Origin of the sequence: Aeromonas sp. QDB11, from assembly GCF_027705265.1 — a bacterium.
Classification (GTDB): domain Bacteria; phylum Pseudomonadota; class Gammaproteobacteria; order Enterobacterales; family Aeromonadaceae; genus Aeromonas; species Aeromonas allosaccharophila.
In genome coordinates, this window is sequence record NZ_JAPDBM010000002.1 from 57,363 (window position 1) to 111,067 (window position 53,705).

The following is a 53,705-nucleotide window of genomic DNA, read 5'->3' on the forward strand; positions in this document are numbered from 1 at the left end:
GGGTCGGCCCGTCCATCTTGTAGACCCGTGGCTGGCTGGAGAGCAGTTTGACCAGATAGGCCGGATTGACCTTGGTCTCCTGGGTGAAGTCGAGATAGCCGCCGCGCTCGCTCATCTCCACCCGGCGAATGCCAAGGGCGGTGGCACGCTGGCGGAAGGCCGCCAGCTCCAGCAGGGTTTTGGTCGCCTCCGGCAGCAGGCCAAAGCGGTCGATCAGCTCCACTTTCAGCTCGCGCAGCTCCTGCTCGTCCGCCGCGCTGGCGATCCGCTTGTACATGGAGAGGCGCATGTTGACGTCCGGGATGTAGTCGTCCGGCAGCAGTGCAGGCAGGCGCAGCTCCACCTCGGTGTGCTGGCTCATCAGCTGCTCCAGCGACGGCTCCTTGCCATTTTTCAGTGCCTCGACCGCCTGCTCCAGCATCTCCATGTAGAGGGTGAAGCCGACCGATTCGATCTGGCCGCTCTGATCGTCGCCGAGCAGTTCGCCCGCGCCGCGGATCTCCAGATCGTGGGTCGCCAGCGCAAAACCGGCGCCGAGATCTTCGAGCGAGGCGATCGCCTCCAGCCGCTTGGCCGCATCCTTGGTCATCAGCTTGGGATGGGGGGTGAGCAGGTAGGCATAGGCCTGATGGTGGGAGCGGCCGACCCGGCCCCGCAGCTGGTGCAGCTGGGCCAGACCGAGATGATCTGCCCGGTCCATGATGATGGTGTTGGCGCTCGGCACGTCGATACCGGTCTCGATGATGGTGGTGCAGACCAGCAGGTTGAAGCGCTGGTGGTAGAAGTCGGACATGATCCGCTCAAGGTCGCGCTCGCGCATCTGGCCGTGGGCGATGCCGATGCGCGCCTCCGGCACCAGCTCGGCAAGATCTGCCGCGCACTTCTCGATGCTCTCCACATCGTTGTGCAAGTAGTAGACCTGACCACCGCGTTTGAGTTCCCGCAGCACCGCCTCGCGCACCACCGCCGGTTCGTGCTGGCGCACGAAGGTCTTGATAGCGAGTCGCTTGGCGGGCGGGGTGGCGATGATGGAGAGATCCCGCATGCCGGACATCGCCATGTTGAGGGTGCGCGGAATGGGGGTAGCGGTGAGGGTGAGGATATCCACATCGGCCCGCAGCGCCTTGATCTTCTCCTTCTGGCGTACCCCGAAGCGATGCTCCTCATCGACGATGAGTAGCCCCAAGTCCTTGAAGGTGAGCTCGGAGCCGAGCAGCTTGTGGGTGCCGATGATGATGTCCACCTTGCCCTCCGCCAGCTCTTTCATCACCGCGCTCTGCTCCTTGGCGGAGCGGAAGCGGCTCAGTACCTCGACCCGCACTGGCCAGTTGGCGAAGCGGTCGCGGAAGTTGTCGTAGTGCTGCTGGGCCAGCAGGGTGGTAGGCACCAGCACGGCGACCTGCTTGCCGCCATGCACTGCCACGAAGGCGGCGCGCATCGCCACTTCGGTCTTGCCGAAGCCCACGTCGCCGCACACCAGTCGGTCCATGCTCTTGGCCTGACACATGTCTCCCAGCACCGCATTGATGGCGTTGAGCTGATCGTCGGTCTCCTCGAACGGGAAGCTGGCGGCAAACTGGCGATAGGCCTCTTTGTCGTGCTTGAAGGCAAAACCGGCGCGGGCGGCGCGTATGGCGTAGACATCCAGCAATTCGGCCGCCACGTCGCGCACTTTTTCCGCCGCCTTGCGCCGCGCCTTGACCCAGGCCTCGCCACCCAACTTGTGGCTGGGCGGGTTATCCGATCCGGTGTAGCGGCTGATGAGGTGCAAACTGGTGACCGGAACGAACAGCTTGTCGCCGCCGGCATATTCGAGGGTGAGGAACTCGGTGGGCAGGCCACCGGCATCGATGGTCTCCAGCCCCAGATAGCGGCCGACCCCGTGATCCAGATGCACCACCGGCTGGCCCTGGGTCAGCTCGCCGAGGTTGCGGATCACCGCGTCCGAGCTTAAGTTTTTGCTCTTCTCCCGTGCCCGCTTGCTGCGCACTTTGCCGCCCAGCAGCTCGGTCTCGGTGATCAGCGCCAATGGATCCTGACCGGCCTCCTGCCACAGGAAGCCACGTTCAAGCGGTGCGACCAGCAGGCCGTGACGATCCTGGCTCACCATAAAGGCGTCGAGGGAGGGGAACTCTTTGGGTTGCAGCGAGATGCGCGCCAGCAGATCGCCGAGCACTTCCCGGCGCCCTTCGGATTCCACCGCAAACAGGGTGCGCCCGGCAAAGCCGTGCAGGAACTGGTCGAGCGCCAGCAGGGGTTGCTCCTTGCTGTGATCGAGTTGCAGGTCGGGCAGCGCCTCGATGGGCAGATCGTGCTGACCGGCATCGCCCGCGGTGGCGGCCTCTTGCAGCCGCACCGCGCCATATTGGCCAAGGGCGGCAAAGAGCTGCTCTACCGGCAGATAGAGCTGCGCCGGTGGCAGCAGCGGGCGGGTGTTGTCCCAACGTCGGTCTTCATAACGTTGACCGATGTCGTTCCAGAAGCGCTGGGCGGCGGGGTAGATATCCCCCACGGTGAGCAGCAGGGTATCTTCCGGCAGATAGTCAAACAGGCTGGCGGTCTGGTTGAAGAAGAGCGGCAGATAGTACTCGATACCTGCGGGCCAGCGCCCCTTGCTCACCTCCTGATAGACGGAGCCCTCGGCTCGCGACAGCTCGAACTGTTCGCGGAACTGGCCGCGAAACAGCTCGATGGCCGCCTCGTCGGTGGGGAACTCCCGGGCAGGCAGCAGGCTGACCGTCTTGACCGGCTCGCTGGAGCGCTGGGTCTCGGGATCGAACGGGCGGATGGAGTCCACCTCGTCATCGAAGAAGTCGATGCGATAGGGGCTGTTGCTGCCCATCGGGAAGAGATCGAGCAGGGAGCCGCGGGCGGCAAATTCGCCATGCTCCAGCACCTGATCCACCGCCACGTAACCCGCTTCGGCCAGCCGCCCGCGCAGCTGTTGCAGATTGAGGCGCTGACCGGCCTTCACCATCAGGCTGTATTTGTCGAGGTAGACCCGGGGGGCGCAGCGCAACATCAGGGTGGAGATGGGGACGATCAACACCCCCTTGTTCATCTGTGGCAGCTTGTAGAGGGTCTCGAGCCGCTGGGAGATGATGTCCTGATGGGGTGAGAAGGTGTCGTAGGGCAGGGTCTCCCAATCGGGGAACAGCAATACCGGCGCGGACTGATCGGCCAGCTGCTTGTCTGCCAGCAAATACTGAAGCTCCTGCTCAAGGCGCAGGGCGCTCGGGGTATCGGCGGTGATAAGCAGTACCGGCCCCTTGGCTTCGCTGGTGAGACGGGCTGCAATCAGCGAGAGGCTGCTGCCGACCAGCTGGCCGAGCGTGATCTTTTGGCCCGCTTTGGCGGGCAAGGCGGGGAGTTTCATTGGCATGGTTCGATTCTTTTAACGTTGACGTTATCTATCGCTGACGTTCGCTCTGGTTAGCGCTGACGCTCTTGGGCGCGCAGCTTGAGCTGTTTCGATTGCACGTGGAGGCTGGCACGTACCAGCAGTTCACGATCATCTTCGCGGATCCGCACATAGTCGAGCAGCACATGGGTGCCATGTTCACTGCCGTCGAGCTGCTTGACCTGGCCATAGCAGTAGATGGCGGCCGCCTCTTCGCGCAGGAAGATCTTGAGGCGCACTATCTGGTGCAGGTGCGGCGCATCGCCGTGACCATGATAGGGGTGCAGATAGGTGAGCTGGCCGGCACTGAAACGCAGGGTGTGGAAGCGTTGCTCCGGATGGTCCTGCACGGAGAGCACATAGCCCATGATCATGTCGATCTTGCGGGACTGCTGATTGACGATCTCGATCAGATCGTGCATCGACTCGTTCTGGTTGCGCAGCAGGCGAGTGGTCACCAGATCGATGGAGGTAATGGCCGAGGAGATCCGAAAGGGCTCCGGCAGCTCAGCGTCCAGCTCCGCCAGCGAGGGGAGGTGGAAGTCGGCCGGCATGGGGATCACATTGACCGGCGTGGCATGAGTGACGCTGAAGAACTGTTCCTGCATGGAGGCTATCCCTTGTTGTCATGGACGGTTTCCCTTTATTATCCGGTATCTTATTTTGTTGGCAACGTACATATCCTTGAAGACCAGACTTTTTCAGCCCCTTTCGCTGGCCATCGGCTTGCGTTATGCCGGCTCGAAGCGCAGCAATCGCTTCGTCTCATTTATCTCCCTGTTCTCTACCTTTGGCATCGCCATCGGGGTTGCCGCCCTGATGGTGGTCATTTCGGTGATGAACGGTTTCGAAGGGCAGCTCAAAGGGCGCATCCTCGGGGTGATCCCCCATGTGGTGGTGACCAATCAGGCTGGCCGCATTGATGCAGACCCGCAAGGCTTGCCGGATCTGGCCAAACTCCCCCATGTGGTCGCCTCGGCCCCCATGCTCGACAGCGAAGGGATGCTGCAAAGCCCCGGCCAGCTGACCGGGGTGAGCGTGCAGGGGATCGATCCTGCGCACTGGCCCAAGGATGACATCCTGCACTCCCAGATGCTGGGGGGGCGCCTCGATACCTTGCAGGCTGGTCACTACCGCATCGTGCTGGGGCAGGGGGTGGCACGCCGCCTCAATGTCTCCCTCGGTGATCAGGTTCGCCTGATCCTGACTGAAGGAACCCGCTTCACCCCGTTTGGCCGGGTACCGGCCCAGCGCCTCTTTACCGTCTCCGGTATCTTCGGGGTCGGCGCTGACGTGGATAACCAGATCGCGCTGATCGCGCTGGGGGATGCCCAGCGGCTGCTGCGGCTGCCGACAGAAACCGTCGGTGGCATTCGCCTCTGGCTCGATGATCCGTTTGCGGCCGACGAGGTGATCAAGACACCGTTGCCGGATGGACTGCTGTGGCAGGATTGGCGGCGCGAGCGCGGTGAGTTGTTCCAGGCGGTCGCCATGGAAAAACGGATGATGGGACTGATGCTGGTGCTGATCATCGCCGTCGCTACTTTCAACATCCTCTCCGCGCTGGTGATGGTGGTGACGGACAAGGAGGGCGAAGTGGCCATCCTGCGCACCATGGGCATGAGTGAATCGGGGATCGTCAAAATCTTCATGGTGCTCGGCGCCTCCAGCGGGGTGATTGGTGCCCTGTTTGGCGGACTGGCGGGCCTTGCGCTCTCCTTGGGTCTCAACCCGCTGCTCAATGCGGTGGGGCTCAACCTCTATATGGCGGCGGGTGGCAGTGGTCTGCCGGTCATCGTCGAGCCGGCTCAGGTCATCACCATTTTGCTGGGCGCCGTGCTGCTGAGCTTCAGTGCCACCCTCTACCCGGCGGCCCGCGCTGCGCGGGTGAAACCGGCCGAGGCGCTGCGTTATGAGTAATGCCGTGAATAATGCATCTTCTGTTGTGACTGGTGCCCCCGTTGTTGCGGGTGCCAGCGTTGTTACTGAGGCAAGTGGAGCCCCTGTTATGAATGAAGCCGTATCCCGTGAACCTCTGCTGCGCTGCCATGCGCTCAATCATGTCTATAAAGAGGGGGAGCTGGAGACTCAGGTGCTCAAGGGGATCGATCTCTGTGTCGCGCCCGGTGAAATGCTGGCGGTGGTGGGGAGCTCGGGCTCCGGCAAGACCACTTTGCTGCATCTGATGGGGGCGCTGGACAACCCCTCCAGCGGCGCCGTGCTGTTCAAGGGGGAGGATATCCACCATTGGGATAGCCGCACCCAGGCCCGTTTTCGTAACCGCGAGCTGGGTTTCGTCTATCAGTTTCATCACCTGCTCTCCGAGTTCAGTGCATTGGAAAATGCGGCCATGCCGCTGCTGATCGCCGGTGAGTCGGTGGCGGTTGCCACCGAGAAGGCGACCAGAATGTTGGGTCGGGTGGGGCTCTCCCATCGCTTGAACCACCGTCCCTCCGAGCTCTCCGGTGGCGAACGTCAGCGGGTGGCGATCGCCCGGGCGCTGGTCAACGAACCGAGCCTGGTGCTGGCGGACGAACCCACCGGCAATCTGGATCACGCCAGTGCCACTGCGGTGTACGAACTGCTGTGTGAACTGAATCGTGAACTGGGCACCGCCTTTGTGGTGGTGACCCACGACTTGAGCCTGGCGGCCAAGCTCCATCGCCGGGTGACCCTGGTGAGCGGCGTGATGGCGGAGGTTGCCTGATGTTCAAACCGCTGCCCCTCTTTCTGGGCCTGCGTTACAGCCGCTCCCGCCGTCGCAACGGGTTTATCGCCTTTATCTCTGCCTCTTCCCTGATCGGTATCGCCCTCGGGGTGATGGCGCTGATCCTGGGCCTCTCCGCCATGAACGGTTTCGAGCGGGAGCTCAAAGATCGGGTGCTCTCCGTGGTGCCGCAAGGTGAGCTGGACGCCGTCGAGCGGCCGCTGCCGGACTGGCCACGTCTGCGTGACTACCTGCTGGCCCAGCCGGGTGTCGAGGCGGCCGCGCCTGTCATTCGCCTCAATGGCCTGCTGGAGCACGGCTCTGCCCTCAAGGGGGTGCAGCTGCGCGCCGTGCTGCCGGAGCTGGAGGCCAATCTGTCGGATGCGGGCAAGTACATGACGGGCCGCGGCCTGCGTGAGCTGCAACCGGGCGAGCATGGGGTGATCCTCGGCAAGACCATCGCCGACAAGCTCGGGGTCAAGGTGGGGGACTCGGTCGCCCTGCTGCTGCCGCAAGGGGGCGATCAGGCCGGGATCAAGAATCCCCGGCGCGAAGCCCTGACCGTGGTGGGACTGCTGGAAATTGGCGGTCAGCTCGACGGTCTGCTCGGCTTTATGCATCTGGCCGATGCCCAGACCATCACCGGTATGGGCAGCGATGTGGAGGGCTTCAGCCTGCGGGTGAGCGATGTGCTCAAGGCGCAATCCATCACGGTAGCCGCCGCGCAGCAGTTCCCCCATCACGTCTATATCCGCAGTTGGATGAACAGCCAGGGCTACCTCTATCAGGACATCCAGATGGTGCGTACCGTCATGTATGTGGTGATGCTGATGGTGGTGGCCGTCGCCTGCTTTAATATCGTCTCCACCCTGGTGATGGCGGTGAACGAAAAGCGCAGCGAGATCGCCATCTTGAAGACCATGGGAGCGAGCCCCGGTCAGATCCGGCTTACCTTCGTCATTCAGGGGATGGTCAATGGTGTAGCCGGTGCGCTGCTTGGTGCCCTGCTGGGTGGGCTGCTCTCCAGCAAGCTGACCCAGATCCTGGGGGTCATCGAGAAGCTCATCGGCCACCGCTTCCTCAATCCGGATATCTACTTCATCGACTTCTTGCCGACCGAGTTGCATATGCAGGATCTGCTCATCGTGACGGGCGCCGCCATTCTGATGAGTCTGCTGGCGACCCTCTATCCCGCCTGGCGGGCGAGCGGTCTGGTGCCGTCGCGCGAGCTGGGTCACTGATGCGCAGCATCTAATGCGCAATAAATAACGAAGGGCCCGCCGGTGCAAACCGGCGGGCCCTGCTGTTTTGAGGTCGAGTGACGTGGCTTAGTGAGCGTTGAGCTCATCGAGTGGCAGGGAGAAGCTCGCCACGAAGGTGTCGATAAAGTAGCGCATCTCCTCGCTCATCCGGGCTTCCAGCATGGCTTCGAGGCGCTTGCGAGCCGGTTCAAACTCCCTATTGCCCGCGTTGATCTCCTCCAGACACTTGGTATAGGCGCAGAGGGTGTCGGCATCTTTCACCAGTCGAGCCAGTTCGCCATCCTGGGCTGCCGAATCGAGCAGCGGGCGAAAGTCCTCGACCAGTTCAGGTGGCAGCATGGCGAGCAGACGCTGCTCGGCGGCCAGCTCTATCTTTTTGTACTCGCGGGCAATTTCGGGGTTGAAGTATTTGACCGGGGTGGGCAGATCGCCGGTCAGCACCTCGCTGCTGTCGTGATAGAGCGCCATCACGGCGGCGCGGTCGGCATTCACGCTGCCGCCAAACAGCCGGTTTTTGATGATGCCGAGGGCATGGGCCACCATGGCGACCTGCAGGCTGTGCTCGGCGATATTTTCGGGCTGGATGTTGCGCATCAGGGGCCAGCGGTAGATGAGCTTCATGCGGGCGAGATTGGCGAAAAAGTGGCTGGGTAACATGATGGCCTCAACAAAAGAGAATAGAAAAGGGCAGACGCCAGTCTGCCCTTTTTTTCGTTGCAAGGCAGCGTCTGCCCGCGCATTTCCTGCAGTTAGCGGATATAGCGACCCGATTCCGCCTCGTGGTTGGTCACAATCATCTGGCCGATGGGGGCCAGGCTGATCAGTGCCAGCTTGAGGTGCTGAATACCGAACGGGATACCGATAATGGTCACGAAGCAGGCCAGCGCGGAAGCGATGTGGCCGATGGCCAGCCAGATGCCGATCAGCACGAACCAGAGGATGTTGCCAATCAGCCCCAGGGTGCCGGTGCCGATATCGCTCTGGCCGGTCATGGTCTTGCGATTGACCGCCTGCTTGCCAAACGGGAAGAAGGTAAAGGTGCCGATCACGAAGCAGGCGCGTCCCCAGGGGATGCCGACCAGCGAGATAAAGCAGATAAGACCGGCCAGCCACCAGGCCAGGCCCATAAAGATACCTCCCAGTACAAACCAGAGCAGATTGAACAAGAAGCGGAAAAAGGCCATGTGAGTGACTCCAGATACATCAATTTGGCTGCCACCATAACGAGGGAGGGCAGGGGACGCAATGGTTGATTCGGTCAATCGCCATTTGGCTGGACAAATTAAGTCGCCGCCCGCGACAGCGGCCTGTTTTGCGGCGAAAAATGGGTAATAAATCGGCATTCGGCTGAAAAAAGGTGAACAAACGCAAAATTATCGTCACCGGATGGTTGAAGTCGGGTGCCTCTCTCCCCATATAAAGGGCAGTTTTGCACGAATTGTGCTTTCACGCCGCTCAATGTGGGGGATGTGTGGCTCGACTCGACCAAAGTGCGCCGCTATAATGCCGCGTCATATTTTCTCATCACAAAGACATATTGTTGTCTTTATAAACAGGAAGACTCCGGGCTTTGCCCAGGGGCAATAAGGGTCAGCACACAGTGCTGAGTTGAACGAGGTAGAAGAATGCAAGTTTCTGTAGAGACAACCCAGGGTCTGGAACGCCGTCTTACCATCACTGTACCGGCCGCTACCGTAGACGCCGCTGTGCGTAAAGAATTGAATGGCCTGGCCAAAACTCGTCGCATCGACGGTTTCCGTCCTGGCAAGACTCCGGTTGCCATCATCAAGAAGATGTTCGGCGCCATGGCTCACGCCCGCGTTGCTGATGAAATGATGCAGAGCAACTTCATCAAAGCCATCATCGAAAACAAACTGAGCCCGGCCGGTGCCCCGACCATGGATCCGAAAGAGATCCAGGAAGGTCAGGATTTCGAATTCACCGCCACGTTCGAAGTGTACCCGGAGTTCGAAGTTGCTGGTCTCGAGACCATCAAGGTCGAGAAGCCGGTTGCGACCGTGAAGGATGAAGATCTGGCCAACATGATCGACACCCTGCGCAAGCAGCACGCTACCTGGGCTGATGCCGATGTTGCTGCTGCCAATGGCATGCGTGTGACCCTGGACTTCGTCGGTTCCATCGACGGTGAAGAGTTCGACGGCGGCAAAGCTGAAGGCTTCAACCTGGTGCTGGGCGCTGGCCGTATGATCCCGGGCTTCGAAGACGCCATCATGGGCAAGAAAGCGGGCGACGAGTTCACCATCGAAGTGACCTTCCCGGCTGACTACCACGCTGAAAACCTGAAAGGCAAAGAAGCCAAGTTCGCTTCCAAGCTGATCAAGGTTGAAGAGCAGATCCTGCCTGAGCTGACCGAAGAGTTCGTCAAGCGTTTCGGTATCGAAAGCGGTTCTGTTGAAGAGCTGAAAGCCGAAGTGCGCAAGAACATGGAGCGCGAACTGGCTCAAGCCCTGAAAAACAGCGTGAAAGAGCAGGTTCTGAACGGTCTGGTTGAAGCCAACCAAATCGACCTGCCGAAGGCCGCTGTTGCTCAAGAGATCGATACCCTGCGTCAACAGGCTCTGCAGCGCTTCGGTGGTTTCCAGGGCGGCAACGCTCCCGAGCTGCCGGCTGAACTGTTCCAGGCGCAAGCCGAGCGTCGTGTACGCGTTGGCCTGCTGCTGGGCGACGTGATCCGCACCAACGAGATCAAGGCTGACGATGCCCGCGTAACCAGCATCATCGAGTCCATGGCGACTGCCTACGAAGATCCGAAGGAAGTGATCGAGTACTACCAGAAGAACGAGCAGATGCTGAACGGCGTTCGTAACCTGGCAGTTGAAGATCAAGCCATCGACCTGATCCTGTCCAAAGCGCAAGTGACCGAAAAAGAAGTTGCCTTTGACGACGTGATCAACAAGTCTGGCGCCGCTGCCTAAGAACATTTGACTTAAGGTCAAGACTGTTAAGTATAATGGCTCGTGTGATCTCCACTCGGGCCATTTTATTTTAGGGACAATGCCTTATGTATAAAAACTATAACGATGTAACCGAATCCCCACGCAATGCACTCATCCCGATGGTGGTAGAGCAGACTGCCAAGGGTGAACGTTCCTACGATATCTACTCCCGTCTGCTGAAAGAGCGGGTGATCTTCCTGACCGGTCAGGTTGAAGATCAGATGGCCAATCTGGTGGTTGCCCAACTGCTGTTCCTCGAGTCCGAGAATCCGGACAAGGACATCTATATCTACATCAACTCGCCGGGTGGTTCGGTGACTGCGGGCATGTCTATCTATGACACCATGCAGTTCATCAAGCCGGATGTCAGCACCGTCTGCATGGGTCAGGCCTGCTCCATGGGCGCCTTCCTGCTGGCCGGTGGCGCCAAGGGCAAGCGTTTCTGCCTGCCGAACGCTCGCGTGATGATCCACCAGCCGCTGGGTGGCTTCCAGGGTCAGGCATCTGATATCCAGATCCACGCCCAGGAGATCCTGAAAATCAAAAATACCCTGAACGAGCGTCTGGCGTTCCATACCGGTCAGGACATGGCTACCATCGAGCGTGACACCGATCGTGACAACTTCATGTCCGCCGAGCAGGCCGTGGCCTATGGTCTGGTAGACGGTGTCCTGAGCCAGCGTAGCTGAGCAGGGTGTCCCGGTCTGTTGTAAACTCAACAGGCCGATCCATCCTCTATTGATAAAACGAGGTTGCTGAATGACAGAAAAACGCAAGGGTGAGGGTGATAAGCTGCTCTACTGCTCTTTTTGCGGCAAAAGCCAGCATGAAGTGCGCAAGCTGATCGCTGGCCCTTCCGTCTACATATGTGATGAGTGCGTCGAGCTGTGCAACGACATCATCCGCGAAGAGATCCGCGAGATCTCGCCCAAGCGCGATGGTAACGAGCTGCCGACCCCTCATCAGATCCGCGCTCATCTCGATGACTATGTGATCGGGCAGGAGTACGCCAAGAAGGTGTTGGCCGTTGCGGTTTACAACCACTACAAGCGTCTGCGTAACAGCGGCGAAAACAGTGGTGTGGAGCTCGGCAAATCCAACATCCTGCTGATTGGCCCGACCGGTAGCGGCAAGACCCTGCTGGCCGAGACCCTGGCTCGTCTGCTGGATGTGCCGTTCACCATGGCCGATGCGACCACCCTGACCGAAGCCGGTTATGTGGGCGAGGACGTGGAGAACATCATCCAGAAGCTGCTGCAAAAGTGCGACTACGACGTAGAGAAGGCCCAGCGTGGCATCGTCTATATCGACGAGATCGACAAGATCTCCCGCAAGTCGGACAACCCCTCCATCACCCGCGATGTCTCCGGGGAAGGGGTACAGCAGGCACTGCTCAAGCTGATCGAAGGGACCATCGCTTCCGTGCCGCCGCAAGGTGGTCGCAAGCATCCGCAGCAGGAGTTCTTGCAGGTTGATACCTCCAAGATCCTCTTCATCTGTGGCGGTGCCTTTGCCGGTCTGGACAAGGTGATCGAGCAGCGTTCCGTGAAGGGAACCGGTATCGGTTTTGGCGCCGAGGTGAAATCCAAGGATGCCAAGGCCACCCTGAGCGAGACCTTCGCCAAGGTGGAGCCGGAAGATCTGATCAAATATGGTCTGATCCCCGAGTTCATCGGCCGTCTGCCTGTGGTCGCGACCCTGACCGAACTGGACGAGTCTGCTCTCATCCAGATCCTGAAAGAGCCGAAAAACGCGCTGACCAAACAGTATGCTGCGTTGTTTGATCTGGAAGGGGTCGAGCTGGAGTTCCGTGACGACGCACTCAACGCCATTGCCCGCAAGGCGATGGAGCGTAAAACCGGTGCTCGTGGTCTGCGTTCCATTGTGGAAGCTGTGCTGCTGGATACCATGTATGACCTGCCTTCTCTGGAAGGGGTCAGCAAGGTGGTGATCGACGAGACCGTGATCAAAGGGGACTCCGCGCCCTTGATGATCTACGAAAATCCCGAGACCCAGGCTGCTGCATCAGAGTAAACGTCTGATTTTTAATCAAATGGAAGGGGCTTTTTGCCCCTTTCATGCTTTTTGCGGTTTCGGCGATTGAATCTCATCTCAGCGCCCCCATATACTCAGCCAAGCGCTTTGCCAACGGTATAACAAGCCGAGAGGACATATATGAACCTAGAGCGTTCAGAACGCATCGAGATTCCCGTCCTGCCTCTTCGTGACGTGGTGGTTTACCCCCACATGGTCATTCCACTCTTTGTGGGGCGGGAAAAATCCATTCGCTGTCTGGAAGCGGCCATGGAGCAGGACAAGAAAGTTCTGCTGGTGGCCCAGAAGGATGCGTCAACCGACGAGCCGACGGTGGAGGAGATCTTCACCGTCGGGACAGTGGCCAATATTCTGCAGATGCTCAAGCTGCCGGACGGCACCGTCAAGGTGCTGGTAGAGGGGGGACAGCGTGCCCGCCTGGAGCGGATGATCGACGACAAGGATTTCTTTGTCTGCGAGGCCCAGTACATCCCCTCCCAAGCCATTGAGGAGAAGGATCAGGAAGTACTGGTTCGCTCCGCTATCGGCCAGTTTGAAGGCTATATCAAGCTCAACAAGAAGATCCCGCCCGAGGTACTGACCTCGATCTCGGCGATCGACGATGCTGCGCGTCTGGCCGACACCATGGCGGCCCACATGCCGCTCAAGCTGGAAGACAAGCAGAAGGTGCTGGAGATCGTCTCGGTTTCTGAGCGCATCGAATTCCTGATGGCGATGATGGAGTCGGAGATTGACCTGCTGCAGGTCGAGAAACGCATCCGCACGCGCGTCAAGAAGCAGATGGAGAAGAGCCAGCGCGAGTACTACCTCAACGAGCAGATGAAGGCCATCCAGAAAGAGCTGGGTGAGCTGGAAGATAGCCCGGATGAGTTTGAAGCCCTCAATCGCAAGATTGAAGAGGCCGGTATGCCGGCTGATGCCCGTGAAAAGGCGTTGGCAGAGCTCGCCAAGCTGAAAATGATGTCGCCCATGTCCGCCGAGGCTACCGTGGTTCGCAGCTATGTGGACTGGATGGTACAGGTGCCGTGGAAGGCGCGCTCCAAGGTCAAGAAAGACCTTGGCAAGGCGCAAGAGGTGCTGGACGCCGATCACTATGGCCTCGAGAAGGTCAAGGATCGCATCCTCGAATATCTGGCGGTACAGGCGCGGGTGAACAAGCTCAAGGGCCCCATCCTCTGTCTGGTTGGGCCTCCCGGTGTGGGCAAGACCTCGCTGGGCCAATCCATCGCCAAGGCGACGGGCCGCAAGTATGTGCGGATGGCCCTCGGTGGGGTGCGTGACGAAGCGGAGATCCGCGGTCACCGCCGTACCTATATCGGTTCCATGCCTGGCAAGCTCATCCAGAAGATGGCGAAAGTCGGCGTGAAGAACCCGCTGTTCCTGCTCGACGAGATCGACAAGATGAGCTCGGACATGCGTGGCGATCCCGCATCTGCCTTGCTGGAAGTGCTGGATCCGGAACAGAACAACAGCTTCAACGATCACTACCTGGAAGTGGATTATGACCTGTCGGACGTGATGTTCGTGGCCACCTCCAACTCCATGAACATCCCGGGTCCGTTGCTGGACCGGATGGAAGTGATCCGTCTCTCCGGTTACACCGAAGATGAGAAGCTCAACATTGCCAAACAACATCTGGTTGCCAAGCAGATCCAGCGCAACGGCCTGAAAGAGTCCGAGATCACCATCGAGGATTCTGCCCTGGTCGGGGTGATCCGCTACTACACCCGCGAGGCGGGGGTGCGGAGTCTGGAGCGCGAGATCTCCAAGATTTGTCGCAAGGCAGTCAAGCGCATCCTGCTGGACAAGAGCATCAAGCATGTTCAGGTCAATCAGGCCAACCTCAAGGAGTTCCTCGGGGTGCAGCGTTTCGATTATGGCAAGGCCACCGACCAGAACCAGGTGGGTCAGGTGTGTGGTCTGGCGTGGACCGAAGTGGGCGGCGATCTGCTCACCATCGAGACCACCAACATGCCGGGCAAGGGCAAACTCACTTACACCGGTTCCCTCGGTGACGTGATGCAGGAGTCCATCCAGGCGGCCATGACGGTGGTGCGGGCTCGTGCCGAGAAGTTGCGTATCAACGCCGACTTCTACGAGAAGCGCGATATCCACGTGCACGTACCGGAAGGGGCAACCCCGAAAGATGGTCCGAGCGCCGGTATCGCCATGTGTACCGCCCTGGTCTCCAGCTTGACCGGTAATCCGGTTCGTGCTGATGTGGCGATGACAGGGGAGATCACCCTGCGCGGCGAAGTGCTGCCCATCGGTGGTCTTAAGGAGAAGTTGCTGGCAGCCCATCGTGGCGGCATCAAGCGAGTGCTTATTCCGAAAGAGAACGAGCGTGACCTTGAGGAGATCCCGGCAAACGTCAAACAAGACCTTGAAATTTATCCGGTTCGCTGGATTGACGAGGTGCTGGAATTGGCGTTGCAGGACAATCCGCAGGGGTTTGAACGCGTTTCTGTCGTGTAAATGTTGATGCGCCGCAAATTTGGCGCATTCGACGGGTGGTTAAGGCTTGCATGCGCCCGATAACGGAAGTAGCCTTGACCACCGATCGGGTACTCGTGATGAGTCGCAATGCGTTGTGTGGCGCGGGTTTGCGCCAGATTGTCACTTGCAACTGATCAGGAGGCTTGCTATAAAACCTCCACTTGTTGTGGCCAGGGAAATCAGCGCCGCAGCGGTGTTTGATAAAAGGGGAATATAAGAGTGAATAAATCTCAACTGATTGACAAGATTGCAGACGGTGCCGATATCTCCAAAGCTGCCGCTGGCCGTGCGTTGGATGCCTTCATTGATGCTGTTGGTGAAGCGCTGAAAGAGGGTGACCAGGTTGCTCTGGTTGGTTTCGGTACTTTCGCTGTACGCGAGCGTGCTGCCCGTTCAGGCCGTAACCCGCAGACTGGCGCGACCATCGAAATCGCTGCTGGTAAAGTTCCTGCCTTCAAAGCCGGTAAGGCCCTGAAAGACGCTGTTAACTAAGTCGGTCGCTGATATCCGTCGGCTACCGTCCTTGGTCGCAGACCAGACAAGTTAGAGAGTCTTCTCTCATACTGATTGACCAAGGCGCATCGCAATCGGTGCGCCTTTTTATTGTTTACGCCCATCGAGTTCGGGAGCATAAGTACAAACATGATGTTGGATAAACTACGCGAAGGGGCGCAGGGCAAGGTAGCCAAGGTTATCTTGGGCCTGATCATCCTCTCCTTTGCCTTGGCTGGTGTAGGTAGCTACCTGAACGGCCCGGCCCGTACCGCCCCCGCCACCGTCAATGGCACCGAGATCAGTGCTGCGGCACTGGAAAATGCCTACCGTAACGAGCGCGCCCGCATGGAATCCCAGATGGGAGAGGCATTCAGCCAGCTGGCCGCGAACCCCGATTACATGAAACAGTTCCGCCGTGGCGTGCTGGATCGGCTGATCGATCAGGCGTTGCTGGACAGCAAGGCCCGTGAACTGGGTCTGCGCATCAGCGACGAGCAGATCAAGCAAGCCATCGTGGAAATGCCCGAGTTTGCCGAAAACGGCAAGTTCAACAATGACCGCTATCTGCAACTGATCCGTCGTGCCGGTATGACTCCCGAAATGTTCCGTGACTCTCTGCGTCAGGACATGGTGCGTCAACAGCTGATGGGCGCCCTGCTGGGCACCGAATTCTCCCTCAAGGGTGAAGCGGAGCAGCTCGACAAGCTCTACAACCAGACTCGCGATCTGCGTCTGGTGCGTCTGGCTGCCGCCAACTATGTAGATGATGTTCAGGTCTCTGACAACGAGCTGGAGCAGTACTACAAGACCAATGGCGCCCGTTTCATGAACGACGAGCAGGTCAAGGTCGACTATCTGCTGCTGGATGCTGCCAACCTCGCCAAGGATATCAAGGTCACCGAGCAGGATGCTCAGGATTACTACGATCAGCACCAGGATCTGTTCCAGCGTGCCGAGCGTCGTCATGTGGCTCACATCCTGATCCCGTTTGGCAAGGACGAGAAAGCGGCCGAGCAGAAAGCAGAAGCCGTGCTGGCCAAAGCCAAGGGTGGCGAAGATTTCGCTGCGCTGGCCAAGGCTGACTCTTCCGATACCTTCTCCGCCAAAAAAGGCGGCGAGCTGGACTGGTTCGAGAAAGGGGTGATGGATCCTGCCTTCGAAAAAGCCGCGTTCGCCCTGAACAAGGCAGGTGATCTCTCCACCGTGGTGAAGAGCCCGTTCGGTTTCCACATCATCAAGCTGCTGGGGGTTGAAGCTGCCCAGACCAAGCCGTTTGCCGATGTGAAGGAAGAGACTATCACTCGTCTGCAAGCTGACAAGGCCAAGGAGCTGTTCTTCGCCGAGCAGCAGAAGATGGCTGACAACAGCTTCGAAAACCCGGACTCGCTGGATCTGACCGCTGATGCCATGGGGATGAAGGTACAATCTTCCGATTTCTTCACCCAGGCGAGCGCCCCGGCTCCGCTGAACGATCCCAAGGTACTCTCTGTGGCGTTCTCCGAGCAGCTGCGCGATGACAACACCAACTCCGACGTGATCGAGCTCTCCGATGGCAAGGCGCTGGTGCTGCACATTACTGGCCACCAGCCAAAGGCCGTCAAGCCGCTGGCTGAAGTGAAAGAGCAGGTGATTGCCGCCATCAAGCATGACAAGGCCGGTGAAGTGGCCCGTGGCAAGGCGCAGGGCCTGCTGGACAAGCTGAAGGTCGGTGAGAGCATCACGGCTGATCTGACTGCACTCGGTCTGAAAGTGGAGACCCACAAAGGGGTTGCCCGCTTCGATCGCGAACTGGATCAGAACCTGATTTCCCAGGCGTTCACACTGCCCCATCCGAAAGATGGCAAGCCGAGCGTGGCACTGGTTGCCGAGACCAATGGTGACCGCGTGGTGGTTGCCCTGGACAAGGTTAACGTCCCTGCCGCCGCATCCGGCATGGCCGCCATGCTGCAAGGTCAGCTGGGTCAGGGCAAAGCTCAGGTGAGTTACAAGTCTCTGATCGATGAGCTGCGCAAAGCGGCCAAGATCGAGTACTTCACCAGTGTGGAAGCGACCGTCGAGTAATCGGCACCGCGCAATCCACTGAAAACGGCTCCTTGATGGAGCCGTTTCTTTATCTGTGGGCGAGGGGGATACTCAAGCTCTGCTCTCTGCTCTCTGCTCTCTGCTCTCTGCTCTCTGCTCTCTGCTCTCTGCTCTCTGCTCTCTACAGTTTCCGCTTTGCTCTGTGGCTTGCTGTGGCCGTTTCTGGGTCATACGCCATATCCGTCGTCATAAAAAACGGGATATAAAAAAACCGGCACATAGGTGCCGGTTTGTCATTGCTAGCGTGTGCAGAGCAGCGGTTACACCACGCCCTGAGTACGCAGGTAATCCTCGTAGGTACCGCCGAAGTCGCGGATACCGTCTTCGCTCAGCTCCAGGATGCGGGTCGCCAGGGAGGAGACGAATTCGCGGTCGTGGGAGACGAAGATCAGGGTGCCCTTGTACATCTCGAGTGCCAGGTTCAAGGATTCGATAGATTCCATGTCCAGGTGGTTGGTCGGCTCATCCATGATCAGGATGTTGGGGCGCTGCATCATCAGCTTGCCGAACAGCATGCGGCCCTGTTCACCACCGGAGAGTACCTTGACCGGCTTTTTGATATCGTCCTGAGTGAACAGCAGACGACCGAGGATAGAGCGAACCGCCTGCTCATCTTCGTTCTCCTGTTTCCACTGGGCCATCCAGTCAAACACATTGAGATCGGTGTTGAAGTCTTCGGCGTGATCCTGGGCGTAGTAGCCGATCTGGGCATTCTCGGACCACTTGATGGTGCCGGTATCCGGCGCCAACTCTCCGACCAGGGTCTTGATCAGGGTCGATTTACCGATACCGTTGGTACCCAGAATGGCGACCTTTTCACCCACTTCCAGCATCATGTTGAGGCCCTTGAACAGGGGCGCCTCGCCGTAGCCTTTGGATACACCTTCGATTTCCAGGATGTTGCGGTAGAGCTTCTTCTCCTGCTCGAAGCGGATGAAGGGGTTCTGACGGCTGGAGACCTTCACTTCCTCAATCTTGATCTTGTCGATCTGCTTGAGGCGGGAGGTGGCCTGGCTGGACTTGGAGGCGTTGGCACTGAAACGGGAGACGAAGGATTGCAGATCGGCGATCTGGGCCTTCTTCTTGGCGTTGTCGGCCAGCAGACGCTCGCGCGCCTGGGTGGCGGCCAGCATGTAGTCATCGTAGTTGCCCGGATAAACGCGCAGCTCGCCATAGTCCAGATCCGCCATGTGGGTACAGACGGAGTTCAGGAAGTGACGGTCGTGAGAGATGATGATCATGGTGCTTTCACGATCGTTGAGCACCTGCTCCAGCCAGCGGATGGTGTTGATATCCAGGTTGTTGGTCGGTTCGTCCAGCAGCAGGATGTCAGGGTTGGAGAACAGCGCCTGTGCCAGCAGCACCCGCAGTTTCCAGCCCGGCGCCACTTCACTCATCGGGCCGTTGTGCTGTTCGATGGGAATACCGGCACCCAGCAGCAACTGACCGGCACGCGCTTCGGCGGTGTAGCCGTCATACTCGGCGACCAGCCCTTCCAGCTCGGCAGCCTTCATGTAGTCGTCATCGGTTGCTTCGAGGTTGGCGTAGATGGCATCGCGCTCGGCAATGGCCGCCCACAGCTCGGTGTGACCCATCATGACCACGTCCAGGACACGGGTATCTTCGTAGGCGAACTGATCCTGGCGCAGCTTACCGATGCGCTCATTGACGTCCAGGCTCACATTACCGCCGCTGGGCTCAAGATCGCCGCCGAGGATCTTCATAAAGGTGGACTTGCCACAGCCGTTGGCGCCAATAAGGCCATAGCGGTTGCCGCCGCCAAACTTGACGTTGATGTTCTCGAACAGCGGCTTGGCGCCGAATTGCATGGTGATGTTATTGCTGCTAAGCATAGTGTGTAAAAAAATTCCTTAATTATCAGCGCATTGCTGCACTGGTTGAAAATGCTGGGGCGCTATTGGGGCAAATGCCCATTTTTTTGCATCGAACTCCAGATAGAATCGACCTCACTTCGGCTGGCCGATTCGATCCATTTTCCATAGACCTCTTGCAACATTCTTGCAGAGTTGTGACCCATCTGTTCAGCTATGAACGCAAGGTTTCCGTGAGCGGTGATGTTCCAACTGGCATAAGTATGCCTAAGTTGATAGGCCCGGCGATAACGAACCCCAGATTTATTGATTGCAGCTCTCCATGGGGCCACCATGAAAACACCAGAGTAAAAAGGTGGCCTATCCGGCACAACTTTGGTTGGTCGGAAGACAGGGCGCAATGTTTGGCGCACGATCATGCCACCTGGTAGGTGCATGTCAATCTCTGCGTCCAAAAGTGCCCCAGTTATCTTGAATTGATCCTGTAGCGCATTCAGTGCTGGCGGCATAAGGTGAACGGTTCTTGTTCGGTTTGTCTTCGGCAGCTTGAACTGCATTTTTTGCTGAGTCAGGTTTCTCTGCACATGCATAACCCGATTCTCGAAATCAATATCACCCCAACTGAGAGCTCTCAGCTCACCTGGGCGGATCCCGGTGTAGGCGAGGGTCAGCAGCATGTTCTTGAACTGTCTGTTAGTTGTAACCTCGATCAGCCTTTGGAACTCCCAATGTTCGAACGGATCCGCGCTCTTTTCGGTGTTCAGCCGAGCAGCTGCAACGCGCACGTCAAACTCTCGTTCTACCAGTTCATTCCGCGCCGCCCAGCCAAGCAGGTTCCCAGCATGGGCAAGATAGGTTCTTACCGTTCTTGGCTTGCAGTCCGTGAGCAAGTGGTTGCGCAGTCTTTCAATATGCATGGGCAGCAAATCAGCTATTGGCATATCGCCGCCGAGAAACTCGGTCATTCTTTTGAACGCGCTGCGATATGAGCGCTTTGTCGATAAGCCAACAGTTGGCCCAGCACTCTCAACGAACGCGGCAGCGGCCTCAGCAAGCGTCATCCGGGTGGTTGTGCGCATGCCAAGACGGGAAAGTACCTTCGAGTTGGGGAAGTGCTTTGCATAGTCAAAGCTGCCAAGGGCAATCTCGTGCTTTATCGCCGCTAGTTTGTTCGCTGCGAATTTGACGTTTGCCTTGGTGATGGGGATGTCCAATACCTCTCTGCACCGGCGCCCCTTATAACTGAAACAGATCCGGAGCTTGTTGCCATGAACCTCTACTCCAGTCAGCCCGGCAACCAGAGAGGATTGGTTATCTATTGCGCTGACTCGACCCATTTGTCGTACTCCTCGACGCTGTAACGAACCTGACCATCAGGGCCATACTTCCAGATTATTCCTTCTGGCCACTCACCCTTCAGGCGGCGCCCCTCTGCGGCCTTCTCGGTCATCCCTGTCAGGGCCTCAAAAAGGCGTGGTTTCACCCATCTTGCGCACGGGTAGATGTAATTTCCTTGCATGTGGTCCTCGCGATTAAAAGAGACTCGAGCCGGTGACGCCCGAGCTGGTTGTAGTAAAAGGTTTGAACTTGCTTGCGGGAGTTGGCCGCCTGGTCAAGGCGGTATTCCCCCAGTTCGGTGGTTTTCAGGTTGTGCTGGTTGGCCAGCCTGCCGATTGCTTGGGCGCTCACCCCCAGTTCCTTACCCAGATCGGTTGCGCTCCAGAGCTGGCCAGTTACCCGCGGCGCTTCGATAGGTAGGTCGAAATGCGCCAGGATGCGGCCGATCTCGGCTAGCTTGGCCGATTGGGAAAGGGTGGGGGAGAGTACGGTATTAACAAGATCGTCCAGCAGTTGGCTGCTCTGGTCGATGAGTTGTAGCTGTTGCATGGCGTGGCCCTCCTGTCCTTGAGGATGGGGCGCCAATTGGATTGAAGGAAGGGCCGTTATTTGGCAGGAAAGTTCTGCTTGCGGTAGCCGGCGTCGTAGAGTGCCTCTGCATAGATGCGGCCAACCGTATCCCAGCTTCCGTGATGCGGGCAGTGCTGCTTCATTTCATCGATCGCTTTATCGCGCTCGGTGCGGATAGGGCGGAAGCAACCGTAGTTTGCCTGTTCAACCAGCACCGTAGCGATATTCGGGTTTCGCGATTTGAAGGTGAATGCAGCAAGAGTGAATATCCCGCACTCAAAATGAGCAATTACAGTTACCCTGTCTCCATCCATTAGATCTGGATGCCATGGGTCATCAGCATCACCAGTACCGCCACAAAACTCACATTCAGTACCAACAGGTGGCAGCTCCCCGCGCTCGAACCAGTCGTTGCGGTCGATACTGAATTTTTCATCCATCAGTTCAGGCACAGCCGCCAGCATGTTCTCGGCGTCCTTGGTCAGGAGCGCGGTTACGGCTGGCTCAGAGAGGTCAACTGGCCGGCGTTCGAGGGTGTCGCGCCAGTCGCCGAGGACATACTCAGGAATTTGATCTCCTGATGGATATGCAGCCCTCGCTTCGTGTCTTGTTTCCCACCCATTCTCACTTACTCTTGGCTCCTCTACGCACCAGAACCACATGCCGTCATCACGCTGACACAACCAATTTGCCCACTCCGGCGCATCAGCCCAGCTCGGCTTGTTCTGCAACTCTGCGCGGCGGGCCATGTATTTCTCCTTGGTGAACCAGTTACGCTCAAGGTCAAACACCCTAGCGCAAGCCCAAGAGTCACAGCCGCTCCTTGCTATGAATTCGCACCATGGCTCGAGAGTGCCACCGGTGATGCGTACCAGCCACGTCAAATCGTCTTCCATACTCATCCCTTCACAAACAGGTCGGCCGCCACGATGACGGCCAGAATGTTAATGGCCAGGATTGCGATCCCGGCCGCCTTTTGTTTGGTCACGCCGCCTCCTCATGCAGTATTGAGGTCAGGATCACCGGCTTACCGAGCTTGATTGCCAGAGCGTGTTCGGCGGTAGCCCCGGCGCTGCGCTCCCAGTTGGGGAGCAACACCAGCTGATCGGCCATCTTGACCATTTCAATGCAGACGGCCATGTATTCGTGCTGCTCAAGGCCATCAGGCAGGATTGCTGGATTGAGCGCCACGTGGCCAAGGCTTTGCAGGCGCAGCGCCTCCTTGTTGAAGGCGTCGCGGTTGAAGTTGGGCAGGCCTGACATAGGGCCAGAGATGAATATCTTCATTTCCGTATAACTCCAGTGATGTGCGACCAAAGCCGCCCAGTTTTAATGTGATTTACAGTGGCCAGAGAAACGCCGTACTTCTTAGCGAGCTCACTTTGAGTTGATGCCCTCTCCTTAATCTCATCAAACAGCCGTTCAACAATCGCTTCGGTTAGGACCGAGTTTTTGTGCTCACTCCCCCTTTTCGCTACCGTTACTCTCCTGCCTTTCTTGTCCATATCCTTTACGTTATCCATGTTGCTGCCATGGAATAAATGCTCTGGGTTAACGCAGGATGGGGTGTCACACCGATGCAGTATGCACTGGCCGTGATACCCATCAGATTTAGGTATTTGCCCTATAAAAAGCTCGTATGAGACCCTTGATGCGGTAACCATAGAGTTCCTTCTCTTACCCTCATGGTTGCAAGCTCCGCCAACAGAAAATTTTCCGTAACCTTTTCTATCTTTGGCGCCAGTCCACACCCAACAACCAGAGTCGGAATTGATGGCTGCTTTGCTGAGAAACCGCCTCTTGAAGGCTTCTACATCCTTAATCTCAATCCCGGCGATATAGATTTTTGCCATGGTGAATCCTTGAATAGAAAGCCCCGGGCTTGCCGGGGCTCTGGTTATGCCCGCCAGCCGCGGTACCCGATAAAGCCCGGTGCCAGCACCTGCCGGAGGGGCAGGACGGGGAGGTGGGCTATCAGGGTCTTGAGCTGGGGGTTATCGGGTTGGCTGTCGATGGTGACCCGGGCGCCGGGGTTGATGCGGAGGTATCTGGCGCGGGTCTCTTCGGCTTCGGTGCGGGTCAGTCCGGGCTGGATGATGGGCTCGCGGAATCGCACGGCTCACCTCCTTGCTGCTTGGGCGCGGCGGCGAGCATGGCACGGTAATCTCTAGCCACCCTCTCTCTGGCTCTCTGCTGGTGAGTGCAGCTTTGCGCCTCCATTTTTCCTGCGAAGTATGCCTCCACCATCTCAGTAGTTGGCTCCACCGGCACCAGCTGCCAGCCTTCTGGCGCTATCTTGTGAACGGCCGCCATCAGCAGGTCAAAATTGATCTTTCCAGCCAACACGGCGTCGATGCTGGACACTATCGACTGCACGATCTGTATTTCAGACTCAGGGCACGATAGCGGAGAAACGTACCTGCGCGCACGCCGCAACAACTCCGCCAGCATCAGCTCGTGCTTGTGGTGATTCGCCAGCAGCTCCAGCCTCGATCGCAGCGGGTGCTTATCCGGCACGACACCGACAAGGATGGCGTTGCTGATTGCGATCCCGGTGTTGTTGCGCTCCTCAAGGAGCTGATGAATGCGCTGGCGCAGTGGTTCGACGGCGGCAAAGGGGACGAAAGCCCCCTCTTTGCGTTCTTCCATGACCGGCCCTGTGGCGGTCAGCTCAAGATCGTATCGCTTCATAGTGGCGCCTCCTCACCACCCAGGGCATTGAACAGGGCCGGGATGAACTGGGAGAGCTCGCCGGTCACCAGTGCAAAGTCGGCGTCCATGCGGGCAACCGGATCCTCGCTGGTGATGTCGTCGTTCTGCTCGCGCATGTCCTCGCTGAATTTGAGGCGCTTGATGGAGAGGTCGTCGCCCAGCACAAAGCTGAGGCGCTCACCCCAGTTCAGGGCCAACTTGGTGACCAGCTTGTCGTTGGCCAGGTGATTTTTCACCTCGTCGGTCATCAGGTCTTGCTGTTTGAAGCGGGCGATCCCGCCGTGCTCCATGGCGCTGCGTAGCTCGGATTCATCCTCCAGGGTGAAAGCTGCCGGCAGGTTTCCCTCTTGCAGCCACTCGGTCATGGTGATCTCGGGTGGGTTCTTGAGCGCCACCGGCACCACCGGCAGGCTGCCAATGGACTTGCGAAGCAGAGCCAGCACATCGTCCGCCTTCTTGGCGGAGGAGGCATCGACCATCAGCAGGCCGTCGGCCGGGTTGATCCAGGCGAAGGTGTTGGCGGTACGGCTGAATGCCCGGGGCAGCAGGGTGTGAAGCAGCTCCTCCTTGAGAGCCTCCTCCTCTTTCTTCTTGAGGGTGCGCCCCTGCTCGAACTCGATTGCCCCGACTTTCTCTGCCAGTTGTTCCTTGATGACGGCGGTCGGCAGGATCTTGTCCTCGCGGCGGGCGCACAGCAGGATCTGGCCGTTGGCGGCATGGATCAGGGTGTGGCCGAGCTTGCCGAAGGGTCGGGTCCAGCCAAAGCGGGAAATATCCTGGCTGCCGCAGGGGGTGAAGGCACACGCCACCAGTTGGTTTTCCAGCTGTTCGTCGGTCAACTCGAACGGGCGGGTGAAGCGGTAAACTTGAAGGTTTTTAAACCACATGGTCTGGGTCCTTTGGTCGGTTAGTTGCGGGCTTTCTTGGCCTGCAGGTGGTGGAGCTTCTTGGCTGCGGCCTCGGCGGTTTGCCGGTCACAGGTTGCGCCTCCGGGCAGGATGAACTTGCCGGGCTGCTTGGGATGGGGCATGACGACGCCCAACCCGATGACTACTGCGCCGCAGTAGGGGTTTTCTGTCTTTTGCATGGGAGTCCTATGAGCTATCCACAGTTCCTGTGTGGCTGGCGGTGGATGGATTGGGGGTATCAGGCTGCGGACTGCTCTGGTAGTGATGGAGCTTCGTTGCCCCAGCAGTCCCAGCCTGGGGCGGCCGAACGGGCAAAGAGCTCGATGCGTGGGACATCACCGCACAGCTTTTCGATGGCCTCTCGGCACTCGTGCGGCTTTTCGCTGTGGCGCCCCACCTTGGCTCGAATGACCGAGCGGACAGCCTTGTCCACTACCAGATTGCTGACTTTGCCCTTGATGCCGATCAGGGCGCACTCCGCACCGGCCCGTGTCGCCCACCCCATACCGAAGTGGGGGTTGTCGTTTACGGTGCGCTTCTCCCACACCAGGCCGGTCATGGTCATGATCCGGAACCCCCAGGCTTGGCACAGGTCGATGGCCTCTTGTGGCATGCTGCCTACCCACCACATGACCAGCATGCAGTTGTCGTCTGCCAGCCTCGCCACTGGCAGCGCCTTCATGTCCTCTATCGAGGTGACGCTGTACACCTGCGCGGCTCCGCTTTTCATTGAGCCGCCTGACTTCTTCGATTTGAATTGCCAAGCCGGATCCGCGTAGATCACCCGGTACTTGCGGCTGGTGCTGTGGATGTCGATTTTCATGCCGCTTTTCTCCCGGCGAGCCCCACCAGTTTACGCGCTCGTGTCTGCTTGAGACTGTCTTTCACCTTGAGCGGGGTCAGACTGTGGTCGATGGCGTCCAGTTCTGCCAGCGCAGCAGACAGCGCGTCCAGGTCATTGGTCAGCTCGGCGTTTTTGAGCGTCGCCCCACCAACGTCAAACAGGCAGCTTTCTTTGTATTGCTCGAACAGGTACTTCTTGACCTCTTTCGGCATGGCCTTTTGCTTAACCAGGCCTACATCTCCGCTTTGCAGCGGCACCGCATCCCAGTGATACCCAGCAGATGTTTCAACCCGGTAGATATACATGTGATCACGACTTACCAGCTCGTCACCTGTAGGCTTGAATGTTTCAGCCACCACGCACGGGCGCCTGTATAGGTAGTAATGGATGCCAGCAGCCTCGATGATCTTTTCCACTTGCAGCCCTTCCAGCATCATCCGGTGCTGGGTGTTCGTGATCGCATCCTTGGCTTGCAGCACAGACCTGGTAGCACGCATGAGCAGACTTTCGGTGCGCTGGAGTTTCATTTTCAGTTCGTTGAGCTCTGTTTCGCGCTTGGCGCCTGAGTCTTCCAGGCGCTTGATGCGCTCGCGCAGCTTCTTCATCTCTGGCTTTGCGCGGTGCCACTCGTCAGCATCGCGCTTATAGGCATCACGCTGGGTCGCCACCTGGGCGCTTGCTACTTCTATCTTGCGTACCTTGTCCTCGTCCTGTCGTCGGGCTGCAATCAGGCGGGAGCTCTGGATCTTGAGTTCGTTGTGCTGATTGCGCTCGCCATCGAGTTCGAGGTTGGCAGCACTAAGGCGATCATAGAGTGCATTCTCGCTATCAATCATGCAGTTGGAGGCCGTGATTATGGCCTCGGAGTTGCTGATTACCAGAGCCCGCAGGCCCTGCAGAGCGGCTCGGGTTGTGTCATTAGTGGTGCTGGCCAGCAGGTCAATCTGGGCCAGAATGGCGGCGGCAGCGGCATTGGCCACCTCTCCGGCTGTGATGCCGGTGGTTTGTTCGGTCATAGTTGGTCCTCTGGGAGAGCAAAAGCCCCGTTGGCGGCGGGGCGGGTGATCAGTAGTTGATGGTCAGATGGTCGATCTTGTTGCTGGCGATGTGCTTGACGAGGTTCACGGCGACATCCTCAGCGAGACCCAGCCCCATCAAGTCCATCACGATGGAGCTGTTGATCCGGCCGCGGTGCTCACGGTCGGCCAGGCGGCGGGCGATCTCTTCATCCTTGAGGCGCTGTTCGTCGGCGATGCGTTGGCGCTCCTGCTCAGCGGCGGCCTTCGCTGCAAGCTCTGCTTCCATCCTTGCTTGGGCAGCAGCCTGCAGGCGGCGCTGTTCTGCCTGTTCAGCTTCGGCAATGCGGCTGGCCTCTGCCTCCTGGCGGGCCTTCTCTGCGGCTTCGGCATCGCGGATTGCCTGTTGCTCACGCTCTTTGGCTTCGCGTTCGCGGCGCTCGGCATCGAGGCGGGCTTGCTCTTGACGCTGGGCCTCTGCGGCGGCAGCCTGCTCTGCGATGCGGCGTTCACGATCTTCCTGCTCGCGGGCGGCAGCCTCTTGGCGCAGGCGTTCCAGCTCGGCGGCTTGTGCTTCACGCTCCTTGGCCTTCTCTATGACTGTGCGCAGGTGCAGCACGGCGGCATCCTTGGCTACGCCAGCCTGGGCGGTCATCTCTTCCCAGCTGTCGTCGATGGCGATCGCGTCAATCTGCTGCAGGTAGTGCTCCAGCTCGGTGCTCGGCAGCTCTGCGGTGGCCTGCTTGGCATCGGCGAAGGCGGTCATGCGCTCCTTGAGGGCGGCGACCCGGGCTTCCTCTGCCGCTTCGTACTGGGTGAGCGGGGCACGCACTTCCTCTTTCAGGGCGTCGAGGGTGTCGCGGATCAGCTTGCGGTTGGCGTCAATTCGCGCCGGGATCTCCTTGTACTTGGCGGTCAGCTCTTTGCCGACACCATCCAGATGTGATTTGGTCTTGGCTACGGCATAGGCGATGCTAGCGATCTCCTTGCGACCTTTGGCGGTGGTCACATCAGGCACCAGGCTGGATGCCTTCTGGCGGATATCGGCCAACAGCTCAGTCACCCCTTGACCCTCGGTAAACAGGGCGACGGCGGTGGTGGGTTCGATGACAACCAGCTGGGTCTGGGCGGTGTCGGTCTTGGCTTGTTCGGTCATGACGGGGTCCTTGTGGCGCTCGGCCATAAAAAAGCCCGCTGGTTGGCGGGCTGGATGGGTTGAAGTGGTTGGTTACGCTTGCGGCTGGTCAAGTTGGCGCTTGCGCTCGCCAGCGATCTGCTTGATGCCTTTGACTATCTGCGGGTCGCCGGTGCCGTTGGCCCACTCCCACGCGGCGGTGTAGGCTCTTTGCCACTCTTCGCCGGAGGATGCGCCCTCAATGGCGGCGCTGTGGTCAGCGTAGGCGCTGGCGTGGTCAACCCGCTCGACCGTTTCGATGTGCGGTTCAGGCTCTACTACCTCAGTCACCTGGGTTTGCTGAATAACTGAGCCTTCACGAGCTGATTTGATTTTGTCGAGTACCGCGCTGGTGCGACTAACAGGCTTTTCCTGCTGGATTCTTGGCGATGCCGGTGTGATATCTTTCTCTTCAGGGTAATCCTCCACCTCTTCCGCCACCTTGAGGCCCTTGAGTACATCAGCGAACACATCGCGCAGGGCGAAGGCGCGAGCGCGAATTGAGAGCATCCGCTGCAGGTTCTTCTTGTAGGTGTCTTTGTTGAGGTGGCCAGCGAGGCGCGCATCCTCCTCCGAGAAAGTGCGGGTCTCTTCCGGTTCGCCACGGCGTTTGACACTGCAGGTGGCGGTTTTGGTGGCAGAGTCCCAGTCCTGCTTGATGTATTCGCACAGGCCAGAGCCGCGCACCAGGGCGACCAGAGCGTCACCCCATACCGCTGGCACGTTGTTGATAACGGCGATGTTTTGCAGGGCTTGCAGAGGTTTGAGGCCAATTTCAGAACCCCACTGGCAGGCGACCAGCACATCTCCAGGCTTCCCCTGATAGGACTTCGGAACGAGATTGGAATTGGCCAGCATGTCCGCCAGCTGCATGGCTTCCTGCAGGTTCTGCGGTTCCATCAAAAAGCCGCCAATTGGCGGCTTGGTTACTCGGCTTTTCTGAACCGGCTGTACGTCGTGAATCATGGCTGTGCCCCTTAATTAACCCGGAATGTGCGGGTGGTTGATGCTTTGGTGAAGGCTGCATAGGTAGCTGGATCGGCCTTCTTGAAGGCCGTGGAGTCGAATCGATTGGTGGTAACCTGTTTCCAGGTTGCCATGGTGGCGCCGTTGCGGATGAGAACCTGAGCCCCACCCATGAACGACTGGATCTGGCTATCCACTTCTTTCTTCTGCCCCTCAAGTTCAGAGATGGCTTCGCTGATATCTTTCCGCTCAATGAGAAGTGCCATCACATCAGCATCCGCCTCTATGACTTCGCAGGCTGGATCCGCTTCGGTTGGCTCAAGTTGCGCCGCACCTTCCGGTGGTAGGTCAGCAATAACACAGTCGAACCAGAAGTTAGTGGCAGCCTCAATCATTGCTGCGATCAGGTCTTCATTGCGCGGAATGGTGTAGATCCGGTAGTCGCGCCCGTCGATAAGCACAGCCAGATCTGACTCTTGCCGCCCGGTGACCAGCATGTAGTGCTGGCACTGGAGCAGATAGCTCTCTGGTACTTCATCGCAAGCCGTGATGAGGTTGCCGTTCTCGTCGTAGACGTTGCCGGGACCGAAACCAGCCTTCTTGGCGGCGAACCCACTGGCCGTCTTGCACTCCAGCACCTTGTGGTCACCGACCATTCGGTCAACGTTGCCGACCATCCATGGAGCCACCTCTGCCTGATAGTGGGTGTCATCGACAGTTACCACCTGCCCGGTGCGCTCGGCGTATTCGTCGGCAACCACTACCTCAAGCTTGTGTCCCCAGTGGATAGCAGGTTTGTCGGACAGGTCATCCGGCGTCTTTCTGCCGGTCTTGACCAGCCACAGGTCGAACGGAGTTTGATACTTGTTCAGACCAAGGATGGTGCCTATTTCAGAGCCACCGATCCCGAGACGGCGGCGCAGGTGCCACTGCTCATCAGCACTTAAGGTTGATTGGTCGATCCCGGCCAGCAGCCTGTCACAGTAGGCTTGGTGTTGCTGGCGCATGGTCATGGTATTGGCTGGCGCGTTCATCCTTTGCCTCCTTTAAATTTGACGATGACATCATTTGCCTTGCGCAGATTCTGCTGACTTGCCTCATGAAACAGCGCTTCAAGCGCCTCCAGCAGCTCGTCGCGCTGCTGATCAGCCTCCAGCAGCTGGGTTCCGACGGCAGCGACAAGGCCTTTCTGCTCCAGTTCATCTGTCGGCAGGCCGCGGCACGCATTCACGCAGGCCACGATGCGGCGCGCGTTGTCCTTCGTGTCAACATCTGCGATAAATCCGTCGCCGACATACCCACTAGGTGTGGTTACCATGCGCCCGCTACATCCACCCAAGACCCAAGGCTCACGTTCGTGTTTATTACTCATGCTGCGCTCCTGTGCTGGTATTGCTCAAACTGCTCGTCGCTCATAGCGTCGTGCAACTGGGCAACGTGGTCATTCCATGCCTGTTTGGCCATGGCTTTCAGTGCCGCATCCATCAACTGCTGGATAATCTGGGTGAGCGGCACCTTGTCGCCGGAGGCCATCAACAGGTAGATGGCTTGGTTGAGTTGGGCGGCGCGCTCTGGGTCCACCTCGGCGAGCAGGGTGGCGGCATCGGTGTCGAGCTGGCCGGTTAGAAGCAGCGGGAAGTTGGTCTCAACCCACCGGGCAACCCACTCAGCTTCGGCGTTCGCCTCTGCCTCTCGGCTTTCCAGAAGGGCGAGCATGGTGGTTTCGCTGGTCATAGCGCTACATCTCCATTTCTAGCCGCAGGGCGCGCTTCTCGTGGTACTCCTCGATGGCGCGGCGGGTGGCGGTGCGTTCGCTGGCGCTGCGGCGTTCTGCTGCGCTGGGTTCGACGCTCACGCTGTAGCGGTGTTCAGTGCGGGGCGGCATGGAGCCGCGAAAGCCCATCACCTGGGCTTCGGTCAGATTTTTCATGGTCGGGGTCCTGTGGTGGTAAATTAGGTGCTAGTCACGCTAATAGTCAGTTGCTTGCCGCGCCCCATGAAATCAGCCAGGGCGGCGACTCGATCCTGTTGCTGGGTGATGCGGTGGCGCTGGCTTGCGTCCAGTACATCAAGATTGACGTTGACGCTAACCTCTACTAGCTTGCGGGTCTCGCGTTCCAGCGTCTTGGTGTACTGCTTGGCGGCAATGGCTATCTGTTCGGTCGGGTGAGCGATCTCGTAACCGTGCCCCCGCTTGATGTCGAGGTAGATTTTGCGCTCGGTAAGTAATAACTCCCGTAACTCATTGACGCTACGCAGCACCTGCCACTCATAGTCATCGCGGGCCGCGTCGTATTCTGGGATGCTGGCGTATTTTTCCGGGAAGGGGCGCTCCAACCCCAGCATGCGGCGCAAGTCTGCGTGACTGATGAAATCACCGTAGTTCAGCCCTAGCGCATCCCAGGCTGTCAGTTGTTCTTCCTGAGTCATCCGGCCACCTCCACAGTGAAGCGGCCGTAAGTGCCGCCGCAGGCTGGGCGCCAGTCGCCTACGCCCACATAGCGGCCAGCGTTACCGAGCACCGTCAGCAGTTCGCTGCGATCCAGCCTGGCGTCGTCAAATTCGATGTGAAAGACCAGTTGCCAGCCAGCCGGGAATCGCGGGCGGTGGCGCATCACCCTGGCCGTACCAACCTTGACGCTCTTTGCTAGCGAGAAGCCAGGGGTATCAACTAACTGCTGAGGGTCTTGCGGGCCGTCATAGTGGAGTGTTACTTCATCTTCCAGCACCAGCAGGCTGCGCTTGAATTCGGTGCCCAGCTTGTTGAGCTTGGCCGCCTCGGTCAGGCAGGCTTTCAGGTTGCTGCCAGGCAGGTGGATGCCACTGGCCTTACTGTAGTAGATCGCCCCCAGTAGTTCGGAGCGGGCGATATCCTCGTGGTCGGTGTCGGATTTCTTGCGCTTGGAGGTCAATGCCTTGTGCGCCTTTGTCATCGGATCCAGCGGGTCGCTAAAGCGGTCGCTGTGCATCAGTAACGGGGTTGACCCCGTCAGTGTCAGTTTCAGTGTAGTCATCTTTTAGTCCTCGTTAAATTGCCCTTCCGAGCCCTTGCCCCACCACGCCAAGCCCCTCCGAACCGCGCCGGGGTAGGCCAAGCCGCAGCTTGTTAACGCTCTCGCGTCGCAAAACCGACTCACTGAATCGGCTTTACGCTCGTCTGAGCCCTTGCCCCGCCCGACCTTGCCGTGCCTCGCCGAGGCGTGCCGTGCCGCGCTGCGCCGCAGGGCCAAGCACACTCAACGAATGCGCTTGGCGCTGGGCGGTTTTTAACGAGGTCCGCCACCTCCCGTGCCTCGCCACGCCATGCCACACCAAGGCAAGACATGCCTTGCCTCGCTAGGCCTCGGCCTGCAACCCACTGATGCAATGGGCTCTAGGCTGGCCACTGTTGCCAGTGGCTAGCTGTCACCTTCCAGCGCCATGTTCCGGTTTGACGGGTTAATGGCGATCTGCCGGGCCAGCAGATTGCGAGCGGTGACTGCCCAATCCGAGTTGTTAAAGAGCGGTGCAATCCTGAATTCAGGCTGCAAGAAGCCAAGACACACTCGCGGTGTCTATTAAATGCGTCTTGGCTACGGCGCTATCATGGAAGCGCCAGACCCGGGAAATCAGATGGAATCGATGTGGTACTGCATGCGTGCGATCAGCATGGCTCTGTGACCTTTCGGGATGCGGCCCAGTCGCTCATTGGCGATGGCGCGCTTTTCTGCCAACTTCTGGCGGCGGATATCGTCTGCGATTTCGCTGACGCGGCGGTGGAGGCGTGCTCTGCGAGCTTTGTTGCCGCTTACGTGGTCAGCGATAGTGGCAATGATCTGGTCTGCGCGATGCGCGGCTCTGGAAAAAAGGCGTCTGGTCATGGTACATTTACTCCTGTTGGCGAGTTGGTCCTCGCTAATTCCCACCGGGTCAACTGGTTGGGGTCCTGATTGTCGGGGTTGGTCCCCCGACCGTCTCTGACTGGGGGTGGTACCCTGGTCCTTCAAAGCCCGCCCTGTGCGGGCTTTGTCGTTCTTACGCGCTGGTCAGGCGCTTTTCACTTCTGCCCTGGTTAGGGGCGGGGTCCTGATTGCCGAGTGGTACTCAATTCTTTACTGGTCTTTCACTCCGCCAGTTCCGGAGGTTTGGTAGTCTCATCCGCTTGCCAGTGCGTTCTCTAAAGTGGACGATGAGGAAATCGTAATCTTTAGTGAACGACAGGTCAATGCCGATCTCTAAAATAAACGATATTTTTTTTGAACAACAAAAAACCCGCCGAAGCGGGTTGGTATGGGCCTACACCAATGACTATTTCTTAGATGCTGCCATGCAGTAACGGCACCACTTTGTTAGTCCATCAGGTTGATTACTGTTCTTGTCAAAGTTTGTTTTTAGTCTGCGTTTATGACAGTGAGGGCAGGTTTTGTGGTGGCGATCATCTGAGTGTGATAACTCCATGCATGAAGAGCACCACTTGGTCAGGCCATCTTCACTATTCGGGTTTGGTCTGAAATGTGAATTGGATAGGGGCTTCTTACACTTCTGGCAAACCTTGCCCTTGCTGGCAATTCCAGTCACCTTCACGGCATCAATGGTCGCACCATTTGGGGTGACATCTTGGTAAGTGGTTGTCAGATTGTTGCCTGCTGCATGTGTTGTCGAGGTGCTTGGAATACTTTTTCGGTGCGACACACTCACAGTGATTGCCTGCTGAGTTGAAACTGGCGTTGGGGGTTGCTGAACTTTACTTGGAGCCATAAATCTATCAACACCCTCACTTTTCCAGTCCAAGCTCCGAGAATCAGTCTCTCTGACCCTTTCGTAGGTGACTTGGCCGGTATTGGTTTTGACGGTGTGACTTTCCCGTATAGTGGTCACATCCTTTGTTTTTGTCTTGTTGTTAAACCAAACGTAGGCACCTATTCCAAGTGCGGCCAACAACAGCACATCAGAAGACTCCATGTCTGCATTTTCTCCTTATTTTATTTCCCTGCGACGCAATTCAGATAACTTTCCAAGAACGACTGCCTCCTCTGACGTAACTGTACCGAGTCTCGGGTCATCAACTCCGTAAACCCAGTCATCAATTCCAGCCATGGCTCGGAGTAGTCTGACTTGGCCGCTTTTCAGAAGTTGAATTAACATCACCGCTCCATCTTCCAGTTTTCGGTCTGCCAAATTGATGATGCACATATCTCCAGCCACTATTCCTGACTTGGACAAGTGGTCATTGCTTGCTTCTATCGCGATGCTATGGCTTTGATTTTCAGCAACCACATACCTACCGCTATCCATGTTTGGCATCATATCGGTAGCTAGATTCTCTACATCTGAGAGAGTCCATACCGGAACTTTGTCTGAATTGAACTGGATGTCATTTAGCAGATCGCTACTGCTTCTCCCCGTGTATAGCCAGATTGGATCAACCCTAAGAACTTTGGCTATTGAGATCAGTGATGAAACTCGCATCTCGCGATTCGGGTTGTTAATGGCATTACTGATCACGCTCTTGGATAAACCTGTGCGTCGAGCTAGCTCAGACATACTGATCCCCAGCTCCTGCAGCTTTTCCTCAAGGCGTTGCCCGAAAGTTTTCATCCACGACCTCTTGTTCTCTGTAGAGACTAAATTGTAAATCCAGCATCGATCACTTTGGGGGACGCTGCTGATTGACATCGTTCTCTATAGAGGACATCATTTGAAGCGTACCTACCAACACAGGACCCCGACCAATGAAGAAACATGAAGTCATCAAATATTTCGGAAACATGGCCAAAGCCATGAAAGCGATCGGTATATCCAGAAGCCTTGCCGCGAAGTGGGGGGAGGTAGTTCCCGCCCAGCATGCCGTCAGCTTTGTTATTGCCAGCAATGGTGAGCTGCGACTGGGGCTGGAGGATTACTCCCTCAGCAAGACTCAAGACCAAGCTGCCTAACCAGCAGTTGAACCACCAACAGGACTCCATATGACCAATTTGAGCATCATCACCAGTACCGAGATGACTATGGGCACCCGCGAGATTGCGGAGCTGCTTGGTAAGCAACATAGCAACATCAAAATTTCCGCCCAGCGCCTCGCTGTATCTGGCGTTATCGGAACCCTTGCAACGCAAGAGTTCTCCCATAACGGCAACGTCTACGAGGAATACCGCCTCAATAAGCGCGACTCGCTGATCCTTGTGGCCCAGAACTGCCCCGAGTTTACCGCCCACATTGTGGACCGGTGGCAGGAGCTGGAATCTCAGCAGGGGCCGCAGATCCCACAGACCTACGCAGCGGCCTTGCTGGAAGCTGGCCGCCTTGCACTGGAAGTGGAACAGAAAAACCATCTGCTTGCAGTTCAGGCTCCCAAAGTTGCATTTGCCGATCGTGTTGCCGGTGACGACAAGGGCGTCAATATCGGCAACTACGCCCGCGCCGTGGGCCTCGGCCAGAACGTGTTGTTCCGTGCTTTGCGTGAGCATCGCATCCTCATGAGTGGCGGTAATCGGCATAACTTGCCGTTCCAGGACTACATCGAGCGTGGTTACTTCACCGTCAAAGAGGGCACTCGCACTCACAACGACGAGACGATAACCACTTTCACTCCGATGGTGACAGGAAAAGGCCAGCAGTGGCTGACAAAGCGCCTGATTGATCTCGGCTACCTGAAACCAATTGCCGCCTAACCACCGGCCAGCTCCATTACCACCAGAGGACCAACACCATGGGCGTACCTTGCAAGCCTGAGCATGAAAATATGAGCACCATTTCCCCGCTGCGAGTGAGAGGCACCGTTGCCCATCGCTCCGTGTGGCAGGAAGTCGGCGCCGAAGTCGGCATGACTGAAACCGCATTTGCCCGCACCTCGCTGCTGATGCTGCTCAATTCCATATCAAAGCATGAACCCCAGATACTGGCGAGAGCCGTCAAACGGGCCAATCGGAGCCTGATCGAGCAAGGGTATCCACCCGTCACTGTCGAGGAGATCCTGAAAGGGGATGGCCTGCCAGAGCGCGGCCTGCTGACCTTCTCGCCGCAAGATGAGGCCATCTATGACGAGGAGCGCCCCAAGAAGCCGGTGCAAAAGCTCAAAGATCTCATCAATTTCGTTTTAGGGAGATAACAATCATGTTCAGCAATACCAAACCACGCCCGAAACCCGAGCATGTCACCGATCGGGATAACGTAGTCCTCAAGGCCGTAATGCACGAGTTGGCCCTGCATCTGGACGATGACTCGGTGATCACCATTGCGCAGGCCGCTGGTACTGACCGTACCGCGACCCGGCTTTCCCGCGAGCTGATGGCCCGCAAGATCGAACGCGCCGAGAAGCAGCCAAGCGCATAACCATTATCAATCAGGCCCGCCTCACCACCGGGCTGTTAATTCAGGACCTCAACATGACCATGAACCCAACGGCCCCGCTGGGCCACCCCCTTTGTGCCGATCTGGATCACTGCCCGCAATGCGGCAGCGAGCTGCGCACCGGTACCGATGACCGCTCATTTGAATGCCCGGGGTGTGACTACACCGAGCAGGAGGTGGCGGCATGAAAGCAATCGACCTTTTCGCTGGACTTGGTGGCTGGTCTACCGGCGCCGTGATGGCTGGCTGCGAAGTGCTTTGGGCTGCCAACCACTGGCAGGAAGCTGTGCACTGGCATAGCGAGAACCACCCTGATACCCAGCACATCTGCCAAGACCTGCATCAAGCCGACTGGACGCAGGTGCCGAGTCATGACCTGTTACTCGCCTCACCATGCTGCCAGGGGCACAGTAAAGCTCGTGGCAAGGCAAACGGAAACCCGCAGCACGATGCCAGCCGCTCCACTGCATGGGCCGTGGTGTCTGCTCTCGAGTTTCACCGGCCGCAAGCCGCCATCGTCGAGAACGTTCCTGAGTTCCTTGATTGGTCGCTGTATCCGGCATGGGCGGCAGCCATGCAGGCGCTGGGTTATTCCTTGGCGCCGCATGTGGTCAATTGCGCCGATCTCGGGGTGCCACAAGAGCGGATCCGCATGTTTATCGTCTGCACCCGCTCAGCAAACCCATTAATCCTGAACCTGCCGAAGATGGAGCATGTCCCGGCGTCGCAGTTCATTGACTTCAACGCTGGGCGCTGGTCACCAATAGCCAAGCCGGGGCGGGCGGAAGCAACGCTGGAGCGGGTTGCTAACGGTAGAGCCGTCCACGGCGACCGGTTCGTGATGAGCTACTACGGCAACACCCGCACCGGGCGAAGCATTGAGCGCCCGATCGGCACTATCACCACCCGCGATCGCTGGGCTGTTGTGGACGGCGACAGGATGCGGATGCTCACGGCAGAAGAAAACCTGCTGGCAATGAGCTTCCCGCGCGATATCAAGCGCCCAGACAACCACCGGCTGACCGTTCACATGGCTGGCAATGCAGTTCCGCCACTGGCTGGCAAGCGGATCATTCAGGCACTGGTGGAGGCAGCATGAACACCGTTATCAAATTCCCGGGGGCAGGCGCCCCCATTTCCAAACCTATCAGCAGAGGTAGCAACGTGAGCGAAAATGCCCGCAATGGCTTCCGCCTCGCTTACTCGTCGATGCTGAATGCCCCCTGGTACAAGGATGTAGCCAAGAAGTCCGTGTGGCTGCATTTGCTGCTGGATGCGGCCTACGAGAGCCGTGAAGTCACCTTCAATGGCAACCGCCTCACCATTCATCGTGGTCAGCTGGCTTGCTCTGCTCGTTCGCTCGGGAAAGCGTGTGGCGTATCTGAGGATCAGGCTCGTCGGGCGCTGGACTATTTCGAGGAGGAGGGGGCGATCGGCAGGACGACAAAGCAGGGCAAGAGTGGTTACACCATCGTCAGCCTGCTGAATTTCGACGCTTATCAGCGCGGAGTTTCGCAACACTTTAGCGCGGAGTATGGCGCGGAGTTTGAGGGCGCGCCAGATATGGTGTTAGAGGGTGATCGCCAACTCAGCGGCGCGGAGTTAGGTGCGGAGTATCATGCCGAAGATCTTATCATTAATAACAATATAAACTCTGAAGATAATAAACAGATCTCTTGTTCTGTTTCTGACGAAACAAAACCGGCTAAAAAAACGGCAGAGCCATCAGCGGATTCTCTGGCTGTGCTGAACCACCTCAACGCCGCATGCAATCGCCGCTATCAGGCCAAGCCAACCACCCTGCAAAACATCAACGCCAGACTGGCGGAGGGCTACTCCGTGGCCGATCTGCAACTGGTGATCGACTTCAAGCGCGAGCACTGGTCCGCAAACCTGAAAATGGCCGAATACCTGCGGCCAATGACCCTGTTTGCGCCGCAGAAGTTCGCCGGGTACCTGGCTGGCGCCCAGCGCTGGGATCAGATCGGTCGCCCGCGCTGCCTGAACGGCGAGTGGGAGGGCTTCGAGGGTAAGCGCAAGCCGATGTCCAACATTGCCGCCGCCCAACAGCAGGCGCGCAGTCTCATCGAATCGGGAGCTGTCAGCTATGACGACGACACTCCCCTCTAACGTGACCGCTCTGCCAGCCAACCAGGATGCGCCAGCCATGAGCGCCCGCATGGCCGCATTCATCGCTGAGGAGCTGCTGCCGCTGATGGCCGGTAGCTGGCCTGCCAGTGCCAACCAGCTGGATGCCAATGCCCGCGGTGTAGCGCTGGCTTGGGGTGGCGTGCTGCGCGGGTTCACTCCAGCCCAGATCCGGGAGGTGGTGCAGGACATGGCGGCCGATGTGGAGCGCCAGTTCGCCCCGCGTCCGGCAGAAGTGCGGGCAGAGATACTGCGCCGGCAGCCAGCCACGGCCGCACCAACCCGGGCGCCGCGGCTGGAGATCTCCATCAGGGCATGCGAGATGGAGGCGACCGTGATCGTGCGGCAGCGTGACGGCGACGTGACGAGCGAGGCGGTGCAGGTTGAGCTGGACAGGATACTCACCGAACGCCGCCAGCGCGGTTTTACCATCACAGGGAGGATTTAGGGATGTTCAACCAAGACGTGATCGCCGCGGTTAAGGCCGCGAAGTTTTGCCGGGTTGTGATCTATCCCCCAGTTCGGGGATGGAGCGGGGAGCGGGTACTGCTGGAAGTGGCAGACGAAATCGCCGTGCTGGGGCACACCGATTGTCAGCGCGGGGCAGGGCATTGGCTGGTGCTCGACACGACGCCTGAGCAAGTGGCAGAGGAGGTCAAGCGGCTGAGAGGCGCGCCAGTGCTGGTGTTGAGAGGTGGTGCTGCAAATGGAGCTGTGGATAACTCTGGAGGCGAGGCCCTTGCAAACCCGTGACAAGGGGTATATCGCGCCGTAACATGTTCATGCCGGACTTAGACCACCCGGCGGATTAACCAAAGGACCCGACCATGACCAAACCACATACCCGAGATCTATCCGTTGCGACCCAACTGGGGCGCGTCATCGCGATAATGCGCGACGGAAAAGCCCGCACCCTGCGCGACATCGAGCGCGAGTGCTGGAACCGCTTCGGCCACGCCGACACTCAGGCCGCCATCAGCGCCCGCCTGCGCGAAGTATGCTGCTACGGCTGGGTAAAACACTCCAGTTGCCAGACCATCGACAGCAAGCAGGTTTGGCATTACAGCCTCTCGCAGTTCCCCACTGTGGAAGCCGTTGCGGCTAAGGCGGTGGCAGCATGAGAATTTCACTAGCCATCACATACGCGATCGCCGCCGCATCAGCGCATGCTCCGTGGATGCGCATGCAGGATTTCACCACAGCAAGCCCATTCTGCATCCCCAACCCGCGCAATGACAGGGCCGCCAAACGCCAGCGCGCCGCCGCCAAGCGCCGCAACAAAGCCAAGCGGGGGTGAGGATGGAGCTTACACTTCTGAAAATGTCAGGCGGGGTACTTGCCCCGTCCACTCCGGCAGATGCCGAAGCCATCAAGCTGATGCCGATCGGTACCACCATCCTGGCCAAGGGCAAGGGGCGCCGCAATCTGGCGTTTCATCGCCGCTTCTTCGCCCTGCTCAATCTGACTTTCGATTACTGGGAGCCAACTGGCGGCATGGTATCGCCAGCCGAGCAGGGAATCCTGTCCCGGTTCGTTCGCTACCTCGCCCAGTTCGGCGCTGGCAACGTGCTGAACAAGGCCAAGGATGAGTTTATCGACCAGCTGGCCAGCAGCCGTATCGAGCGCCACGGCCCCCAGGCTGAGAAGTCGTTTGAGGTGATGCGCAAGTGGCTCACCGTCGAGGCCGGTTATTACACCGTGGTGATGCTGCCGGATGGCGGCATGCGCAAGGAGGCCAAGAGCGTCAGCTTTGCCAAGATGGATCAGACTGAGTTCTCCGACCTGTACCGGGCTGTGTTCGGGGTCTGCTGGCGCTATGTGCTGAGTAAGCAGTTTGCTACCGAGGAGGAGGCTGAGAACGCCTGCGCCCAGCTGATGGGGTTTGCAGGATGAGATTCGAGACCAGCCCAATCAGATCCAGCGACCTGCGCGATGGTGCTCGCGGCCAGCTATGCAAGATCCAGCTTGCCGGGGTCTGCATTGGTGGCACTGAAACCACTGTGCTGGCTCACCTACCTAGCGCCCCGCATGGAATGGCCCTCAAGGGGGATGATTTGGTGGCGGTTGAGGCGTGCTGTGCTTGCCATGACGCCATTGATGGCCGTATTGCCTACGACTGGCAGCCCGGGGAGCGTGAAGAGGTCACCTATAGCGCCCTGACCCGTCAGCTGCACAGCTGGGTGGTGCGTGGGCTCGTCAGTGTGAAGGGGACTGCATGATCCACCTCTCCGCTATCGCCGCCAGCCGCCTGCTCGGCAACAACCCGAAAGCCAAGGCCGTGGTGAACAAGGTCAAGAAGGCGCAACAGGTGGATGAACTGCACGGCAAGGTGCTGGCCCAGCTGGTCGGCTTCCCAGATCCCGTAACTGAGCTGCTGTTCCATCCCAAGCGCAAATGGCGATTCGACTTTGCCTGGCCCACCCGCATGATCGCCCTTGAGGTCCACGGCGGGATCCACTCCGGTGGCCGGCACACCCGGGGGCGGGGGTTCGTAGAGGACCGGGCCAAGATGAACGAGGCCGCCTTGCTCGGATGGACCGTCATCGAGGCTACCCCAGAACACATCAAATCCGGCCAGTTGCGCGCCTGGCTGCTTGCAGCCTTCAATCAGGACCCAGACCAGAGGACCAAACCATGACCCACGCTATCGAAATGGCTCTGCGCCTTTTCTCGCCGAAAGGCGCACTACATGAACCCTCGTCTGATCGCTCCAGCACGCTGGGGAGGGAGGAGTTTCTGGGAGCCCTGCAGGTGGCCGCAAAGAGCAACCCGCAAGGACTTCAGTTCCTTATGGCTGACCACCTGGGGGATGAACAAGCCCTTGCGTCGCTGCTGGCCCACTTCTGCACCACTCTTGGCAGCAGCGATGCCGGTGGCATGGCCATGGCTATCCTGCTGCGCCGCCCGCTGCCTGAGCAGCTGGATCACCTGGTACTTTGCCACCCTCACTATGACAAGGAGCGCCGCCGGGCCGCCGTGGTGATGGAGAAGGCCAAGCGCGCCCACCGGTCCGGCAATGATCACGAGTACCAGCGCCTTCTGGCTGAGCGGAACGAGATCCTGTCCCTGGCCAATGACCACTGTGTCGCCGAGATGATGCAGTCAGGGCGCTGCCCGCACTGCAATGGCACCGGGATCCGCCCGCGCAAGGGTGACGGCTGCCCGAAGTGCCACGGCACCGGCCGGGTCGTGCCACACGTAGAGTTGGTGTCGCGCCGGTTCGGGCAGGAGATGAGGCAGGCCGTAGAGCGTGCTGTTGATGAGGTGATCCACCAGGCGTCAGACCTGTCAAAGATCATGGACCGACAGGTGAGGGAGATGCGGGCGGCTTAGGTGCGGAGAGTTCGCCGCCGAGCAGGCGCAACCCCATGAATAGACGCAGTGATTGAATCCACCCCTCCCCGGCGTTAGTATTGCTCAAAGATGGCCAGAGTCCCCGTGACCCTGGCCTTTTTCATTTCTGGCCCGCCTCGTGCGGGCTTTGTCGTTTCTGGAGGGGCGATGACGCCTGACAAGGATCCACAGAACTACAGCGTGCTCGCCTATCTGGCATTCGGCGGGTTGAGCGTATGGGGAGGGCTTGTGACCTACATACAGACGGTGAAACGCGAGGGAAGGCAGTTCCGATGGGCCGAGGCGCTGCTGCAGGTGGTGGTGTCAGGGTTCGCCGGGATGTTGACCATGCTGCTGAGCTGGTACATCGCAGCCCCGCTCCCGTTGTGCGGCTTCATGGCTGGCCTGGCTGGCTTGATGGGGTCGAAAGCACTGGATCTGTACGAACGCCGGGCAACCGGCTGGATGGGAGGGAGGGAGTGATGGTGAAAATGCGCTGGGTAGATGAAGCCCGTAGGCATATCGGGTTGACGGAGATTAAGGGGCCCCAACACAACCCCGAGATCGTGGCGATGTGGAAGGCCATCAAGCGGGGTGGTATCCGTGATGATGAAACCCCGTGGTGTGCCGCCTTTGTTGGAGCGTGCCTGGAGCGGGTCGGTATTCAGTCCACCCGGTTCGAGGGTGCGCGTTCCTATGCCTCCTGGGGGGAGAAGCTGGAAAAGCCGGTGGCAGGCTGCGTAGTGGTGTTCTCCCGGGATGGTGGCGGGCATGTCGGGTTCGTAGTGGGGCAGGACAAGGCTGGCAATCTGCTGGTATTGGGCGGCAACCAAGCTGACGCGGTGAACGTGAAGGCGTTCCCTCGCTCCAGGGTAACCGCATACCGCTGGCCCGCTGGCGAACCGACTCCGGTGGGGGAGCTGCCGGTGATGGCTGCGGCTGAGTTTTCGAAGTCCGAGTCATAGGCGCAAGCCTTGCCAATATCGCCGGGCAACCGGTAACAGCAGAGGAGAGTGCGATGGAACACATCGTTGAGGTGGTCATCAACTGGATTGTCATCCTGATGGCTGTAGTGGGCGGCGCGTCCATGGTGGTGCAGGGGCTGGCCAAGATCGCGGCCGTCACCCCGTCCACCCGGGACGATGAGGTGATCGGGAAGGTGCAGGCCTTCTTGGTTGGCCTGACCAAGGTGCTGGACAAGCTGGCTATGAACCTGCCGGCTGAGAAAGCCAGGAAGCAATAACATGAACAGCTTGCTCCAACTGCTCGACATTCTAACGGCCCTTCTGGGCCGTTGGCTTAAGCAGGAGAGGGCAAGGGAGGTGCAGGAAAGCCATGACAAGAATCATGCGGACCCACAGGGGCGTTTTGCTGAGCGTTTCGGTGCTGCTTCTGGCCAGTTGCCAGACAGCTCCAAGCCAAACAGCGAACTGCCCGCCACCCACACCCAGGCTGACATGGAACCCCGCCGCTAATGGCGGGGTTTGTCTTTCTGGGGAATCCACAGCCGACCTACTGGACTATCTCGATGCACTGGAGCGATGCGGTGGTTAATGGCATTACCGTGACCGGGGTTGTTACTCAGGTGAGGGAGTATGACGGGAGTCAGGCCCTGGTCACCCTGAATACTGGCGTCTCCGTCGTAGTACCGGCTACCCATGAGCCTGTACCTGGTGATGCCATCGTCGAAGGCGAGTTATCTCTCTAAATGGCAAAGACCGACTGGGCACAGCTCAATGCAGAGTTCCTGCAGGAGCATGAAGCGACAGGCATCAGTGCGAAAGACTGGTGTGACAGCCGCGGCCTGAACTACAACTCGGCGCGTCGCTATTTGAAATCTAGGGGGCAATCTCCTGCGCAACCTGACAAATCTCGCGTAGCTGCGCAATCTGCGCATTCCGAAGTGCGCAAAACTGCGCAATCTGCGCAAAGTGCGCAAACCAAAGGGAATGAGGCAAAGGCCAAAGGGGGAGAGCGAAGAGGGGAGAAGTCATCCTCATCCGCACAACCCCAGCCCGAGCCTGAACAGACCTCGAAAAACAAAGGGCGTGATGGCTCCGGCCGTTTCGTCCGTGGCGAGTATGAGGGCAACCCTAACCCGCCAGCCAACATCAAGCCCGGCATGCAGATAGCCAAGACCCACGGCGGTTATGCCAAGTTCCTCGATGCCGAGGAGCTGTTCGACCAGGCCCGCGAGCTGCAACTGCGCGACGAGCTGGACTTCACCCGGGCTCGCGTCATTTCCGTCACCAAGCTGCTCAAGGGTCTGCAGCAGGACCTGGTTAACGCCAGCGAGATGACCGACCGCATTGCGCTCTACGACAAGATTCTGAAAGCCGAGCAGGCCCTCGACCGCAACATCCAGCGCATCGAATCCATCGAGCGGACCCTGAGCGCCCTTCGCATCGACGAGGTGAGCGTGCCGAAGATTGAGGAGGACACTCGGCGGATCCGGGCTGCGGCCCGCAAGCTGACCGCCGAAGCGGATAGGCTGGAGAAGGATGGCGGCAGCGAGGCCACTCCGGTTAGCGAGATGGTTTCCGAGCTCCACGACATGGGGACAGGGGGGCTGATGTCATGACTGTTCCCATCGACGCATCTTCCATGACTGAGCAAGAGCAGATGGCCTACATCCGTTCGAAGCTCAGCGATAAGTGGTGGCGGATGAACAACCTCTACATGATCGAGAACGAGCAGGGCCAGCTGGTACGATTTCGGCTGCGCCCAGCACAGGAGCTGCTGTTCCGGACCATGTGGTACCTGAACATCATCCTCAAGGCGCGTCAGCTCGGATTCTCCACGGCCATCGACATCTATCTGCTGGACGAGGCGCTGTTCAACAAGAACCTCAAGTGCGGGATCATCGCCCAGGACCTGACGGCCGCCGGCGAGATCTACCGCACCAAGATTGAAGTCCCGTTCGATAACCTGCCGGGTTGGCTCAAGGCCCAGTTCAAGGTGGTGACCCGGCGTGGCGGGGCGAATGGCGGACACATCCTGTTCCGGCATGGCTCCAGCATCCAGGTGGCTACCTCGTTCCGGTCCGGTACCGTCCAGCGCCTGCATGTCTCCGAGCACGGGAAGATCTGCGCCAAGTACCCCGAGAAGGCCAAGGAGGTGCGAACCGGGACGCTGCAGGCAATCCACCCGGGCGCCGTGGCCTTCATCGAATCAACAGCGGAAGGCGTGGGCGGCGACTTCCATGCCATGAGCATGAAGTCCCTCGAGCTGGCCAGGGCCTCCGGTGAGCTCAGCCAGCTCGACTGGAAGTTTCACTTCTTCGCCTGGTGGCAGGACCCCAAGTATCGCGCCGACGTGCCGGCATCCGGCGTGGTGATGAGCAAGACCCAGGCGGAATACTTCGCCGCGGTGGAGAAGGCGATGGGTTGCACCATTACCGACGAGCAGCGGCAATGGTACGTGCTGAAGGAGGCCACACTGGGCGCCGAGATGAAGCAGGAGTTTCCCAGCACGCCGCTGGAAGCCTTCCTGACCTCTGGCCGCCGGGTGTTCGACCCCATCCATACCATGGATGCCGAGGGCGATTGCATGGCCCCGCTCATCGTCTACGACATCGACCCGGTGACCGGCAAGCGCGAGAAGGCTCGCAAGCCGGAGAAGCTGGACGAGCGTGGCCAGCGCTCACTCGAGAACATGCTGCTGGTCTGGGAGCTGCCAGACCCTGACGAGGATTACTCCATCGGCGCCGACGTGGCGGAAGGGCTGGAGCACGGCGATCGTTCAAGCCTGGATGTCACGGCCAAGAGCGACGGCCGTCAGGTGGCCCACTGGTTCGGGCATCTCGACCCAGGGCTATTTGCCCAACTGCTGGCCCACGTTGGCAGGTTCTACGGCACCGCAGAGCATGGCCCGGCCTACATCGGCCCGGAGCGCAACAACCACGGCCACGCTGTGCTGCTCAAGCTCCGTGAAATCTACCCGACCCGACGCATCTACACCCAGGAGCACATCGACCGGGACCGCGACGACGAGACCCCGCGCCTCGGCTGGCTCACCACTCGGCAGTCCAAGCCGATCCTGGTTGATGGCCTCAAGGCCCTGCTGCGTGCCGGGCAGTCCGGGATCCGCTGGATCGGTACCATTTCCGAAGCCACCACCTACGTCTACGACAAGAGCGGCAGCATGAACGCCCAGGACGGCTGCTACGACGACCAGCTCATGAGCTACATGATTGCCCAAGAGATGCGTGTCCGGATGCCGGCCCGCATCGTCAAACCTGAATCCTCCCGCAAACCCAAGCACTGGATGGCCAACTGATGATCAACGCCCAACCCAAGGCCCCTGCAAAAGGCGGCCTCGATACCCCGCGCCTGCTCAAACTGATGAGCGATATCAACGGTCAGCCGGACTGGCGTTCTATCGCCAATCGGGCGTGTGCCTACTACGACGGCGATCAACTGCCGCCCGAGGTGGTGAGTGTGCTCAAGGCTCGGGGCCAGCCCATCACCATTCACAACCTGATCGCGCCGACTATTGACGGCGTGCTGGGGATGGAAGCCAAGAGCCGCACCGATCTGATGGTGATCGCCGATGACCACGACGACGAGCTGGAGCAACTGGCCGAGGCCGTCAACGCCGAATACGCCGACATGTGCCGCCTTGGCGGACTGGACCGCGCCCGGGGCGAGGCCTACGGCGGCCAAATCAAGACCGGCCTGGGCTGGGTTGAGGTGTGTCGCCGCGATGACCCGTTCGGCCCGCGCTACAAGTTCAGCAACGTCCACCGAGACGAGGTTTATTGGGACTGGCACAGCAGGGAGCCGGACCTAAGCGACTGCCGCTGGTTGATGCGCCGCCGCTGGGTCGATCTGGATGAGGCCAAGACCATGTTCCCGAGCAAGGCTCAGGCGCTGCAGTGGGGCGTCAACGACTGGGAGGGGGTCGTGAGCCTGACCTCCATCGAGGGGCTGGACCCCAATCTGGTCAGCGCCTATGACGAGTGGAGCCAATTCAGCGGCAAGGAGATCGAGTGGTGCAGCCGGGAGCGGGATCGGGTGCTTCTGCAGGTGGTCTACTACCGCACCTACACCATGCGTCAGGTGCTGATGCTGGACTCCGGTCGGGCACTGGAGTACGACAAGACCAATCAACTGCACCTAGCTGCTGTGGCCATGGGGCGCGCCAAGCTGGAGCGCTGCCCTGTGGCCGTGATCCGGGAATCCTGGTTCGTCGGCCCCCATCACCTAGTTGATCGACCCTGCTCTGCGCCCCACAACATGTATCCGCTGGTGCCGTTCTGGGGTTACCGCAAAGACCGCACCGGTGAGCCCTATGGGTTGATTGTTCGCGCCATGCCAGCGCAGGACGAGGTGAACCTGCGGCGCATCAAGCTGACCTTCCTGCTGCAGGCCAAGCGCGTCATCATGGACAAGGACGCCACCAACATGAGCCGGGATCAGGTGCTGGAGCAGGTCGAGCGCCCGGATGGCTATATCGAGCTCAATCCTGACCGCGCCAACAAGACCAGCGTGAGCGATGCCTTCAAGGTGGAGCAGGACTTCAACGTGGCGGCCCAGCAGTTCCAGGTGATGCAGGACTCGGTGAAACTGATCCAGGACACCATGGGGGTGTATGCCGCCTTCCTGGGGCAGGGCTCCACCGGTCAGTCAGGCGTGGCCATCAGCAACCTGGTGGAGCAGGGGGCAACCACACTTTCCGAGATCAACGACAACTACCGGATGGGCTGCCAGCAAGTGGGGCAGTTGGCGCTGGCCTACCTGCTGGAAGACATGGCCGGCAAGCGCAACTACAAGGTGACCGTGAACCGGGATGACCCCCGCCGCCGCAAGGCCGTGGTGGTCAATGTGGAGCAGGATGGCGGCAAGCTCACCAACGATGTGACCCGGCTGCGGGCTCATATCGCGCTGGCGCCTATCCAACAGACCGCCGCCTATAAGCAGCAGTTGGCTGAGCGGATGACTCAGGCCATGTCGCAACTTCCGCCAGAGGCGGCAGGTGCCTGCTTTGACCTGCTGGTCGAGCTGATGGATGTACCGCGTAAGGCTGAGTTCGTGGAGCGGATCCGCAACGCCCTGAACATCCCGAAAGACCCGGACGAGATGAGCGATGAGGAGCGCGCCGCTGCCGAGCAACAGGCTCAGCAGGCCCAGATGCAGCAGGAGCTGGCCATGCGCGAGATGCAGGCCAAGCTGGCAGAGTTGGAGGGCAAGGCCGCCAAGTGGCAGGCAGAGGCTCAGCGCATCGCCAAGCTGACCGACTCTATCCGGTTCGAGGATGCCCTCAAGCAGGCCCAGACCGGCAAGACGCTGCAGGAGATGGAGCAGTTGGCAGCCCAGCAGCAGGCGATGCAGACCGAGCAGGCAGCCCTGCAGGCGCAGCTGCTGGACAGCATCCAACAGCAGATCGACGCCATCGCGCTCTGATAGTTGCTTTCCTGACCTGCCAGCGTTACGATTTCTCCAACATGGCCCAGTCTCTCGAGATTGGGCCTTTTTCATTTCCAGACCCGGCCATTGTGCCGGGTTTTTTATTTGGAACGAGTCATGACCGACCAGCAACACCTTGATGCCGAGATGGAGCGAGATATTCAGACGCTCGAACTGACCGCCCCACGCGTCACCCCTGAGCAGATCGATGCGTTGATGGTTGGGGTGACATATGACGTGCATGTGATCCCGGGCACCACAACCACGATTGCCACCGCCATTGCTGCCAATGGCTTCACCCTGGCCATCGGCATGACAGCCTGTGCGGACCCGGCCAACTTCAACGCCGAGTTTGGCGCCAAGTACGCCATCAAGGATGCCGAAGCCAAGGCCCGCCAAGAGCTGTGGAAGCTGGAAGGGTGGCGGCTCAAGTGTCGCCTTGAGAAACCTGTGCTGTTGGTGAGCGGCTACAGCCAGATATCAGGAGTCATTAACGCGGACAAGGTGCGCGTGGTTGATGGCGGAAGCCCCAAATCAAGTCACATTGCGCGCATGCACCAAGAACATGATCAACTGGCTGAGCGAACCAGCAAGCTGGAGGCTTTCACTGGGACAGTCAACTTTTGCGCCCTGAGCGCAGATGAGCAGAACCGGATGAAGCGCCAACTGGTCGCCATGCGTGAGTATCTGGCCGCACTGACTGAACGGATTGTGGCAACAAAGAATCCCTAGCGATAGACGACAGACCTTGCCCGCCTTGTGCGGGCTTTTTTGTGCCCAGCTCCGGCCGGGGAGGGCTTTCACCGAGAGCCTTCCCCCGCTTGGGCAGCGATACCACCCACTGAAAACCCACGAGGACAACCATGGATAAGAACATCGACAACCTGACCGGGACTGAGAGCCTGGACGAACTGGAAGCCATGCTGGAGGCGATCGAGCGTGAGCCCGATGCCGAGCTGGATGATGGCACTGCTACCGAGCAAACGGACGTAGACCCCGCGCCGTCGGCGGGTGAGGTGGCAGCCGGTAACGAACAAGCCAACACCGAGCAGGGCGATGAAGGGGCCACGGAGCCTGAGAAGGTGATCCTGGCCAAGAGCGGTCAACACACCATCCCGTATGAAGTGCTGGAGCAGTCGCGCAATGAGGTCAAGGTGCTGCGTGAGCAGTTGGCCGCATCGCAGCAGGCCCAAGCCGAGCGGGACAAGCTGCAGGCGCTGATGGAGAAGCACGGGATCAACCCCGACGTGGACCCCGACGACATCAGCCAGGAGGAGCTCGAGCAGTTGGCGCAGGACTACCCGGATCTCGGCAAGTCCATCGCCGCCATTGCCCGCAAGCTCCAAAAGCTGGAGCCCCAGGTCGCCCCGCAGCAGGTTCAACCCACCCTCAACCCGGTACAGGCCGCACTGCAGGCGGTACCTGATCTGGTGAGCTGGCGGGAAAAGGACCAGGACCGTTTCGACTTCGCCATCATCGTCGATGAGAAGCTCCAGGCTGATCCCGCGTGGCAAGGCAAGTCGCTGGATGAGCGATTCGCAGAGGCGGCGCGCCGCACCAAACTGGCCTTTGGTGATGAGGTTGAAGCGCCTCCCGCCAAGGCACCCGGCAAGGCGGCAGAGAAACCCGCTGATCACATCCCGTCCAGCCCATCAGAGCTCGGCCAAACCCATCATGCACCGGCAAAGGGCATCGAGCGTTATGGCGCCATGTCTCAGGCCGAACTGGTCGGGGAGTTTGGCTCCATGAGCGAAGCCCAGATCGAGGCACTGCTGGAGCAGTCCGGGTTCTAACCAACCACCCCGTTTACATCAACCAACCCCGACCACTGTGTCGGGGTTTTTGTTTTCATGTAGGAGAGGATCATGACCCAAGTCACCTCGGCGCAAGCCAACAAGATTTTGCAGGCCGCACTGTTCACCGCGGCCAACCGTTCCCACTCGCTGGTGAACATGCTGACCGAAGAGGCCCCCAAGGGCGCCAAGGTCAACGGCGGCAAGCAGACCAGCGCAGGCGCTCCGGTGGTTCGCATCACCGACCTGACCAAGGTTGCTGGCGATTCCGTTGACATGCAGCTGTTCCATCAGCTCTCTGGCCGCCCGACCATGGGTGACAAGAAGCTGGATGGTCGCCTAGAGTCCCTGTCCTTCGCTGACTTCGGCCTCAAGGTCAACCAGACCCGTCACGGCGTTGACGCTGGCGGCAAGATGAGCCAGTCCCGCACCAAGCACGACCTGATCAAGACCGCCCGCGTGCTGCTGGGTGATGGCTACTATGGTCGCCTGGTTGATCAGCGCGGCTTTGCCCAATTGGCTGGCGCCCGTGGCGATTATTCCGCTACCGACATCATTCTGCCTCTGGCTGATGATCCTGAATTTGCCGACATCATGATCAACACGCTGACAGCGCCAACCTACGAGCGTCACTTCTTAGGTGGTGATGCGACCAGCTTCGAGGGCATCGATGCCTCTGACCGCTTCAACCTCGGCTGCGTTGACAACATGTCGCTGTTCCTGTCGGAGATGGCCAACCCTATCCAGCCGATCCGCATGGTCTCCGACCCGTCCGGTGGCGAGCCGCTTTACGTGCTCTACGTCACCCCGCGCCAGTGGCACGACTTCTATACCTCCAGCTCCGGCAAGGACTGGCAGGCTATGCTGGCGTCCGCGATGGAGCGCAGCAAGGGCTGGAATCACCCCATCTTCCGCGGTGAGGGTGCGATGTGGCGCGGCATCCTGGTCAAGCCATACAAGGGCATGCCGATCCGCTTCAACCAAGGCAGCACCGTCAAGGTGTGCGCAGCCAACTCAGCAACCGGCGTGGAAGTGGACAAGGTAGCAGGCACCACCATCGACCGCGCAGTGCTGCTGGGCGGTCAGGCACTGGCTAACGCCTTCGGCTCTGGCGAGCAGGGCGGTTCCTTCGGTATGCACGAAGAGAAAACCGACCACGGCAACAGCACCGAGATCTCCATCAGCTGGGTATCCGGCCTGCAGAAGATCCGCTTCAAGCAGCGTAACGGCAACATTCAGGACCATGGTTGCATGGTGTTGGATACCGCCGTCAGCGCCGTCGGCCGCTAATCCACCCACCCTAGCGAGGGGGTTGGTACCCCCTCCTGTTGATATCTGACCAGATAAGGAGCCATGTCATGGCCAAAACTACCCTGCTCGCCCGAGCTTACCGCTGGTTTGTTGGTTCGTTCGGCAACCTCTCTATCTCCCCGACCCTGGTGGCCAAGCTGGCGGCTGTGCCGTCCGGTGATGTAGTCGCGTTCGGTGACAAGGTGGAGCCCAACCTGAAAGTGGTTGGCGCCACCCTCATCAGCGGCGCGCTGGGCTCCAGTACCACCCTCACCGTCACCGTAGGCTCGACGGTCATCATCAATGCCGAGAGCACGGTGTCGGCAGTGGCCAAGTATTTCCCGGTTGATGACCTGCTGACTGATGTAGGGCAGGAGATCACCCTTACCGTCGGCGGTGGTGCGGCGACCGGCACGGTCAAGCTCAAGCTGCACTATGAGGTGATCGGCAACCTGTAAGGCTGCCAGTCACGCCACGCCCGGCCCAGCGCCGGGCTTTTTCATTTCTGGATTGGAGATATTGCTGTGAGCGACAAAATTGCCGTGGTTTATATCGGCGACAAGCCGAGCAAGAAAGACACCGTGACCGGATCCCGCCTGGTGTTCCCGCGCCATACGCCCGTTGATGTGGAGAGCCACATCGCCATGCAGCTGCTGGAGTTCCCCACCGTCTGGGTTCGCCAAGAAGCGCTGGCCGGCACGCTGGAGCGGCAGGAGACCATCGCACGAATGGAAGCGGAAGAGCAGGAGCGCCTTGCTGCCGAAGCTGCCCGCCTAGCCGAAGAGCAGAGCATGGTGGTCGGTGATATCGATCTGGCCAAGCTCACCTCTGCCCAGCTGGCGACCCTGATCGAAGGTGAAGATCTGGGTATCGAGCAGAAGGGGCCGCAGGAGAAGGTGGACGATTTCCGCGTTCGCGTGCGTGACGCCCTGAAAGCCAAGGCCGCCAAGGCGGAGGGCTAAGCATGCAAATGGTACCCCGCGAGCAGTTCCTGCCTACCGTCAGGATGCACATCACAGGTCCGCTCGAGATGCTGCTGGAAGAGGCCGTGACCGAGGCGGCAATCACCTTCTGCCGTGAATCCGAGCTGATCACCCTCGATCGCCTGTTGCCAAGTGCGGCGGCTGGCAGTCTGGAGGTGGTGTGCAATGTGGACGGGGTTACCTCCTGCAATGTGTTGCACCTCACCGGGGCCGATGGCGTGCCGCTGGACTCTGGTCGCGACTACTTCGCCATGTCGGCCAATGAGCTGAGCATTCTGACCGACCTTGGTAATGTGCGGATCTGGTATGTGGCTGCCCCGGTCAAGGGTGCCACCGACCTCCCGGCCCAGCTCTACCACGATCACGCCGATGCTATTGCCCATGGCGTCGCTGCCTTGCTCTATGCCCAGCCAGACCGCCCCTGGTCTGACTCTAAGCGTGCAGGGTTTCACCGAGCTGAGTTCGTCGAGGGGTGGAGGCGCGCCGGCCGGTTCCGCAAACAGCACAGCGCCCCGACCCAGGTCGAATTCCACAACCCGCCCCGCAAACACTCATTTTTTTAAAGGACCCCACACATGGCAACCGTTACCGTTGACTCGATCCTCAAGCGGGTTAATACCCTGCTCAACGATCGCACCTGGGTTCGCTGGCCCAAGCAAGAACTGCTGGACTATTACAACGACGCCGCCAAGGCCATTGTGCTGCTGCGCCCGGATGCTCACACCAAGAACGTGCAGTTTGACTGTGCAGCCGGTACCAAGCAGAGCCTGCCGGCTGATGCCCTCCGGTTGATCGAGGTGCTTCGCAATGCCGATGGCAAGGTGATCCGCTTCGTGCCGCGCCGTGCGCTCGATGACAGCTATCCCGATTGGCATGCGGGCAAGGATGGCACCAGCGTGGCGGCCTACACCTATGATGATCGGGATCCCAAGAACTTCTACCTCTACCCAGGCCCGGCAGCCGCGGTGAAAGTGGATGTGATCTACTCCGTGGCGCCGCAATCCAAGGTGCTGGCCGATGTGGAGAATGCAAGCACTCCGGCACTCGCCGATCTGGATGACATCTATATCAACCCGCTGATCGACTTCGTGATGTATCGGGCCTTCTCGAAGGACTCCGAATACAGCGCCAACTCCAATCGGGCAGTCGGCCACTACAACGCCTACCTGCAGCAGCTGGGTGAAAAGACACAGGTTGATACCAACATGGAGCAGCGCAAGACCGAAGGCTTCTCCCGCGTGACCGGGCAGTAAGGGGGGCAGCATGGCTGGAGTGTGGAAGCGTGACGGCACGGTTGCTGTCACCAACGGCAACAAGAAGGTGACCGGCACTGGGACTACCTTCGCAGACACCAAGAACGGGGTGGCCAAGGGTCACCTTTTTTGTATCACAAGTGGCACTTCGGTGGACTTCTATGAGGTCGATTATGTGGTGTCAAATACCGAGCTGTATCTGGTTCAGGCCTATCGCGGTGTCACTGCCACAGGCAAAGCCTATGAGATCATCACGACCTTTTCGGATTCCGTTCCGGAGTTCGCCCGCAGACTGACCGCAACCTTGAGCGCCTATCAGCAGCAGAGCGATGCTTTTCAGGCGCTGCTGACGAGCACT

The 53,705-nt window shown here is 59.2% G+C and carries 68 protein-coding genes (2 of these 68 cut by a window edge); 40 read left to right on the forward strand and 28 right to left on the reverse strand.

Features of this window, described 5'->3' with window-relative positions:
* Positions 1-3,376 carry the 5' portion of a transcription-repair coupling factor gene (gene mfd, locus OKC40_RS01090; protein ID WP_270793908.1) on the reverse strand. 92 nt of this gene lie to the left of the window's left edge, so 3,376 of the gene's 3,468 nt are visible here — the first part of the coding sequence; its start codon is at positions 3,374-3,376; the stop codon falls past the left edge of the window.
* Between the two features lie 56 nt (positions 3,377-3,432).
* Entirely contained in the window at positions 3,433-4,008 is a 576-nt protein-coding gene (locus OKC40_RS01095) for a hypothetical protein (protein WP_042062821.1), read from the reverse strand.
* A gap of 76 nt (positions 4,009-4,084) precedes the next feature.
* Between OKC40_RS01095 and OKC40_RS01100 the strand changes: the two genes are divergently transcribed.
* The 3 genes from OKC40_RS01100 (at position 4,085) to lolE (ending at position 7,348) form a co-directional block, all read left to right on the forward strand.
* The gene (locus tag OKC40_RS01100; RefSeq protein WP_270793862.1) at positions 4,085-5,320 is read left to right on the forward strand and encodes a lipoprotein-releasing ABC transporter permease subunit; all 1,236 of its coding nucleotides are present in this window, start codon (positions 4,085-4,087) and stop codon (positions 5,318-5,320) included.
* Between the two features lie 88 nt (positions 5,321-5,408).
* On the forward strand, positions 5,409-6,107 hold the full coding sequence (lolD, locus tag OKC40_RS01105) for a lipoprotein-releasing ABC transporter ATP-binding protein LolD (protein WP_181281639.1): 699 nt from the start codon (positions 5,409-5,411) through the stop codon (positions 6,105-6,107).
* Positions 6,107-7,348, forward strand: a complete 1,242-nt coding sequence (lolE, locus tag OKC40_RS01110; RefSeq protein WP_213392189.1) for a lipoprotein-releasing ABC transporter permease subunit LolE — start codon at positions 6,107-6,109, stop codon at positions 7,346-7,348. Before lolD ends, lolE begins: the two co-directional genes overlap by 1 nt.
* Before the next feature lie 87 nt (positions 7,349-7,435).
* On the opposite strand, the gene yfbR is transcribed toward lolE, so the two are convergent.
* Together yfbR and OKC40_RS01120 are read right to left on the reverse strand one after the other, a co-directional pair.
* Positions 7,436-8,026, reverse strand: coding sequence for a 5'-deoxynucleotidase (yfbR, locus tag OKC40_RS01115; protein WP_042062817.1), 591 nt, complete (start codon positions 8,024-8,026; stop codon positions 7,436-7,438).
* Positions 8,027-8,118: 92 nt separating this feature from the next.
* Entirely contained in the window at positions 8,119-8,553 is a 435-nt protein-coding gene (locus OKC40_RS01120; protein ID WP_042062816.1) for a YccF domain-containing protein, read from the reverse strand.
* A gap of 441 nt (positions 8,554-8,994) precedes the next feature.
* Between OKC40_RS01120 and tig the strand changes: the two genes are divergently transcribed.
* The 6 genes from tig (at position 8,995) to ppiD (ending at position 17,433) form a co-directional block, all read left to right on the forward strand.
* Positions 8,995-10,305: a trigger factor gene (tig, locus tag OKC40_RS01125; protein WP_270793863.1), complete on the forward strand. Its 1,311-nt coding sequence runs from the start codon at positions 8,995-8,997 to the stop codon at positions 10,303-10,305.
* 86 nt (positions 10,306-10,391) lie between these two features.
* Positions 10,392-11,015: an ATP-dependent Clp endopeptidase proteolytic subunit ClpP gene (gene clpP / locus OKC40_RS01130; protein WP_042062813.1), complete on the forward strand. Its 624-nt coding sequence runs from the start codon at positions 10,392-10,394 to the stop codon at positions 11,013-11,015.
* A gap of 70 nt (positions 11,016-11,085) precedes the next feature.
* Complete coding sequence (gene clpX, locus OKC40_RS01135; protein WP_005336977.1) at positions 11,086-12,360, forward strand: ATP-dependent protease ATP-binding subunit ClpX; 1,275 nt, start codon at positions 11,086-11,088, stop codon at positions 12,358-12,360.
* Positions 12,361-12,501: 141 nt separating this feature from the next.
* The gene (gene lon, locus OKC40_RS01140; RefSeq protein WP_058051817.1) at positions 12,502-14,856 is read left to right on the forward strand and encodes an endopeptidase La; all 2,355 of its coding nucleotides are present in this window, start codon (positions 12,502-12,504) and stop codon (positions 14,854-14,856) included.
* Positions 14,857-15,096: 240 nt separating this feature from the next.
* Positions 15,097-15,369 (forward strand): nucleoid-associated protein HU-beta, encoded by a 273-nt coding sequence (gene hupB / locus OKC40_RS01145; protein ID WP_005315375.1) that lies wholly within the window; start codon positions 15,097-15,099, stop codon positions 15,367-15,369.
* A gap of 150 nt (positions 15,370-15,519) precedes the next feature.
* Positions 15,520-17,433, forward strand: a complete 1,914-nt coding sequence (gene ppiD / locus OKC40_RS01150; RefSeq protein ID WP_270793864.1) for a peptidylprolyl isomerase — start codon at positions 15,520-15,522, stop codon at positions 17,431-17,433.
* 281 nt (positions 17,434-17,714) lie between these two features.
* Here the strand turns inward: ppiD and OKC40_RS01155 are convergent, their stop codons facing one another.
* The 24 genes from OKC40_RS01155 to OKC40_RS01270 all read right to left on the reverse strand — a co-directional run bounded on the left by OKC40_RS01155 (position 17,715) and on the right by OKC40_RS01270 (position 34,391).
* Positions 17,715-19,307: an ABC-F family ATPase gene (locus OKC40_RS01155; RefSeq protein WP_033137261.1), complete on the reverse strand. Its 1,593-nt coding sequence runs from the start codon at positions 19,305-19,307 to the stop codon at positions 17,715-17,717.
* A 62-nt stretch (positions 19,308-19,369) separates the two neighbouring features.
* On the reverse strand, positions 19,370-20,623 hold the full coding sequence (locus tag OKC40_RS01160) for a site-specific integrase (protein WP_182969145.1): 1,254 nt from the start codon (positions 20,621-20,623) through the stop codon (positions 19,370-19,372).
* On the reverse strand, positions 20,602-20,736 hold the full coding sequence (locus OKC40_RS01165) for a hypothetical protein (RefSeq protein ID WP_265176782.1): 135 nt from the start codon (positions 20,734-20,736) through the stop codon (positions 20,602-20,604). The genes OKC40_RS01160 and OKC40_RS01165 overlap by 22 nt, the downstream gene beginning before the upstream one ends.
* A 29-nt stretch (positions 20,737-20,765) precedes the next feature.
* Complete coding sequence (locus tag OKC40_RS01170; RefSeq protein WP_244775902.1) at positions 20,766-21,173, reverse strand: hypothetical protein; 408 nt, start codon at positions 21,171-21,173, stop codon at positions 20,766-20,768.
* 56 nt (positions 21,174-21,229) lie between these two features.
* Complete coding sequence (locus OKC40_RS01175; protein WP_270793865.1) at positions 21,230-21,943, reverse strand: hypothetical protein; 714 nt, start codon at positions 21,941-21,943, stop codon at positions 21,230-21,232.
* Positions 21,944-22,178: 235 nt separating this feature from the next.
* Entirely contained in the window at positions 22,179-22,481 is a 303-nt protein-coding gene (locus tag OKC40_RS01180) for a DUF4406 domain-containing protein (RefSeq protein ID WP_182969142.1), read from the reverse strand.
* On the reverse strand, positions 22,478-23,047 hold the full coding sequence (locus OKC40_RS01185; RefSeq protein ID WP_270793866.1) for a hypothetical protein: 570 nt from the start codon (positions 23,045-23,047) through the stop codon (positions 22,478-22,480). The genes OKC40_RS01180 and OKC40_RS01185 overlap by 4 nt, the downstream gene beginning before the upstream one ends.
* Before the next feature lie 44 nt (positions 23,048-23,091).
* Positions 23,092-23,310: a hypothetical protein gene (locus OKC40_RS01190; protein WP_017411486.1), complete on the reverse strand. Its 219-nt coding sequence runs from the start codon at positions 23,308-23,310 to the stop codon at positions 23,092-23,094.
* Positions 23,274-23,885, reverse strand: coding sequence for a hypothetical protein (locus OKC40_RS01195; protein ID WP_270793867.1), 612 nt, complete (start codon positions 23,883-23,885; stop codon positions 23,274-23,276). Before OKC40_RS01195 ends, OKC40_RS01190 begins: the two co-directional genes overlap by 37 nt.
* Entirely contained in the window at positions 23,882-24,793 is a 912-nt protein-coding gene (gene rdgC, locus OKC40_RS01200; protein WP_270793868.1) for a recombination-associated protein RdgC, read from the reverse strand. Before rdgC ends, OKC40_RS01195 begins: the two co-directional genes overlap by 4 nt.
* A gap of 20 nt (positions 24,794-24,813) precedes the next feature.
* Complete coding sequence (locus OKC40_RS01205) at positions 24,814-24,993, reverse strand: hypothetical protein (RefSeq protein ID WP_270793869.1); 180 nt, start codon at positions 24,991-24,993, stop codon at positions 24,814-24,816.
* 59 nt (positions 24,994-25,052) lie between these two features.
* Complete coding sequence (locus OKC40_RS01210; RefSeq protein ID WP_182969265.1) at positions 25,053-25,637, reverse strand: MT-A70 family methyltransferase; 585 nt, start codon at positions 25,635-25,637, stop codon at positions 25,053-25,055.
* Complete coding sequence (locus tag OKC40_RS01215) at positions 25,634-26,674, reverse strand: hypothetical protein (protein ID WP_270793870.1); 1,041 nt, start codon at positions 26,672-26,674, stop codon at positions 25,634-25,636. Before OKC40_RS01215 ends, OKC40_RS01210 begins: the two co-directional genes overlap by 4 nt.
* Positions 26,675-26,723: 49 nt before the next feature.
* Positions 26,724-27,830 carry a hypothetical protein gene (locus OKC40_RS01220; RefSeq protein ID WP_270793871.1) on the reverse strand — a complete coding sequence of 369 codons (1,107 nt, stop codon included), beginning with the start codon at positions 27,828-27,830 and terminating at the stop codon, positions 26,724-26,726.
* 72 nt (positions 27,831-27,902) lie between these two features.
* Entirely contained in the window at positions 27,903-28,748 is an 846-nt protein-coding gene (locus OKC40_RS01225) for a hypothetical protein (protein ID WP_270793872.1), read from the reverse strand.
* Between the two features lie 77 nt (positions 28,749-28,825).
* Positions 28,826-29,848: a YqaJ viral recombinase family nuclease gene (locus tag OKC40_RS01230; RefSeq protein ID WP_270793873.1), complete on the reverse strand. Its 1,023-nt coding sequence runs from the start codon at positions 29,846-29,848 to the stop codon at positions 28,826-28,828.
* On the reverse strand, positions 29,845-30,186 hold the full coding sequence (locus OKC40_RS01235; RefSeq protein WP_270793874.1) for a hypothetical protein: 342 nt from the start codon (positions 30,184-30,186) through the stop codon (positions 29,845-29,847). The genes OKC40_RS01230 and OKC40_RS01235 overlap by 4 nt, the downstream gene beginning before the upstream one ends.
* The gene (locus OKC40_RS01240) at positions 30,183-30,548 is read right to left on the reverse strand and encodes a hypothetical protein (protein ID WP_042062789.1); all 366 of its coding nucleotides are present in this window, start codon (positions 30,546-30,548) and stop codon (positions 30,183-30,185) included. The genes OKC40_RS01235 and OKC40_RS01240 overlap by 4 nt, the downstream gene beginning before the upstream one ends.
* 4 nt (positions 30,549-30,552) lie before the next feature.
* Entirely contained in the window at positions 30,553-30,744 is a 192-nt protein-coding gene (locus OKC40_RS01245) for a PA3496 family putative envelope integrity protein (RefSeq protein WP_167570043.1), read from the reverse strand.
* 23 nt (positions 30,745-30,767) lie between these two features.
* Positions 30,768-31,244 carry a hypothetical protein gene (locus tag OKC40_RS01250; RefSeq protein WP_270793875.1) on the reverse strand — a complete coding sequence of 159 codons (477 nt, stop codon included), beginning with the start codon at positions 31,242-31,244 and terminating at the stop codon, positions 30,768-30,770.
* Positions 31,241-31,828 carry a hypothetical protein gene (locus OKC40_RS01255; protein ID WP_270793876.1) on the reverse strand — a complete coding sequence of 196 codons (588 nt, stop codon included), beginning with the start codon at positions 31,826-31,828 and terminating at the stop codon, positions 31,241-31,243. The genes OKC40_RS01250 and OKC40_RS01255 overlap by 4 nt, the downstream gene beginning before the upstream one ends.
* 594 nt (positions 31,829-32,422) lie before the next feature.
* Positions 32,423-32,674 carry a hypothetical protein gene (locus OKC40_RS01260; protein ID WP_139441045.1) on the reverse strand — a complete coding sequence of 84 codons (252 nt, stop codon included), beginning with the start codon at positions 32,672-32,674 and terminating at the stop codon, positions 32,423-32,425.
* A 427-nt stretch (positions 32,675-33,101) separates the two neighbouring features.
* The gene (locus OKC40_RS01265; RefSeq protein WP_270793877.1) at positions 33,102-33,755 is read right to left on the reverse strand and encodes a hypothetical protein; all 654 of its coding nucleotides are present in this window, start codon (positions 33,753-33,755) and stop codon (positions 33,102-33,104) included.
* Between the two features lie 15 nt (positions 33,756-33,770).
* On the reverse strand, positions 33,771-34,391 hold the full coding sequence (locus tag OKC40_RS01270) for a helix-turn-helix domain-containing protein (protein ID WP_232099067.1): 621 nt from the start codon (positions 34,389-34,391) through the stop codon (positions 33,771-33,773).
* A gap of 134 nt (positions 34,392-34,525) precedes the next feature.
* Between OKC40_RS01270 and OKC40_RS01275 the strand changes: the two genes are divergently transcribed.
* The 31 genes from OKC40_RS01275 to OKC40_RS01425 form a co-directional block, all read left to right on the forward strand.
* Entirely contained in the window at positions 34,526-34,729 is a 204-nt protein-coding gene (locus tag OKC40_RS01275) for a Cro/CI family transcriptional regulator (protein ID WP_139441048.1), read from the forward strand.
* A 30-nt stretch (positions 34,730-34,759) separates the two neighbouring features.
* Positions 34,760-35,461 carry a phage antirepressor KilAC domain-containing protein gene (locus OKC40_RS01280; RefSeq protein ID WP_167570040.1) on the forward strand — a complete coding sequence of 234 codons (702 nt, stop codon included), beginning with the start codon at positions 34,760-34,762 and terminating at the stop codon, positions 35,459-35,461.
* A 38-nt stretch (positions 35,462-35,499) separates the two neighbouring features.
* The gene (locus OKC40_RS01285; RefSeq protein ID WP_374885818.1) at positions 35,500-35,898 is read left to right on the forward strand and encodes a hypothetical protein; all 399 of its coding nucleotides are present in this window, start codon (positions 35,500-35,502) and stop codon (positions 35,896-35,898) included.
* 5 nt (positions 35,899-35,903) lie between these two features.
* Positions 35,904-36,122 (forward strand): hypothetical protein, encoded by a 219-nt coding sequence (locus OKC40_RS01290; protein WP_042062778.1) that lies wholly within the window; start codon positions 35,904-35,906, stop codon positions 36,120-36,122.
* 53 nt (positions 36,123-36,175) lie between these two features.
* Entirely contained in the window at positions 36,176-36,328 is a 153-nt protein-coding gene (locus OKC40_RS01295) for a hypothetical protein (RefSeq protein ID WP_270793879.1), read from the forward strand.
* The gene (locus OKC40_RS01300; protein ID WP_064339875.1) at positions 36,325-37,239 is read left to right on the forward strand and encodes a DNA cytosine methyltransferase; all 915 of its coding nucleotides are present in this window, start codon (positions 36,325-36,327) and stop codon (positions 37,237-37,239) included. The genes OKC40_RS01295 and OKC40_RS01300 overlap by 4 nt, the downstream gene beginning before the upstream one ends.
* On the forward strand, positions 37,236-38,270 hold the full coding sequence (locus OKC40_RS01305) for a conserved phage C-terminal domain-containing protein (protein ID WP_270793880.1): 1,035 nt from the start codon (positions 37,236-37,238) through the stop codon (positions 38,268-38,270). The genes OKC40_RS01300 and OKC40_RS01305 overlap by 4 nt, the downstream gene beginning before the upstream one ends.
* A 37-nt stretch (positions 38,271-38,307) precedes the next feature.
* Positions 38,308-38,736, forward strand: coding sequence for a hypothetical protein (locus OKC40_RS01310; protein WP_442865881.1), 429 nt, complete (start codon positions 38,308-38,310; stop codon positions 38,734-38,736).
* 2 nt (positions 38,737-38,738) lie between these two features.
* Positions 38,739-39,041 carry a hypothetical protein gene (locus OKC40_RS01315; RefSeq protein WP_270793882.1) on the forward strand — a complete coding sequence of 101 codons (303 nt, stop codon included), beginning with the start codon at positions 38,739-38,741 and terminating at the stop codon, positions 39,039-39,041.
* A gap of 74 nt (positions 39,042-39,115) precedes the next feature.
* Entirely contained in the window at positions 39,116-39,409 is a 294-nt protein-coding gene (locus tag OKC40_RS01320; protein WP_270793883.1) for a hypothetical protein, read from the forward strand.
* On the forward strand, positions 39,406-39,585 hold the full coding sequence (locus OKC40_RS01325; RefSeq protein WP_270793884.1) for a hypothetical protein: 180 nt from the start codon (positions 39,406-39,408) through the stop codon (positions 39,583-39,585). The genes OKC40_RS01320 and OKC40_RS01325 overlap by 4 nt, the downstream gene beginning before the upstream one ends.
* A 2-nt stretch (positions 39,586-39,587) precedes the next feature.
* Positions 39,588-40,181, forward strand: a complete 594-nt coding sequence (locus OKC40_RS01330; protein ID WP_053288673.1) for a DUF1367 family protein — start codon at positions 39,588-39,590, stop codon at positions 40,179-40,181.
* Complete coding sequence (locus OKC40_RS01335; RefSeq protein ID WP_252655432.1) at positions 40,178-40,507, forward strand: nuclease domain-containing protein; 330 nt, start codon at positions 40,178-40,180, stop codon at positions 40,505-40,507. The genes OKC40_RS01330 and OKC40_RS01335 overlap by 4 nt, the downstream gene beginning before the upstream one ends.
* Entirely contained in the window at positions 40,504-40,926 is a 423-nt protein-coding gene (locus tag OKC40_RS01340) for a hypothetical protein (protein WP_270793885.1), read from the forward strand. Before OKC40_RS01335 ends, OKC40_RS01340 begins: the two co-directional genes overlap by 4 nt.
* Before the next feature lie 14 nt (positions 40,927-40,940).
* Positions 40,941-41,621, forward strand: coding sequence for a TIGR02642 family protein (locus tag OKC40_RS01345; protein WP_270793886.1), 681 nt, complete (start codon positions 40,941-40,943; stop codon positions 41,619-41,621).
* A 168-nt stretch (positions 41,622-41,789) separates the two neighbouring features.
* The gene (locus OKC40_RS01350) at positions 41,790-42,104 is read left to right on the forward strand and encodes a phage holin family protein (RefSeq protein ID WP_270793887.1); all 315 of its coding nucleotides are present in this window, start codon (positions 41,790-41,792) and stop codon (positions 42,102-42,104) included.
* 8 nt (positions 42,105-42,112) lie between these two features.
* Complete coding sequence (locus OKC40_RS01355; protein ID WP_270793909.1) at positions 42,113-42,586, forward strand: TIGR02594 family protein; 474 nt, start codon at positions 42,113-42,115, stop codon at positions 42,584-42,586.
* Between the two features lie 53 nt (positions 42,587-42,639).
* Positions 42,640-42,864, forward strand: a complete 225-nt coding sequence (locus OKC40_RS01360; protein WP_042880547.1) for a hypothetical protein — start codon at positions 42,640-42,642, stop codon at positions 42,862-42,864.
* A 1-nt stretch (position 42,865) separates the two neighbouring features.
* Positions 42,866-43,096 carry a hypothetical protein gene (locus OKC40_RS01365; protein ID WP_043163259.1) on the forward strand — a complete coding sequence of 77 codons (231 nt, stop codon included), beginning with the start codon at positions 42,866-42,868 and terminating at the stop codon, positions 43,094-43,096.
* A complete protein-coding gene (locus tag OKC40_RS01370; protein ID WP_270793888.1) occupies positions 43,096-43,329 on the forward strand; it encodes a hypothetical protein in 234 nt (77 codons plus the stop codon). Before OKC40_RS01365 ends, OKC40_RS01370 begins: the two co-directional genes overlap by 1 nt.
* Positions 43,330-44,202 carry a terminase gene (locus OKC40_RS01375; protein ID WP_270793889.1) on the forward strand — a complete coding sequence of 291 codons (873 nt, stop codon included), beginning with the start codon at positions 43,330-43,332 and terminating at the stop codon, positions 44,200-44,202.
* Positions 44,199-45,899 carry a terminase gene (locus OKC40_RS01380; protein ID WP_270793890.1) on the forward strand — a complete coding sequence of 567 codons (1,701 nt, stop codon included), beginning with the start codon at positions 44,199-44,201 and terminating at the stop codon, positions 45,897-45,899. The genes OKC40_RS01375 and OKC40_RS01380 overlap by 4 nt, the downstream gene beginning before the upstream one ends.
* Positions 45,899-48,025 carry a portal protein gene (locus OKC40_RS01385; RefSeq protein ID WP_270793891.1) on the forward strand — a complete coding sequence of 709 codons (2,127 nt, stop codon included), beginning with the start codon at positions 45,899-45,901 and terminating at the stop codon, positions 48,023-48,025. The genes OKC40_RS01380 and OKC40_RS01385 overlap by 1 nt, the downstream gene beginning before the upstream one ends.
* Positions 48,026-48,145: 120 nt before the next feature.
* Positions 48,146-48,760 (forward strand): Gp49 family protein, encoded by a 615-nt coding sequence (locus OKC40_RS01390; RefSeq protein WP_270793892.1) that lies wholly within the window; start codon positions 48,146-48,148, stop codon positions 48,758-48,760.
* 131 nt (positions 48,761-48,891) lie between these two features.
* Complete coding sequence (locus tag OKC40_RS01395) at positions 48,892-49,821, forward strand: hypothetical protein (RefSeq protein ID WP_270793893.1); 930 nt, start codon at positions 48,892-48,894, stop codon at positions 49,819-49,821.
* Between the two features lie 72 nt (positions 49,822-49,893).
* Positions 49,894-51,111 (forward strand): phage capsid family protein, encoded by a 1,218-nt coding sequence (locus tag OKC40_RS01400; RefSeq protein ID WP_270793894.1) that lies wholly within the window; start codon positions 49,894-49,896, stop codon positions 51,109-51,111.
* Between the two features lie 68 nt (positions 51,112-51,179).
* Positions 51,180-51,569: a hypothetical protein gene (locus OKC40_RS01405; protein ID WP_270793895.1), complete on the forward strand. Its 390-nt coding sequence runs from the start codon at positions 51,180-51,182 to the stop codon at positions 51,567-51,569.
* Positions 51,570-51,635: 66 nt separating this feature from the next.
* Positions 51,636-52,073: a hypothetical protein gene (locus OKC40_RS01410; protein WP_270793896.1), complete on the forward strand. Its 438-nt coding sequence runs from the start codon at positions 51,636-51,638 to the stop codon at positions 52,071-52,073.
* A 2-nt stretch (positions 52,074-52,075) separates the two neighbouring features.
* Complete coding sequence (locus OKC40_RS01415) at positions 52,076-52,657, forward strand: hypothetical protein (protein ID WP_270793897.1); 582 nt, start codon at positions 52,076-52,078, stop codon at positions 52,655-52,657.
* A 12-nt stretch (positions 52,658-52,669) separates the two neighbouring features.
* On the forward strand, positions 52,670-53,347 hold the full coding sequence (locus tag OKC40_RS01420; protein WP_270793898.1) for a phage adaptor protein: 678 nt from the start codon (positions 52,670-52,672) through the stop codon (positions 53,345-53,347).
* A gap of 10 nt (positions 53,348-53,357) precedes the next feature.
* Positions 53,358-53,705, forward strand: the start of a protein-coding gene (locus tag OKC40_RS01425; RefSeq protein WP_270793899.1) for a hypothetical protein. The gene runs 1,218 nt beyond the window's last position; only the first 348 of its 1,566 coding nucleotides appear in the window; it begins with the start codon at positions 53,358-53,360; its stop codon lies beyond the right edge, outside the window.

Excerpts from the sequence above, each read along its gene's own strand:
- OKC40_RS01405 (WP_270793895.1), top strand. The coding sequence starts at position 51,180 with ATGGCCAAAACTACCCTGCTCGCCCGAGCTTACCGCTGGTTTGTTGGT.
- OKC40_RS01280 (WP_167570040.1), top strand. The coding sequence starts at position 34,760 with ATGACCAATTTGAGCATCATCACCAGTACCGAGATGACTATGGGCACC.
- rdgC (WP_270793868.1), bottom strand. The coding sequence starts at position 24,793 with ATGTGGTTTAAAAACCTTCAAGTTTACCGCTTCACCCGCCCGTTCGAG.
- OKC40_RS01305 (WP_270793880.1), top strand. The coding sequence starts at position 37,236 with ATGAACACCGTTATCAAATTCCCGGGGGCAGGCGCCCCCATTTCCAAA.
- ppiD (WP_270793864.1), top strand. The coding sequence starts at position 15,520 with ATGATGTTGGATAAACTACGCGAAGGGGCGCAGGGCAAGGTAGCCAAG.
- OKC40_RS01370 (WP_270793888.1), top strand. The coding sequence starts at position 43,096 with ATGGCGGGGTTTGTCTTTCTGGGGAATCCACAGCCGACCTACTGGACT.
- OKC40_RS01365 (WP_043163259.1), top strand. The coding sequence starts at position 42,866 with ATGAACAGCTTGCTCCAACTGCTCGACATTCTAACGGCCCTTCTGGGC.
- lolE (WP_213392189.1), top strand. The coding sequence starts at position 6,107 with ATGTTCAAACCGCTGCCCCTCTTTCTGGGCCTGCGTTACAGCCGCTCC.
- OKC40_RS01335 (WP_252655432.1), top strand. The coding sequence starts at position 40,178 with ATGAGATTCGAGACCAGCCCAATCAGATCCAGCGACCTGCGCGATGGT.
- OKC40_RS01400 (WP_270793894.1), top strand. The coding sequence starts at position 49,894 with ATGACCCAAGTCACCTCGGCGCAAGCCAACAAGATTTTGCAGGCCGCA.
- OKC40_RS01185 (WP_270793866.1), bottom strand. The coding sequence starts at position 23,047 with ATGGCAAAAATCTATATCGCCGGGATTGAGATTAAGGATGTAGAAGCC.
- OKC40_RS01205 (WP_270793869.1), bottom strand. The coding sequence starts at position 24,993 with ATGCAAAAGACAGAAAACCCCTACTGCGGCGCAGTAGTCATCGGGTTG.
- OKC40_RS01160 (WP_182969145.1), bottom strand. The coding sequence starts at position 20,623 with ATGGGTCGAGTCAGCGCAATAGATAACCAATCCTCTCTGGTTGCCGGG.
- OKC40_RS01220 (WP_270793871.1), bottom strand. The coding sequence starts at position 27,830 with ATGACCGAACAAGCCAAGACCGACACCGCCCAGACCCAGCTGGTTGTC.
- OKC40_RS01310 (WP_442865881.1), top strand. The coding sequence starts at position 38,308 with ATGAGCGCCCGCATGGCCGCATTCATCGCTGAGGAGCTGCTGCCGCTG.
- OKC40_RS01325 (WP_270793884.1), top strand. The coding sequence starts at position 39,406 with ATGAGAATTTCACTAGCCATCACATACGCGATCGCCGCCGCATCAGCG.
- OKC40_RS01395 (WP_270793893.1), top strand. The coding sequence starts at position 48,892 with ATGGATAAGAACATCGACAACCTGACCGGGACTGAGAGCCTGGACGAA.
- OKC40_RS01330 (WP_053288673.1), top strand. The coding sequence starts at position 39,588 with ATGGAGCTTACACTTCTGAAAATGTCAGGCGGGGTACTTGCCCCGTCC.
- OKC40_RS01295 (WP_270793879.1), top strand. The coding sequence starts at position 36,176 with ATGACCATGAACCCAACGGCCCCGCTGGGCCACCCCCTTTGTGCCGAT.
- OKC40_RS01275 (WP_139441048.1), top strand. The coding sequence starts at position 34,526 with ATGAAGAAACATGAAGTCATCAAATATTTCGGAAACATGGCCAAAGCC.
- OKC40_RS01315 (WP_270793882.1), top strand. The coding sequence starts at position 38,739 with ATGTTCAACCAAGACGTGATCGCCGCGGTTAAGGCCGCGAAGTTTTGC.
- lolD (WP_181281639.1), top strand. The coding sequence starts at position 5,409 with ATGAATGAAGCCGTATCCCGTGAACCTCTGCTGCGCTGCCATGCGCTC.
- OKC40_RS01390 (WP_270793892.1), top strand. The coding sequence starts at position 48,146 with ATGACCGACCAGCAACACCTTGATGCCGAGATGGAGCGAGATATTCAG.
- tig (WP_270793863.1), top strand. The coding sequence starts at position 8,995 with ATGCAAGTTTCTGTAGAGACAACCCAGGGTCTGGAACGCCGTCTTACC.
- OKC40_RS01165 (WP_265176782.1), bottom strand. The coding sequence starts at position 20,736 with ATGACCGAGAAGGCCGCAGAGGGGCGCCGCCTGAAGGGTGAGTGGCCA.
- OKC40_RS01245 (WP_167570043.1), bottom strand. The coding sequence starts at position 30,744 with ATGAAAAATCTGACCGAAGCCCAGGTGATGGGCTTTCGCGGCTCCATG.
- OKC40_RS01320 (WP_270793883.1), top strand. The coding sequence starts at position 39,116 with ATGACCAAACCACATACCCGAGATCTATCCGTTGCGACCCAACTGGGG.
- OKC40_RS01345 (WP_270793886.1), top strand. The coding sequence starts at position 40,941 with ATGGCTCTGCGCCTTTTCTCGCCGAAAGGCGCACTACATGAACCCTCG.
- clpP (WP_042062813.1), top strand. The coding sequence starts at position 10,392 with ATGTATAAAAACTATAACGATGTAACCGAATCCCCACGCAATGCACTC.
- OKC40_RS01385 (WP_270793891.1), top strand. The coding sequence starts at position 45,899 with ATGATCAACGCCCAACCCAAGGCCCCTGCAAAAGGCGGCCTCGATACC.
- OKC40_RS01380 (WP_270793890.1), top strand. The coding sequence starts at position 44,199 with ATGACTGTTCCCATCGACGCATCTTCCATGACTGAGCAAGAGCAGATG.
- OKC40_RS01290 (WP_042062778.1), top strand. The coding sequence starts at position 35,904 with ATGTTCAGCAATACCAAACCACGCCCGAAACCCGAGCATGTCACCGAT.
- OKC40_RS01180 (WP_182969142.1), bottom strand. The coding sequence starts at position 22,481 with ATGAAGATATTCATCTCTGGCCCTATGTCAGGCCTGCCCAACTTCAAC.
- OKC40_RS01215 (WP_270793870.1), bottom strand. The coding sequence starts at position 26,674 with ATGACCGAACAAACCACCGGCATCACAGCCGGAGAGGTGGCCAATGCC.
- OKC40_RS01340 (WP_270793885.1), top strand. The coding sequence starts at position 40,504 with ATGATCCACCTCTCCGCTATCGCCGCCAGCCGCCTGCTCGGCAACAAC.
- OKC40_RS01375 (WP_270793889.1), top strand. The coding sequence starts at position 43,330 with ATGGCAAAGACCGACTGGGCACAGCTCAATGCAGAGTTCCTGCAGGAG.
- OKC40_RS01095 (WP_042062821.1), bottom strand. The coding sequence starts at position 4,008 with ATGCAGGAACAGTTCTTCAGCGTCACTCATGCCACGCCGGTCAATGTG.
- OKC40_RS01270 (WP_232099067.1), bottom strand. The coding sequence starts at position 34,391 with ATGAAAACTTTCGGGCAACGCCTTGAGGAAAAGCTGCAGGAGCTGGGG.
- OKC40_RS01285 (WP_374885818.1), top strand. The coding sequence starts at position 35,500 with ATGGGCGTACCTTGCAAGCCTGAGCATGAAAATATGAGCACCATTTCC.
- OKC40_RS01195 (WP_270793867.1), bottom strand. The coding sequence starts at position 23,885 with ATGAAGCGATACGATCTTGAGCTGACCGCCACAGGGCCGGTCATGGAA.
- OKC40_RS01120 (WP_042062816.1), bottom strand. The coding sequence starts at position 8,553 with ATGGCCTTTTTCCGCTTCTTGTTCAATCTGCTCTGGTTTGTACTGGGA.
- OKC40_RS01415 (WP_270793897.1), top strand. The coding sequence starts at position 52,076 with ATGCAAATGGTACCCCGCGAGCAGTTCCTGCCTACCGTCAGGATGCAC.
- yfbR (WP_042062817.1), bottom strand. The coding sequence starts at position 8,026 with ATGTTACCCAGCCACTTTTTCGCCAATCTCGCCCGCATGAAGCTCATC.
- OKC40_RS01350 (WP_270793887.1), top strand. The coding sequence starts at position 41,790 with ATGACGCCTGACAAGGATCCACAGAACTACAGCGTGCTCGCCTATCTG.
- OKC40_RS01260 (WP_139441045.1), bottom strand. The coding sequence starts at position 32,674 with ATGACCAGACGCCTTTTTTCCAGAGCCGCGCATCGCGCAGACCAGATC.
- OKC40_RS01175 (WP_270793865.1), bottom strand. The coding sequence starts at position 21,943 with ATGGCCCGCCGCGCAGAGTTGCAGAACAAGCCGAGCTGGGCTGATGCG.
- OKC40_RS01155 (WP_033137261.1), bottom strand. The coding sequence starts at position 19,307 with ATGCTTAGCAGCAATAACATCACCATGCAATTCGGCGCCAAGCCGCTG.
- OKC40_RS01240 (WP_042062789.1), bottom strand. The coding sequence starts at position 30,548 with ATGACCAGCGAAACCACCATGCTCGCCCTTCTGGAAAGCCGAGAGGCA.
- OKC40_RS01420 (WP_270793898.1), top strand. The coding sequence starts at position 52,670 with ATGGCAACCGTTACCGTTGACTCGATCCTCAAGCGGGTTAATACCCTG.
- OKC40_RS01230 (WP_270793873.1), bottom strand. The coding sequence starts at position 29,848 with ATGAACGCGCCAGCCAATACCATGACCATGCGCCAGCAACACCAAGCC.
- OKC40_RS01300 (WP_064339875.1), top strand. The coding sequence starts at position 36,325 with ATGAAAGCAATCGACCTTTTCGCTGGACTTGGTGGCTGGTCTACCGGC.
- OKC40_RS01210 (WP_182969265.1), bottom strand. The coding sequence starts at position 25,637 with ATGAAAATCGACATCCACAGCACCAGCCGCAAGTACCGGGTGATCTAC.
- OKC40_RS01170 (WP_244775902.1), bottom strand. The coding sequence starts at position 21,173 with ATGCAACAGCTACAACTCATCGACCAGAGCAGCCAACTGCTGGACGAT.
- OKC40_RS01265 (WP_270793877.1), bottom strand. The coding sequence starts at position 33,755 with ATGGAGTCTTCTGATGTGCTGTTGTTGGCCGCACTTGGAATAGGTGCC.
- OKC40_RS01235 (WP_270793874.1), bottom strand. The coding sequence starts at position 30,186 with ATGAGTAATAAACACGAACGTGAGCCTTGGGTCTTGGGTGGATGTAGC.
- OKC40_RS01355 (WP_270793909.1), top strand. The coding sequence starts at position 42,113 with ATGCGCTGGGTAGATGAAGCCCGTAGGCATATCGGGTTGACGGAGATT.
- OKC40_RS01250 (WP_270793875.1), bottom strand. The coding sequence starts at position 31,244 with ATGACTCAGGAAGAACAACTGACAGCCTGGGATGCGCTAGGGCTGAAC.
- clpX (WP_005336977.1), top strand. The coding sequence starts at position 11,086 with ATGACAGAAAAACGCAAGGGTGAGGGTGATAAGCTGCTCTACTGCTCT.
- OKC40_RS01360 (WP_042880547.1), top strand. The coding sequence starts at position 42,640 with ATGGAACACATCGTTGAGGTGGTCATCAACTGGATTGTCATCCTGATG.
- OKC40_RS01225 (WP_270793872.1), bottom strand. The coding sequence starts at position 28,748 with ATGGAACCGCAGAACCTGCAGGAAGCCATGCAGCTGGCGGACATGCTG.
- OKC40_RS01255 (WP_270793876.1), bottom strand. The coding sequence starts at position 31,828 with ATGACTACACTGAAACTGACACTGACGGGGTCAACCCCGTTACTGATG.
- lon (WP_058051817.1), top strand. The coding sequence starts at position 12,502 with ATGAACCTAGAGCGTTCAGAACGCATCGAGATTCCCGTCCTGCCTCTT.